A 55,226-nucleotide genomic window follows, 5' to 3' on the forward strand; every position below is an offset into this window, starting at 1 on the left:
AATCTCGCTCCACCACGAGTTGGCCAATCTTGGAATGCAGCTTATCGACTTCAGCCGCGTTAACCTGTTCTGGTGCAGCACCTCGGCGCGTGAATGCCGTCGCCATATTTTCTATCGCCGCCCGCTTCCATGTGCCGATCTGAGTCGGATGAACGCCGTATTTCTTGGACAGCTCTGCCAGCGTCATCTCCTCACGGATCGCTTCAAGCGCAACACGGGCTTTGAATTCTGGCGAATGGTTCTTTCGTTTTGTCATTTTGGATCGTCACTTTCATCATGCGATCCATCTTAACAGCCGGTCCGAATTTCCGCGACCACCTCTATCTACACCACCAACGCAATTGAAAGCTTGAACCGTGTAATCCGCAAATCGATTAAGACGCGGGGATCGTTCCCGACCGAAGACGCAGCCACGAAGCTGATCTACTTGGCGATCCGCAAGTTTGAGAAAGGCGGCCGAAATGTTCGAGAATGGTTTGCGGCCCGCAATCATTTCGCCATAATGTTTGAGGATCGCTTCAATGCGTGACTGTATCTAAAACCCGCATGGGCCAGACCAGATACACAAAGTTCATGACACTCCCCGGGTGCATCTTTTCCCATAGGCAAAGTCTTGCCTCGAAGAGCCCAATATTCTCTGAGTTTGCGACGTTCAGGCCCGACGAATTCAAGCAGGTCAGTATATACCCAATTTGGTATTGAAGTAGTTCGCCACTTCCGCCCTTTGCCAAAGACTGGGATGCCTACGCGCCAGGTACCGATAGGCTTCGCATCAAGCAACTTCGGGATGTCGCCACACTGCATTTGAAGCATATCTTGCACTCTTAGGCCGCCGAAAGCCATAAGACCTGCTGCTACGCGATTCCTCACGCTATTTTGGTTTCGAACCCAGTTCGCCAAGTCTTCGACTTCAGGTATTTCCCAGTGCTTATGCCGAAGTTCATGCCTATCGAGGTAAGATTTGTTGACGGTCGCTAAATAGGGTGAGAAGGCCTTTTTCCGATAGCCGGTTGCAGTGCAAAACAATAAGAAAGAGTTCGCTATGCCTATACGTGTCAGAACTTGACTCGGGCTGGCAGACCTTAGGTCGGGGCGCCGTTTATCAGTTTGGTCGCGCTCATATTCTTCCAAAGACCCAGCCGAATTTAATCCCACCTTTCTATAGGCTGTAAGGTGTTTCCAAGAAAATCGTTCGAAATTACCGTCTTCCTTACCGCGGTATTCGCACCAAGCAAGGAAATGCAAAAGATGTTGATGATATTTAAGCAAGGATTGGGGGGCATACTTCATTCTACCAAATTTCAACTGACTTTGCTCACGGCCCGCTTGTGTGAAACTGCGTGTGGCTGGATTGCTCATAAGTGCATCCATCAGGTTTCCCTGCTCCAGCGCGACCAAAAATGAAGTCGCTGCGCGAACCGGCAAGTTGGTTCTTTGACAAATAATAGCGGTCGAAATTGCCCGTTCGTGCGGTGTTGGTTTGGCGCTTATAAAAGATGATGGCTTAAATCTTTTGGAGTTCATGCTTTGTTCTTAGTGCGCTTCGGGGGGTAAATCAAGACCTAAAGGAACGACTGAAATAGGGAAGAATAACAACATATCAGAAAAACCATAGCACATGATCGGCACACCCAGATCATCCACCGCACGCGCCAGTTGCCAGACCTGATCGGGGCTTAGAAACTGTGCCTCGTCGATAAAGATACAGGCGCAAGGGCCGGAGGCGAGACGCTGTTCAATCTTGGCCAGCAAATCTTCGCCCGTCTCGAAGGTGTCGGCCTCATGCCCGATGCCGATGCGAGACGCGATGCGCCCGTCGCCTGCGCGATTATCGAATTTCGCGGTCATCAGATAGGGCACCATGCCGCGTTCGACATAGTTATGCGCTGCCTGCAACAGCACGGTCGATTTGCCCGCGTTCATAGTTGAATAATGAAAGTAAAGCTTTGCCATGGCCCTCTTTAGCGTCAGGCAGCCGCCGCGTTCAAGATCGAGATGTACCCGTTGGCGCAACCATCAAGAAACCGTCCAGACCGCTGCAGAAATGACCCACCGTCGCGGCGACGAACGGTGGGCCGCATCTGATCTAGCCCCGACGCTGGACCAGAACAGAGCCTACCGAATAGCCAGCCCCGAACGAACAGATCAGGCCGGTATCACCATCGACCAGATCGTCAGAGTATTTTGAAAACGCGATGATGGATCCGGCAGAGGATGTGTTGGCGTAGTCTTGCAGGATATTCGGCTGCTCGCCTGCTTCGGGCTCACGCCCAAGCACTTTGCGACCGATAAAGTCGTTCATCGATTTGTTCGCCTGATGCAGCCAGAGACGCTTCAGGTCCGTGGCCTCGACCCCTTCGTGGGCCATGTGGCCCGCGATGTGTTCGGCGACCATGGGCAGCACTTCCTTGAACACCTTACGTCCGTTTTGCATGAACTGCATGTCACGCCGGTCTGCCACGCCATCGGGGCGCGAGCGACGCAAGAAACCGTTGTTGTTGCGGATGTTGTTGGAAAATTCGGTCGCGCAACGGGTTGATTTGATTTCAAAATAAGGGCCAGACGCATCCTCTGCGCGTTCGATCAACACGGCCGTTGCCACATCGCCAAAGATAAAGTGGCAGTCCCGGTCACGCCATTCCAGGTGGGCCGAGCATATCTCGGGGCAGACCACCAGCGCCGAGCGGATCGAGCCGGAGCGGATCATATCAGCCGCCGCTTGGATGCCGAAGGTCGCGGAGGAACAGGCAACGTTCATGTCAAAGGCAAAGCCATTGATGTCCAGCAACTGCTGAATTTCGATCGCGACCGCCGGATAGGCGCGTTCGAGGTTCGATGCCGCGCAGATCACGGCATCCACATCAGCGGCAGTCTTGCCTGCCTGTTTTAGTGCCTTTTGCGCCGCATCCAGAGCCATCTCGGCCATCAGGCCGGGTTCGTCATCTGATCGCTGACGCAGCAGCGGATGCATCACTTTGGGGTCAAGAATACCCGTCTTATCCATGACATAGCGCTGCTCGATGCCCGATGCCTTGACGATGAACTCCTCCGAAGAGTGTTCCTTGGCGGGCAGCTCTCCTGCCTCGATCTCGGCGGCATGTTCGAGGTTGTACAGATCGGCATAGGCGTTGAACGCCTTGACCAGCTCGGCGTTAGTGATGACCTGTTCCGGCGTAAAAATGCCGCTACCAGTAATGGCGGGTGTGTACATGGGTAAACCTTTTTCAGCGTTGTCCGAGTAGGCCAAAGAACGGCTGCCGGGTCAAGACCAGCGGGCGCTGGCAGACAAGGGCAGGGGACAATGAGGGGGAGGAAAGGGGGGACCTGCGCCAAGCAATCCGGCGCGGCGCAGGTCCACGAGGGCGTTTAGCCCTGAAGCGATTTAACGCCGATTTCATCTTCGGCTTGCGCCTTGATGGCCAACGCAGCGGCATAGGCACCGGCAGCCGTGGTGAAATACGGGATCTTGTCATACAGCGCGATAGAGCGGATGGATTTGCTATCCTCAACCGCTTGCGTGCCTTCGGTGGTGTTCAGCACCAGATGGATCGCGTCGTCCTTCATCATATCGGTGATGTTCGGACGGCCCTCATAGACCTTGTTCACGATCTCGCAGGCGATGTCATGCTCTGTCAGCCAAGCCGCAGTGCCGCGGGTGGCGCGCAGGGTGAACCCTTGGTCCAGCAAGATGCGGGCGGCGGTCAGCATCTCTTCTGACTTGTCCATATCCTTGACCGAGAAGAACACACAGCCCGACCGCGGCAGCGGGTTGCCGGCCCCCATCTGGGCCTTCAGGAAGGCACGCGGGAAGTCGCGGTCCCAGCCCATGACCTCGCCGGTGGACCGCATTTCTGGCCCTAGCAGCGTGTCGACACCGGGGAAACGCGCAAAGGGAAGCACCGCTTCTTTGACCGAGAACCAAGGCATGTTCGGATCGGCCAGCGTCATCGGATCGCCCAAGGGTAGCACGTCGTCATAGGCGGCATCATCGCGGTAGGGCGCACGCAATGGGAAGGCCGAAAGCTTTTCACCGGCCATGATCCGTGCCGCGATTGACGCAATCGCGCTGTCTGTCGCCTTGGCAACAAACGGGACGGTGCGCGAGGCACGCGGGTTGACTTCGATCAGGTAGATTTCGCCATCCTTAACCGCAAACTGGATGTTCATCAGGCCCACAACGTTCAGCGCCAGCGCCAACGCCTTGGTCTGTTTTTCGACCTCTGCGATAATCTCGCTGCTCAGTGAGTAGGGCGGCAGCGAACAGGCGCTATCGCCCGAGTGCACGCCGGCCTCTTCGATGTGCTGCATGATGCCGGCGACATGAACGTCGGTGCCGTCTGACAGCGCATCTACGTCAAGTTCAACCGCACCGGACAGGTAGTGGTCCAGCAACACGGGGCTTTTGCCTGATACGACAACGGCTTCGCGGATATACCGTTCAAGGCTGGCCTGATCGCGCACAATCTCCATCGCGCGGCCGCCCAGAACGTAAGACGGGCGGATCACCAGCGGAAAGCCGATGTCTGCTGCGATCTCAAGCGCTTCGGCGTCGGAGTGGGCGATACCGTTATGCGGCTGTTTCAGGCCCAGCGATTGCACCAGCTGCTGGAACCGTTCGCGGTCTTCGGCAAGGTCGATCATGTCGGGCGTGGTGCCAAGGATCGGGATGCCCGCCTCTTGCAGCGCTTGCGCGATCTTCAGCGGTGTCTGGCCGCCGAACTGAACGATGACGCCGTGCAGCGTGCCGTTTTCCTGTTCGACCCGCAGAATTTCCATCACATGTTCAAAGGTGACGGGTTCGAAATACAGCCGGTCCGACGTGTCATAGTCGGTCGACACGGTTTCAGGGTTACAGTTGACCATGATCGTTTCATAGCCCGCGTCGGTCAGCGCATAACAGGCATGACAGCAGCAATAGTCAAACTCGATCCCTTGGCCGATCCGGTTCGGACCACCGCCTAGAATGACGACTTTTTTACGATCGCTGGGGCGGGCTTCGCATTCGACCTCGCCAAAAGCCGGAGCCTCGTAGGTCGAATACATATAGGGTGTTTGCGCTTCGAATTCGGCGGCGCAGGTGTCGATCCGTTTGAACACGGCCTTGACGCCAAGGTTCAGACGGGCACGGCGCACGTTGTCTTCTTCGCGACCTGTCAGCGTGCCAAGACGCGCGTCGGTAAAGCCCATCATCTTGAGCTTGCGCATGCCATCCTCGGTCAGCGGCAGACCATCCTTGCGGACCTCTGCTTCGGCATCGACGATCTCGCGGATGCGGGCAAGGAACCACGGATCGAACATGGTGACGCCGTGGATATCCACGTCAGACATGCCGTGACGCATCGCCTGCGCAATGGTGCGCATCCGGTCCGGCGTTTGCTTGCTGATCGCGGCAATCAGGGCGGCTTCGTTCTGCGCCGCATCGGCGGGCAGATCGCTGTCGAGCCCGGGAATGTCGACCTCGTCAAAGCCGGTCAGCCCGGATTCCATCGACGCCAGCGCCTTTTGCAGCGACTCGTGGATCGTGCGGCCAATGGCCATCGCTTCGCCCACAGATTTCATCGCCGTCGTCAGATAGGGCTCGGAACCAGGGAATTTTTCGAATGCGAACTTCGGGATCTTGGTGACGACATAGTCGATTGTCGGCTCAAACGAGGCAGGCGTCACACCGGTGATGTCGTTGTCGAGTTCATCGAGTGTAAAGCCGACAGCCAGCTTGGCTGCGATCTTGGCAATCGGGAAACCCGTCGCCTTGGAGGCCAACGCCGAGGACCGCGACACGCGGGGGTTCATTTCGATCACAACCATGCGCCCGTCAGCGGGGTTCACGGCCCATTGTACGTTCGAGCCACCGGTCTCTACGCCGATCTCGCGCAGCACGGCGATCGAGTGGTTGCGCATGATCTGGTATTCTTTGTCGGTCAGCGTCAGGGCAGGGGCCACGGTGATCGAATCGCCTGTGTGTACACCCATCGGATCGATGTTCTCGATCGAGCAAACGATGATCGCATTGTCAGCGGTGTCACGCACCACCTCCATTTCGAACTCTTTCCAGCCAAGCAAGCTTTCGTCGATCAGGATTTGCCCCATTGGCGACGCGTCCATGCCCGAGCGGCAGTAGAATTCGTAATCGTCGCGGTTATAGGCCACGCCACCGCCGGTGCCGCCCATGGTAAAGGCAGGGCGGATAATTGCGGGCAGGCCGACATAGTCCAGCGCGTCGAGCGCAAGCTGAACCCCCGCCGCAAGGTCTTTCTTGCCGCTGGCCGCAACCGGCGCTGTGACGATGGTTGCCTTGGGGTTTTCGATGCCCAACCGGTCCATCGCTTCGCGGAAAAGTTTGCGATCCTCTGCCATTTCAATGGCTTCGCGTTTCGCGCCAATCATCTCGACGTTGAATTTCTCCAGCACGCCCATCTCTTCGAGCGCGAGCGATGTGTTCAGCCCGGTCTGGCCGCCCATTGTCGGCAGCAGCGCGTCGGGGCGTTCTTTTTCGATGATCTTGGCGACAATTTCAGGGGTGATGGGTTCGATGTAGGTGGCATCTGCCAGCCCGGGATCGGTCATGATCGTCGCAGGGTTGGAGTTCACGAGGATGACCCGGTAGCCTTCTTCTTTCAGGGCCTTGCAGGCCTGCGCGCCGGAGTAGTCGAACTCGCACGCCTGACCGATGACAATGGGCCCCGCTCCAATGATCATGATCGACTGGATATCGGTTCTTTTTGGCATGGCTCAGGCCCCCGGATGTTTGCAAATTCTCCGCGTTATAGGCCTTGGGGACAGAGGTGCAAGGGGGCATATCGGGATAGGGGGCGTGTTTTCAGGCAACACCCGCGTAGCAGGCACGCAGCGTTATGCCGCGCGGTGCCGGTTTCCCTTAACCAAGGGTCAGAAATGCCCGCAAAGAGGCCTCGAAGTCGCGCGGCTTTTCCGCATGTAGCCAGTGGCCTGCGCCCGGCAGTTTGGCAAAGCGGGCCTGCGGGAACAGCCCCTTGATGACGGGGCGATCTTCGGATTTGACATAGGCCGAGGCACCGCCGGACAAAAATAGCGTCGCCCCCTCATATTGCCCGTCCACCCCGTCGGGCCAGCCGACGATTTTGGACATATCGGCTTCAAGCACATCAAGATTGAGCTTCCACGTCTTGTTGGGCACATCCAGTGACTGGGTGAAAAAGCTTTGTAGCGCGGGCTCAACGCCAGCAGCGGCCAGTTGCTCTGCCGCGTCAGAGCGGCGGGCGAGCGTGGCCAGATCAACGCTGCGCATCGCGTCGATAAATTCCTGCTGGCTGTGGCCATAGGTGACGGGGGCGATATCGGCCACCACCAGTCGGTGCACCAGTTCGGGATGGTTCAGCGCCAGCATCATCGCGGCCTTCCCGCCCATCGAATGCCCGCAGACATCCATCGGCGCGCCAAGGTGTCGGATGACCTCGGCCAGATCAGTCGCCATCTCGGGGTAGCTTTGGCTTTGCGCACGCGGGCTGTCCCCGTGGTTGCGCATGTCGACCGTGATCACGTGGCGCTGGTCGGACAGACGTTTGGCAATCACACCCCAGTTGCGCCCAGACCCGAAAAGACCATGCACGATTAACAGGGCGGGGGCGTCGGTAGCGGTGCCATATTCGGTATAATTCAACATGCCCAAAGATGTAGGGCCATTGCAGCCAATGTGCCAGAGCGTTTAAGGTCGCCCCATGTTGGATCAAAAAGACCTAGATAACAAAGCAGAGGAATTGCAACGTGGGTTGCAGGACAAATTGGGCGTGCAGGGGCGCGATGTCTCTCATGCACTGGCCCGTGCCGGACGCCGCTTGCCAGCGCGGGTGCAGCGCCAAGGCAAAGTCTTTGCGCAGGCGGTCTTTATGTCGCGCAATCCCAAGGTGGCACGACAGCTTGACGGTGCGACGACGCAGGCCGCCTATGCCGAGGTGATGACCCACATCGAAGGCATCGACGTGGTCGAGCGGCGCAAGGACCGGTTGCTGCACCTTGCCGCCAGCGTGGCGTTCAACCTGTTGTTCGTCACGGTCGCCTTTATCACCTTTCTATGGTGGCGCGGGTACATTTAACGCGACAGGTAGAGAAGCTGCACAATAACAAAAGCCCCGCCGCAGAAATGCAGGCGGGGCTTTTGCGTAAGGCGTTGGTGGGGCGCTGCCCCGCCCTTGCGGGCCCCCCGGGATTTTATCCCATTTGGATGGGCCCGGAGCGCGGCGCTTTAGAGGTCGGGGTAGATCGGGAAGCGGGCGCAAAGCGCTTCGACTTCGGCTTTGACTTTTGCTTCGACGTCGGCGTTGCCGTCGGCCCCATTGGCGGCCAACCCGTCGACGACTTCGATGATCCAGTCAGCGATCTGGCGGAATTCATCCTCTCCAAACCCGCGGGTGGTTGCAGCGGGCGAGCCCAGACGGATGCCGGAGGTGACCATGGGCTTTTCAGGGTCAAACGGTACGCCGTTTTTGTTGCAGGTGATATGCGCACGACCCAGTGCTTTTTCGGTGTCGTTGCCTTTGACGCCTTTGGGGCGCAGGTCGACCAGTAGCAGGTGTGTATCAGTGCCGTGGGTGATCGTGTCGAGCCCGCCTTTGATCAGCTGGTCGCTGAGGGCCTGGGCGTTTTTAACGACCTGCTGGATGTAGGTCTTGAACTCGGGCTTAAGCGCTTCGCCGAAGGCCACGGCTTTGGCCGCGATGACATGCATCAGCGGGCCACCCTGAATGCCGGGGAAGATGGCCGAGTTGAACTTTTTGGCCAGCGCTTCGTCGTTGGTCAGGATCATGCCGCCGCGCGGTCCGCGCAGGGTTTTGTGGGTTGTGGTTGTGGCCACATGCGCGTGGGGGAAAGGCGAGGGATGTTCGCCCGCTGCAACCAGACCGGCAAAATGCGCCATGTCTACGTGCAGGTAAGCACCGACCATATCGGCAATTTCGCGCATGCGTTTGAAATCGATCTGGCGCGGGATGGCAGAGCCCCCTGCGATGATCATTTTTGGCTGGTGCTCTTTGGCCAGCGCTTCGACCTGATCATAGTCGAGCAGATTGTCTTCCTTGCGCACGCCGTACTGGATGGCGTTGAACCACTTGCCGGACTGGTTCGGCTTGGCCCCGTGTGTCAGGTGGCCGCCCGCGTCCAGGCTCATCCCCAGAATGGTGTCGCCGGGTTGCAGCAGCGCGGTGAACACACCCTGGTTTGCCTGCGAGCCAGAGTTCGGCTGGACGTTGGCGAAGTCGCAGTTGAACAGTTTGCAGGCGCGTTCAATGGCCAGGTTTTCTGCCACGTCGACAAATTCACACCCGCCATAATAGCGACGGCCCGGGTACCCTTCGGCGTATTTGTTGGTCATCACTGACCCTTGCGCCGCCATAACAGCCGCAGAGACGATGTTCTCGGAGGCGATTAGTTCGATCTCGTTACGCTGGCGGCCCAGCTCGTCTGTGATGGACCCAAAGATTTCGGGATCGGCTTCGGACAGGGGGGTGGTGAAAAAACCGGTCATGGGCATGGTTCCTTTGACTGCAGATACGGGTTGCAGGTGGTCTAGCTTAATCCGGTACGGGGGTGAAGGTCGTATTACGCCGGTCGCACCGTCATATGCGGCAAAGCTGGTAGGCCCGCGCGATATGTGGTTCTTTTGACTGTGAATATCCCTCATTGGAAACATCCGCCCATGAAGATCGCTTTTATCGCAAGCCGCTCTGATGTTGCACAAGATGCGCTGACCGCGCTCAGCGCCCGATATGGCAATGCCACGCGCGAAGAGGCCGAAGTGATTGTGGCCCTAGGGGGCGACGGGTTCATGCTGCAGGCACTGCACGACTCGCAAGAATTGTCGACGCCGGTCTATGGGATGAACCGCGGCACGATCGGGTTCTTGATGAACACCTATGCCGAGGAAGATTTGGTGGCGCGGCTACGTGCCGCCGAGGAAGCGGTGATTAACCCGTTGGTGATGGTCGCGACCCATGCGAATGGCGAAACGTCCAAAGCGCTGGCCCTGAACGAGGTCGCCCTGCTGCGCGAGGGCCCGCAGGCGGCCAAGCTGCGCATTAGCGTCGATGGGCGCGTTAGGATGGAAGAATTGGTCTGCGATGGCGCACTGGTGGCGACGCCTGCCGGGTCCACCGCCTATAACTATTCCGCACACGGCCCGATCCTGCCGATTGGCGCGGACGTGCTGGCCCTGACGGCGATGGCGGCGTTTCGGCCACGCCGCTGGCGCGGGGCCTTGCTGCCGAAAACGGTGACCGTGCGCTTTGATGTGCTGGAGCCCGCCAAGCGTCCGGTGATGGCTGATGCGGACGGTAATTCGTACCGGGATGTCGTGGTCGTCGAAATTGCGTCAGACCCGCTGATTGAACACCGTATTCTGTTCGATCCGGGTCATGGGTTGGAAGAACGGCTGATCAGTGAACAGTTCAACTAATCCGCGCGACAGGCGGAACCGCATCGGCTTTTGCGCGTTGAAATTCCGAGACGCATGAGGGGCCAATATGGTGCTTTCATCGTTTGGAATTATAGCAAAAGGAGACCTGACATGAATTGGGATACAATCAAAGGTAACTGGAGCCAGATGACCGGTAAGGTTAAAGAAGAATGGGGCGATCTGACCGACGATGACCTGACAGAGGCCGCCGGTGAGCGCGACCAGTTGGTCGGCAAGATCCAGGCTCGCTACGGCGTGGCCAAGGACGAGGCTGAGCGTCAAGTCGACGGTTTCGTCGCCAAGCATTAACCTGCCCAGTGATTGAATAAAGAAGGCGGCTCAATGAGCCGCCTTCTTTACGTTTGGGGACACGACGGCGCTTAGGTGACCTTGGCATATCCGATGGTTTGCAGCGCTGCCTTGATCTCGTCCAGAATGGCGGGATCATCGATCGTGGCAGGCAGCTTGAAGGGCTCCGAATCCGCGAGTTTGACCATCGTGGCCCGCAGGATCTTGCCCGAACGGGTTTTAGGGAGGCGGTCCACCACCAACGTCATTTTGTAGGCCGCAACAGGCCCGATCTGGTCTCGTACCAGCTTTACGCATTCGGCTTCGATCTCTGAACGCGGACGGTTGACGCCTTTGGACAGGCAGACAAACCCCATCGGGGCCTGTCCCTTCAGCTGATCGCTGACGCCGATCACGGCACATTCGGCAACATCAGGGTGGCTTGCCAGAACTTCCTCCATCGCGCCGGTCGATAGGCGGTGGCCCGCGACGTTAATCACGTCATCGGTGCGCGCCATGATATAAAGATATCCGTCCTCATCAATCTTTCCCGCATCGCCGGTTTCGTAATATCCCGGATAGGTCGTGAGGTAACTTTTGCGAAACCGCTCTTCGGCATTCCACAAGGTTGGCAGCGTGCCGGGGGGCAGGGGCAGCTTGATCGCGATAGAGCCGAGCGTGCCTGCAGGCTGTGGTTCGCCTGCCTCGTTCAGAATCTGCACATCATAGCCGGGCATCGGCACCGTGGGGGAGCCGACCTTGACCGGCAGCGCCTCGAGCCCCGCGGGGTTGCCGACGATGGTGTAGCCGGTTTCGGTCTGCCACCAATGGTCATAGACAGGTTTGCCCAGCTTTTCTTGCGCCCAGATCACGGTATCGGGGTCGGCCCGTTCCCCCGCCAGATAAAGCGCACGCAAGCACGAAATGTCGTATTTCCCGATCTCTTCGCCCTTGGGGTCTTCGCGTTTGACGGCGCGGATCGCGGTGGGGGCGGTAAAGAAGCTGCGCACATTGTGTTCAGAGATAACGCGCCAGAAGGTGCCCGCATCAGGTGTACCCACGGGCTTGCCTTCGAACACGACTGTCGTGTTGCCATGCACCAGCGGGCCATAGCAGATATAGCTGTGGCCCACGACCCAGCCCACATCGGACGCGGCCCAGAACACGTCGCCGGGATCGACGTTATAGATGTTCTTCATCGTCCAGTTCAGTGCAACCAGATGGCCAGCGGTCTGGCGCACGACGCCCTTGGGCGCGCCGGTCGTGCCCGAGGTGTAAAGAATGTAGGCGGGGTGGTTGCCCTCGACCGCAATGCAGGGGGAAGGGGGCGTGCCTTCTTGCGCGTCGTGCCAATCCAGGTCGCGCCCCGGTATCAAATCGCAGGGGGCCTGTTTGCGCTGCAGGATCAGGCAGAAATCGGGTTTATGGTCGGCCTGTTCGATGGCCCCGTCCAGCAGCGGCTTGTAGGCCACCACGCGCGAAGGTTCCAACCCGCAGGACGCGGCGATGATGGCTTTGGGGGTGCAGTCGTTGATCCGCACGGCTAGCTCGTTTGACGCAAAGCCGCCGAATACAACCGAATGCACCGCCCCGATCCTCGCACAAGCCAGCATCGCCTCAAGTGCTTCGGGGACCATCGGCATATAGATGATCACGCGGTCGCCTTTGCCCACGCCATTCGCCTGCAGCACACCTGCGACGGCGGCGACGCGGGTTTGCAGCTCGGCAAAAGTAATCTTGGTCTGGGTGCCGGTGATCGGGCTGTCGTGGATAATCGCCACCTGATCGGCGCGGCCGTTTTCGACGTGCCGGTCCACGGCGTTGTAACACGCATTTACCTTGGCATCCGCGAGCCATTCGTACAGATCATTACCTTTTTCGAACAGCGCCTGACGCGGAGCTTCCTCCCAGTCGATGGCTTTGGATTGCTCTAACCAGTAGGCTTCAGGATCGTCCTGACAGCTTTTGTAAATGTCGTGATACCCCATAAGCGGCTCCCTCCCGTGAACGCGTATCACTTTTGGTAGGCCAGAGCCGCGGGCAAGAGCAAGAGCTTGCGCCTAAAACACGTGCCATCCAGCAATAAATTTTACAGGAGCCGCTGTGCTGCCTGTGTGGAAATTGACAAGCGCGTTCTGGCCGATGCACGGCATCCTGCCAACGACCGGATGCAAAATGTCGGATTCAGACCATTGCGTCGAATTTGGATCAGACCGGGGGCGGTAAGGGGCGCAGCGTCGGGTTCAGGGGCCGCATATCGCTGCCCCTTGCGTCTTTGAACAAAGGTCCAAGACAATGGGTGACAAGCTCGCCAACAAGAAGAAAAAGTCCAAAGCCGACGCGCGGCCTGCCAAGCCGACGCCAAGCAACGTGTCCGATATCAAGGCACCGTTTGCCGCAAAAGGCATCAAGCCGGCCAAGTAATCCCGCGCCGGTTCCGGTCGAACGCCGCCCCCCGCGTGAGGGCGGCGTTTTCACATGGGGCTTAGCCGTATTCGGCGACGGGCGTGCCCGCGATAGCCCCGACGTTCAGCAGCCCGCGTGCGGTAATGGAGGATGACACGATGTGGGCGCGGTTGCCCATCCCCATCAAGATCGGTCCGACCTCAAGCCCGCCCCCCTTCATTTTTAGGATGTTGCGCACGCCCGATGCGGCGTCTGCATGGGCAAAGACCAACACGTTGGCGGCTCCTTCCATCCGGTTCGAGGGCAGCAGTCGTTTGCGCAGCTCGGGATCAAGCGCGGCGTCGATGTTCATCTCGCCTTCATAGCAGAAGTCGTGGTTGCCGGCGTCCAGCAATCGCAGCGCGGCACGCAAGCGTTTGCCCGATCCTTCCCCCTGATTGCCGAACTGGCTTTGCGAACACAGCGCGATTTTGGGTTCGATGCCAAAGCGCTGCACATGGCGCGCAGCCCCGATGGCGATCTCGGCGATCTGTTCGGGGGTGGGGTGCAGATGGACCTGCGTGTCCGCGATGAACAATGGCCCGTCTTCAAGGATCATCAGCGACAGGGCCCCGTGCGGGCGACGCCCGTCGCGGCCCAGAACCTGTTCGATATAGTTCATGTGCCAGCGGAATTCCCCGAAGGTACCGCAAATCAGGCTGTCGGCCTCTTCGCGGTGGACCATGACAGCACCGATGGCAGTGGTGTTGGTGCGCATGATCGCGCGGGCGATGTCGGGCGACACGCCACGGCGGGCCATCAGGTTGTGATAGGTCTCCCAATAGTCGCGGTAGCGCGGGTCATTTTCGGGGTTCACCAGATCCACAGTCTCGCCCAGTTTGATGGTGAGACCCGCCTTTTCGATGCGGCGTTCGATGACATCCGGGCGGCCGATCAGGATGGGCCGCTCGTTGGTTTCCTCGACCATCGCCTGCGCGGCGCGCAATACGCGTTCGTCTTCGCCCTCGGCAAAGACGATCCGGCGAGGCGCAATGCGGGCGGCTTCGAAAACGGGGCGCATCAACATGGAGGATTTGAAGACCGAGCTGTCCAGCTTGTGGCGGTAAGCGGCTAGATCCTCGATCGGGCGGGTGGCGACGCCTGTCTCCATCGCGGCCTTCGCCACGGCGGTCGAGACGACACCGATCAAGCGTGGATCAAAGGGTTTGGGGATCAGGTAATCGGGGCCGAATGTCAGCTGCTCGCCCTGATAGGCCGCTGCCGCCTCGGCCGACGTGGTGGCGCGGGCGAGGGCTGCAATGCCGTCGATACAAGCGATCTTCATCTCGTCGTTGATGGTCGTTGCGCCGACGTCCAGTGCCCCCCGAAAGATAAAGGGGAAGCACAGCACGTTATTGACCTGATTGGGAAAATCCGACCGGCCCGTCGCGATAATCGCGTCAGGGGCAACGGCGCGGGCAAGGTCGGGCATGATCTCGGGCGTGGGATTGGCCAAAGCAAAGATGATCGGCTGCGGCGTCATTTTCTGCACCATTTCAGGGCTCAGCACACCGGGGCCGGACAGGCCGAGGAACAGATCGGCGTCATGGATCACATCGGCCAGATCACGCAGGTCGGATTTCTGCGCGTATTCCGATTTGATCGGGTTCATGTCGATCTCGCGGCCCTCGTAGACCAGACCGTGAATATCGCACAGCCAGACGTTCTCGCGTTTGACACCGAGTTTCAGCAGCATGTTCAGACAAGCAATGCCCGCCGCGCCGCCGCCGGTCGACACGATCTTGATGTCCTCGAATTTCTTGCCCGCTACAAAAAGGGCGTTCTTCACGGCGGCACCAACAACAATCGCCGTGCCGTGCTGGTCATCGTGGAAAACCGGTATGTTCATCCGCTCGCGGCAGATGCGTTCCACGGTAAAGCAGTCGGGGGCCTTGATGTCTTCGAGGTTGATCGCGCCAAAGGTCGGTTCCAGCGCGCAAACCAGATCGGCGAGCTTTTCAGGGTCGGTTTGGTCAAGTTCGATATCGAAACAGTCGATATTGGCGAACTTTTTGAACAGGACGGCTTTGCCCTCCATCACCGGCTTGGACGCAAGCGCGCCGATGTTGCCAAGCCCCAAGACTGCGGTGCCGTTGGTGACAACGCCCACCAGATTCGCGCGGGTGGTATAGAGGGCAGCCGTTGTGGGATCAGCCTTGATTTCAAGGCAGGCTTCGGCGACGCCGGGGGAATAGGCCCGCGCCAGATCACGGCCATTTGCCAGCGGTTTCGTCGCACGCACTTCGAGTTTTCCGGGCTTGGGAAAGGCGTGATAGTCAAGCGCGGCTTGGCGCAGATTTGGCGCATCGGTCATGTTTTGGCGGTCCTTTAAGAGAGTAGTTTAGCGTTAAACTAAATTTCAAGCCGCGCCAATACGACTTTTGGAAAGGGGCGCTGCACCGCGCAGGGCAGGGGTGATCATGCAGGTGGGAGGGGGCCAGCCCCCATCGCGGCAGGCCGCGATCCCCCGGAGTTTGCCTGGCAAAATGAAGCTGCGCATTTTTCCGCTTTTGGCATCGCAACTTTGGCGAAAGGTTTTTATAGTTTTATGAAACCTTGGGGGATTTATGACCAACGATTTGCGCCAGCACGCCAGCGCCGTGCAAGAAAATGCCTATGCGCCCTATTCCAACTTCAAGGTGGGGGCGGCGCTGCGCACGGCGTCGGGGTCGATTTTCGTCGGCTGCAATGTAGAGAACGTGGCCTACCCCGAGGGCACCTGCGCCGAAGCGGGGGCGATTGCGGCGATGATTGCGGCGGGCGAAACAGCCTTTGTCGAGGCTTATGTGATCGCGGGAAGCCCTATGCCCGTCACGCCCTGCGGCGGCTGTCGTCAGAAACTGGCAGAGTTCGGACAGGGCGAGGCGCGCGTGACCATGGCGACCGTTTCTGGCGTTGAAGAGGTGATGACGATGGCCGAGCTGCTGCCCGGCGCCTTTGGCCGCGCCCATATGGAGCGCTAGGCCATGGATGCCCGCGCGATCCTGTCCAAACTGCGACACCGGCGGTCATTGAACCGCGAAGAGCTGGTCTGGTTCGCGATGGCTTTGGCAGATGGTCGGGTCAGTGATGCACAGGCCGGGGCGTTTGCGATGGGTGTCTGTCAGGTCGGCCTGAGCGATGTGGGGCGCGTCGCCCTGACGCTGGCCATGCGCGACAGCGGACGGGTGTTTGACTGGGACCTGAACGGGCCGGTGTTGGATAAGCATTCCACTGGCGGCGTGGGCGATTGTGTAAGCCTTGTGCTGGCGCCGGCTTTGGCAGCTTGCGGGGCCTTTGTGCCGATGATCTCGGGACGCGGGCTGGGGCATACCGGCGGGACGCTCGACAAGCTCGAAGCGATCCCGGGGGTGAATACCACGTTGGACGAGGCGCAGTTTCGCGCGGTGGTGGCGAGAGCTGGCTGCGCGATTGTCAGTGCGACCGACGGTATCGCGCCTGCGGACAAACGGCTTTATGCGGTGCGCGATGTCTCTTCGACCGTGGACAGTCTGGATTTGATCACCGCGTCGATCCTGTCGAAAAAGCTCGCGGCGGGGCTGGACGGCTTGGTATTGGACGTCAAGGTCGGCAGCGGTGCCTTTATGAAGGATCTGGCGCAGGCGCAGGCGCTTGCCACAGCGTTGACCAAGACTGCGAATGCCAGTGGATGCCGTACAACGGCGGTGATTAGCGACATGAGCCAACCTTTGGTGCCAAGCCTTGGCAATGCGCTTGAGGTGGCAGAGGTGATGCGTGTCCTGACGGGGCACAGCAAGGTGCCGATCGTATCGGTCTGTGCGGCCCTTGGGGGTGTTTTGCTGGCCAATGCCGGGCTGGCCGGCGACGTGCAGGTCGGCGCGGATATGATCGCCCAAGCGATCCGGTCGGGGCGCGCGGCGGAACGGTTTGGCGTGATGATCGCCGCCATGGGTGGCCCTGCGAAGTTCGTTGAAAACTGGACGCGGTTCCTGCCCGAGGCACCAATCATCCGCGAAGTGCCCGCAGCCAAAGCCGGTTATGTGACAGCGATTGACGGCGAAGCGTTGGGCCTTGCCGTGGTCGCCTTGGGCGGCGGTCGCGCGGTCGAGACGGACCAGATCAACCCCGCCGTCGGGATTTCCGACGTTGTGCGGCTTGGGGCCAAGGTGTCGTCCAAAGGCCCGCTGGCAGTCGTTCATGCCGCCCGCGCCGATGATGCCGAACGTGCAGCGCAGGCGGTGCGGGGCGCGATTACGATTGGCCCGAAGCCGGTCCCTATCCCTGATTTGATTGTAGAGAGGGTCGGCTGATGGCGCGTGCTTTTCTGATTGTAATGGATTCAGTCGGCATCGGCGGTGCACCGGACGCGGACACTTTCTTTAACGGTGCAGTGCCAGACACCGGCGCGAATACTCTGGGTCATATCGCGCAGGCCTGTGCGGAGGGTGGTGCAGAAAACGGGCGTAGCGGCCCTTTGACAGTACCGCATCTGGCGTCGCTGGGTCTGGGCCCCGCGATTGAACTGGCCAGCGGGCTTCGTATCGACAGTCTGGATTGCGTCCCCAGCGGCACATGGGGGGCAGCGACGGAGGTGTCGCGGGGCAAGGATACGCCGTCGGGGCATTGGGAATTGGCGGGTTTGCCCGTGCCGTGGGACTGGCATTACTTTCCCGAGGTGTCGCGGTCGTTTCCGCCCGAACTGGTGGCGCAGCTTGCGGCCTTTGCGGGGACGGACGAGATTTTGGGCAACTGCCACGCCCCGGGCACCGCCATTATCGAGGAGTTTGGCGCGCAACACATCAAGACCGGTTTTCCGATCTGCTATACCTCGGCTGACAGCGTGCTGCAGATTGCCGCCCACGAGGAAAGCTTTGGCCTGCAACGGCTGTTGGACCTATGCGAAAAGATGGCTCCTATTGCGCATGAAATGAAAGTCGGTCGTGTGATCGCACGCCCCTTTGTCGGGGATGCACAAAGCGGGTTTACCCGCACGACCAACCGTCGCGATTTTGCAATCAAGCCGCCTGCGCCGGTGCTGAGCAACTGGGTGCAGGAAAGTGGTGCGCGTGTGTATGCGGTGGGCAAGATCGGTGACATCTTTTCGATGGCCGGTTTTGACGAGGTGCGTAAAGGGCCGGACGCGGCGCTGATGGGACATCTTGGTGATTTGATCGACACCGCCGAAGACGGCAGCCTGACCTTTGCGAATTTCGTCGAATTTGACAGTCTTTACGGGCACCGGCGCGATGTGTCGGGCTATGCTCGTGCGCTTGAATGGTTCGATGCCGAGATCGGCAAGCTGCTGGGGCGACTAAGGGTCGGCGATATGCTGGTTCTAACCGCAGATCATGGCAATGATCCGACATGGGTCGGCACCGACCACACGCGCGAGCGGGTGCCAGTTCTGGTGGCAGGACGGGGTGCTGGCACGCTGGGCCAGATCGGTTTTCGCGATGTTGCAACGCTGGTGGCGCGGCATCTAGGGGTTGCGGTGCCCGATTAATCTCTGCTCGGCGGCGTATCGGTCGGGTGGGGGCCAGCCCCCATCGCGGCAGGGCCGCGATCCCCCCGGAGTTTGACTGGCAAAATGAAGCCTGCCCGGACGCGGTGGTTGCGGGGCACGGCTTTTCGGGGCATGAGTTCAGCCAAGTAATATGGAGAGCGCCCCGATGTCCGATATCATTGACCACCTGACCGTCGTTAATCATCCACTGGTGCAGCACAAGCTGACAATCATGCGGGATAAATCGACGTCCACCGCGGCGTTCCGCCAGTTGCTGCGCGAGATCAGCCAGCTTTTGGCATACGAGGTGACGCGCGGCCTGCCGATGACGACCAAGCGGATCGACACGCCAATGCAGCCGATGGACGCGCCGACGCTGGATGGCAAGAAACTGGCGCTGATTTCGATTCTGCGCGCGGGCAACGGGTTGATGGACGGCGTGCTTGAGCTGATCCCGTCGGCACGGGTGGGCTTTGTTGGCCTGTATCGTGACGAGGAAACCCTGCAGCCCGTTGAATACTACTTTAAGGTGCCAGAGGGATTGGATGACCGTTTGGTTATTGCCGTGGACCCGATGCTGGCGACGGGTAATTCATCTGTGGCGGCGATCGACATGCTGAAGAAGGCGGGCGCGACCAATATCCGGTTCCTGTGTCTGCTGGCTGCCCCCGAAGGTGTGGCGCGGATGAAAGAGGCTCATCCCGATGTGCCGATTGTGACCGCGGCTGTCGATGAGAAGCTGAACGAGCTGGGATATATCATTCCCGGGCTTGGTGACGCCGGTGACCGGATGTTCGGGACCAAATAAGGCGCAAATGGGCGATCCGGTGATCAGGGTGCTTTACTCTGAAACCGGGATCGCGCATGGTTTGTTTACTACATTGTGTGGGGGCGCAGATGAAATTTACTAGTATTGTGGCTGTAGCGGCGTTGATGAGCGCACTTGGCGCAGGAATTGCACAAGCGCAAAGCTTTCGCGACCAGCCAGCGGAATTCCCGTCGGCCTCGTATAAAGGCAAGCAATATGTCGACAGCAAAGGCTGTGTGTACATTCGGGCCGGTATTGATGGCAATGTGACCTGGGTGCCGCGCGTCTCGCGCAAGCGTCAGGGGGTGTGCGGGTTCAAACCGACCAATGTGCAGACAGCTGCCAGTGCACCTGCCGGTGCTGCTGACGCGCCGGTACAGATCACCGTGAACAGCGCGCCCGTCGCGGCCAAGCAGCCCACGGTTGCGGCACGGCCCTTGCCACAGCGCAAGGCCAAGCCGGTTGTTGTACGCCAGAAAGCACCCAAAGTCGTGCGCCAGCCGGTGCCGCGCTCTGTCGATGTGCCAGCAGCCCCTATAACGCAGGCTCCGGTTGCTGTTGCGCAGGTCCCCAGCACGTGTGCAGGGCGGTCGGCGATCAGCCAGCAATATTCCGGTTCGCGGACCAAAGGGGTTGTTGTGCGTTGCGGTCCGCAAACCGCGCCAATCCTGCCCTCGACAGCGCAGGTTGCTGTGACGGGAACAGCGCCGTCCCATGTGAGTACGACGCGCCGTGTGACGGCCCCTGCAAAACCCGCGCCTGCACATGCCTATACCCGCATTGTGCCAAAGCACGTCGCGATCAACCGCCAGAACACCTATGCCAATGTGGCCGTGCCAAAAGGCTATCGTCCCGTGTGGGAAGACGATCGTCTGAACCCGAAACGGGCAGAGCAGAACCTCGCCGGACGGTCCCAGATGCTGCTGATCTGGACCAACACCGTGCCGCGCCGTTTGATCAACCAGAAGACTGGTCAGGACGTTACGGCGCGCCTGCCGCTGGTTTATCCTTATACATCGGTTGAACAGCAGCGCCGTGACTTGGGCGACGTGACCTTTGCCAAACGCAACGGCCAACTGGTCAAGCGCATTGTACGCAACAAAAATGCTGCCCCAGCTAAGCGCAAGCCGGTCTATTCCAGCCGCTCTGCGCCCAAGCCGGTGGCAACTGCACCCGCGACCCCGCGTGCTGCGGGCAAGACCTATGTGCAAATCGGCGTCTATGGTGACAGCGCAAACGCACAACGCGCCGCGCAACGTATCGCGCGGATGGGCATGGGCGCGCGGATCGGCAAATCCACCCGCGGCGGCAAGACCTATCTGTCGGTGCAGGCCGGACCTTTTGGCGCGTCCTCGGCCCCTGCGGCATTGGGCAAGCTGCGCGGTGCTGGCTATGGCGATGCTTATATCCGCTGACAGTCAAGTGCGATCACACAGACAAAAGGCCAGCCGGAGCGATCCTGCTGGCCTTTTGCGTTTTATATCAGTGTGTTGATGTCTGCGTTACCCGCCGCAGATGTTTTGTAACCGCAGCCAGTCCGCGTCGCTGAGCAGCGGGTCGGTTTCTTTGCCGTTCATCGGATCGCCCTCGATCAGGGGGAGGACCGTTTCGCCGGTGATGTCGCGCGCCTGCGCATAGGGAGTGCTGTGCAGCCGCTGCTTTTCGAACCGTGCGAGCAAGGCATCTACCGGTGGTTCGGGGGACGGTTCGGCCATCAGGTGCTCCGCATACCGCGTCAGGGCCGCGTCGGATACATCGCCGGTCGTTAGTAACCGGAAGTTTTCGCGGATACTGATCGTCGCCAGCATATGTTGCAGCGGATCTGTGACGGTGCGTTTGGTTTGCTCTGCCAGAATATAGCCGCCAGCAATATCGGGGGACTCGTAATCTTCGAACAGGGTTTTGTTCAGCACAATCAGACCGCCTGGCAGGTGCAGGCTGGGACGGGTCATGGCCGGCAGCACAACCATCGGTTCCGACGACAGGCGCGCTCCGAGTTTTGCCAGCGCAGTCCGACCCCGCGCATTGGTGCAAGCGCCACCCGACACCCGTTCGATCTTTTTCAATAACGACGTCCCGATAGAGGTGCGTTTGACCTTGGGGACAACCTTGAGGGTGTGATCTTGTAAGGCACCGGGCAGCCAGAACAGCGCCACGGCCGCCACCACCAGCGCAGAGGTCAGCACCCCGGCAAAGCGCAACCGGCCGGGACGGGGGCGGTGGCGTTCGACGACACGACGCAATGTTTCGATGGCGTCGATCATCTCTCCCTCGTTGTCGGGGATTTCCAGCGTTTCACTTGGGTCGCCATCGGGGTGGTAAATAGCAGGACGGATGCCGGGGTTCGACCGTGCCAAAGCCGCCAAGGACCAATGGGCCAACGCCTGATCCCTAAGGTCAGAGATTACCAGCGTCGCATCGCCGATCGACACGATGACCTCGCGACGTTGCGCATCCGGGGCCGAACGCCAGAGTCCGGTTGCTTCCAACCGAGCGTATTTGGAAAGGGCTGTCATATCCTGAAGTATAGTGCCTAACTGTTTTGGATAGTTTACCACCTGACACGGGTTGAGCAATGGGTGGACTTGCGACAGCATAGGAGAATTCTAAAGGAGCGCCCCGATGCAAATCAAACCCGCACATCCAGATGATGCCGCCAGACTGGCCGAGATGTGGTATCAAGGATGGCATCAGGCGCATGCCAGCGTTGTCCCTACAGCATTGACGACCCTGCGCACCCCCGAGGAATTCACGATGCGGATGCGCGTGCATCTCAAACATACGAAAGTGGCTTGGGTTGACGGACAGATTGCGGGCTTTTTTATGGTGGATCACGACGAGATCTATCAGTTCTACATCAGCGCCACCTTTCAAGGCTCTGGTCTGGCGCAGCAGATGATGGAGGCGACAGAGGCAGAGCTGGGCCACGGGTTGAAATGGCTGGCCTGTACGGTCGGCAATACGCGGGCTGCGCGGTTTTACGAGGCCTGCGGTTGGGTGCAGGCGGGCACGATCCCCTACGAGGTCGAAACCGGCGAAGGGCCGCTACAGATTGACGTCTGGCGGTATGAAAAACGGCTCGGGCCGGTCAATCAGGCAGAGACGATGATCGTTGCCGATCCGATCATCTCTCAAAACGTGATGTAGCATTAGCTATGACTTCGCGGCCTCGGCGCGCAGTTCGAATTTTTGTACCTTGCCGGTCGAGGTTTTTGGCAGCTCCTGAAAGATAACCCGTTTAGGCGTTTTGAACCCTGCAAGGGTTTGGCGGGCAAAGGCGATCATGCTGGCTTCGTCGCTTGTTGCACCGGGTTTAAGCTCGATAAACGCGCAGGGCACTTCACCCCATTTATCATCCGGCTGCGCGACCACGGCAGCAAGGTTTACATCGGGATGGCCCATCAACACGCCCTCTACCTCGATAGATGAAATGTTTTCCCCGCCCGAAATAATGATGTCCTTGGCGCGGTCCGCAATCTGCATGTGGCCATTGGGGTGTTGCACCGCCAGATCGCCGGAATGGAAATATCCGCCTGCAAATACTTCACGTGTTGCGGCGGGGTTCTTGAAATAGCCTTTCATCACCGAATTGCCGCGGATCATGATCTCGCCTTGGGTGGCACCATCCAGCGGGACTTGGGACATTTGGCTGTCCATCACGGTGATATCCTCCATCATGGGCATGGCGACGCCTTGGCGGGCTTTGATCGCAGCGCGTTCGGCCCCTTGAGCGTTGTCCCACGCGGGGTCCCACAGGCATTCTGTCACATGGCCATAGGTTTCGGTCAGCCCGTAGACCTGCGTGACGTTGAACCCCAAGGCTTCGATTTTGGACAGGGTGGCGGGGGCGGGGGGTGCACCGGCGGTGAACACCTCTACCTGATGGTTGAACGTGCGGCGTTCTGCTTCGGGGGCGTTCACCATCATGTTCAGGACAATAGGCGCACCGCCGAAGTGGGTCACGCCTTCGTCTGCGATGGCGTCATAGATTGCGGCTGCGGTAATGTCGCGGCAGCAGACCAGCGTGCCGCCAAGCAGGGGCATCATCCACGTGTGGTTCCAGCCATTGCAGTGAAACAGCGGCACGATCTGCATGAACACAGGCCGCGTCACCATGCGCCAGCTCACCACTGTCCCCATGGTCATCAGATAGGCGCCGCGATGATGATAGACCACGCCTTTGGGCCGCCCCGTGGTGCCAGAGGTATAGTTCAGCGCAAGGCTTTCCCATTCGTCGCTTGGCATATGCCATACGAAGGCAGGGTCGCCTTGCGCGATAAAATCTTCATAGGTCGGATGACGCCCTGTCGCGGCAAAACCGGCATCGGGCACTTCGATGAGCAAGGGCGCAGGCCCGTCCAGGTCGGCACAGGCGGCTTCGGCCAGATCGATGAACTGCGTATCAACCAGCAGCACCCGCGCTTCGCCGTGGTTCAGGATATAGCGCACCGTCGCCACATCCAGTCGCGTGTTAATAGTGTTGAGCACGGCACCGCAAGCGGGCACGCCGAAATGGGCTTCGGCCTGCGCGGGAATGTTGGGGAGCAAGCTAGCAACCACCTGACCCGCTTCGATCCCAGCCCCCGATAGGGCAGAGGCCAGCTGCGAGCAGCGCGCGTGATACTGCGCATAGGTCACACGGTGTGCGCCGTAGATCACCGCCGTTACATCGGCAAAGACATGCGCTGCACGCTTCAGATGCGACAACGGTGTAAGCGGCACATAGTTCGCCGCGCATTTGTCCAGCCCGTCTTCGTTTGTCATCCAGCCCATGGCGCACCTAGTCGGTCGTTTCTTGGTTCCGGTTACTATTGCGCAGCATCCCCCGTTTTGGGAAGGATGATAAAAGCAGGCGAGGGAAGAATGATGGGTCAAAGCGCAAAACGACCGACCGTGCCCAGAGGCAGGCGGCAATGATTATCAGCCGCGGGCGCAGCTATATCTTTGTGCATATTCCAAAGACGGGGGGCACATCGCTGGCATTGGCGCTTGAGGCGCGGGCGATGAAAGATGATTTGCTGTTGGGGGATACGCCCAAAGCCAGCAAACGGCGCAAGCGGCTGCAGGGGGTCACGGCGGCGGGGCGGCTATGGAAACATTCGACGCTCGCCGATATCGAAGGCGTCGTGACCCGCGAAGAGATCGGCCAGATGTTCGGCTTTGCGCTGGTCAGAAACCCGTGGGACCGGATGGTCAGCTACTACCACTGGCTGCGCGACCAAGGGTTCGATCATCCGGCAGTGGGGCTGGCCAAGTCGCTGGAGTTCGGCGCGTTCGTTCAGTCACCTACCGTGCAGGGTAGTCTTGCTGCGTCCCCTTATGGGTCTTATCTGCGCGACGGTGCAGGTGTAGATCAAAGCAACCTGTTCGTCCGGATCGAGCATTTCTCGCAGGATGCGCAGCCATTGTTCGATCATCTGGGGTTCGATCTGACATTGCCCCGCGAAAACGCCTCTGACCGCGCTGCGGGCTATCAGGGGTATTATACCGCAAAAACACGCAACCTGATTGCCACGGCCTGCGCCGAGGATATCACCCGTTTCAGCTATAGTTTCGACAGCTGAGAGCAGGCCCCCCATCGATCGCCGCAACGCAAAACGGCCAGCATGAACTGCTGGCTGTTTCTATTTTGTGTGGTGTCGCCTGAAACTCAGGCGGCTTTGGCGTCGGGGCCGAAGCGACCATAGAAGCTCTGGTTCTTCTCTGCCATTTCACGCAGCAAGTCGGGGCATTTAAACCGCTCGCCAAACTTCGCTTCCAGCTGGTCACAGCGTTCCGCCGCATAGGGCGTGCCGATGATGTCGAGCCAGCTGAACGGGCCACCGGACCAAGGCGCAAAACCCCAGCCAAGGATCGCGCCCACGTCGCCTTCGCGGATGTCTTCCAGCACGCCTTCTTCCAACGCGCGAACGGCTTCCAGCACTTGAACGAACATCAGGCGGTCCTGCACATCGCGCAGGTCTGGCTGTTCGTCGGCCAGCGGGAACTTGTCGTGCATCCCCTTCCAATAGCCCTGACGCTTGCCCTTTTCGTCATAGTCAAAAAAGCCCGCGTTCGCCTTGCGGCCCAGACGACCCAGATCTTCCATCCAGAAGATCAGATCATCCGCTTGGCTGGCAGGATAGGCATTGCCCATGGCCGCCTTGGTCGCGCGTGCAATCTTGGCCCCCAGATCGATCGAGGTCTCATCGGTCAGCTGCACCGGCCCCACAGGGAAGCCCAACAGCTGTGCCGCGTGATCTACCAGCTGCGGTGCTGCCCCTTCGGTGATCATCCGGGCGCCTTCGTTGGCATAGGGGATGATGCAGCGGTTGGCATAGAAGAACCGCGCATCGTTGACCACGATGGGCGTTTTGCGGATCTGGCGCACATAATCGAGCGATTTGGCAACCGCACGGTCGCCTGTTTCGGCGCCCTTGATGATCTCGACCAGCGCCATTTTTTCGACCGGCGAGAAGAAGTGGATGCCGATGAACTGATCCGCACGGCTGGACGCTTTGGCCAGCTCGGTGATCGGCAGGGTCGAGGTGTTGGAGGCAAAGATGCAATCTTCGGGGATCACGGCTTCGACGCGCTTGGTCATCTCGGCCTTGACGGTAGGGTCTTCGAATACGGCTTCGATGATCAGGTCGCAGCCTTTCAGCGCATCCAGATCGGTGGTCGCAGTGATCAGGTCCAGCGCGGCGGTTTTCTTTTCTTCGGTGGATTTCTTGCGCGCGATGCCCTTGTCAAAGAAGCTCGCGGAATAGGCTTTGCCCTTGTCGGCGGCTTCTTGGGTCTGGTCGATCAACACGACCTCGATCCCGGCCTGTACGGACACAAGCGTGATACCCGCACCCATCATGCCGGCACCCAACACGCCTAGCTTCTTGACGCGCTGATCGGCAACACCTTCGGGCCGCACTGCACCTTTTTCCAGCGCTTCCTTGTTCAGGAACAGCGACCGGATCATAGCAGAGGACGACGGGTTCAGCAGGATGTTGGTGAACCAGCGTGCCTCGATCTTGAGCGCGGTATCAAACGGCACAAGTGAGCCTTCGTAAACGGCGCTCAGCAAGGCCTTGGCCGCAGGGAATGCGCCTTTGGTCTTGCCGTTGACCATCGCATTGGCACCGACAAAGGTCATGAAACCCGCAGGGTGATAGGGTGCGCCGCCGGGCATCTTATAGCCTTTGGCATCCCAGGGCTTCAGGATGTCCGCATCCTTGGCGTTCAGGACCCATTCTTTTGCAGCAGCCACCGGATCAGCGACAACTTCGTCAATCAAGCCGGCAGATTTCGCGGCGGCAGGAGCAACCATCTTGCCTTCCAGCAAGAAGGGGGACGCCGCCATCGCGCCTAGTTTGCGTGTCAGACGGGTTGTGCCGCCCGCGCCGGGAAAGATGCCGACCATGATCTCGGGCAGACCGATACGGGCCTTGGGGTTGTCGGCAACAAAGATGCGGTGTGTCGCAAGCGGCAGTTCAAGCCCGATGCCCGCGGCAGTGCCGGGCAGGGCAGAGGCAATCGGCTTGCCGCCCTTATTGGTCTTGGCGTCCATGCCTGCGCGTTCGATCTTGCGCAGCAGGGCGTGCATTTTCATTGTGCCGTCGAACAGCCCCTGTGCGGGGTCATCGCCCGCGTCTTCGCGCATTTTGGCCAGCAGGTTCAGATCCATGCCACCGGCAAAGGACCCGTCCTTGCCCGACGTGATCACGGCCCCCTTGATGGCGTCGTCGGACAGAACCGTGTCGATGATGCTGTCCAGTTCCGACAGCCCCTCGATCGACATGACGTTCATGGATTTTCCGGGTACGTCCCAGGTGATGATGGCGACGCCGTCGGCGTCTGTCTTAATGGTGAAATCGGTCATTTATATCTCTCCCTGATTTGGAGTGTGTTACGAGCGCTGAGGCGTGTAATCAGCGAATTTTTCAAGCAGCGATCTGATCAACTCGATTGTCGCTTTGGGGCCTGCGTCGCAATCTTCTTCGCTCAGCAAGACCCGCTTGAAGTCATTGAAACTCTCGCGGTCGAAACTGTCGCTTGGATCATTGCGGTGTTTAAAGAACAGCGGCGGGTCATTCTGGTACAGACGCACATAGGTACCGCCCCGCTCGACTTTGACCTTAAGATCTTTCAGGCCCTTTTTGGGGGCCATTTCAGCAACGGCAAGAAACGGGTGGGATTCATGTACCATTAGACGCGCTCGATGATGGTTGCGGCACCCATGCCGGAGGCAATGCACAGAGTGGCCATGCCAACTTCTTTATCCGACCGCTCCAGCTCGTCCAGCAGTGTGCCGATGATCATCGCGCCGGTCGCGCCCAAGGGGTGACCCATAGCGATCGATCCGCCGTTAACGTTGACCTTGCTCTCATCAACATCGAACGCCTGCATAAAGCGCATGACCACGGCCGCGAAGGCCTCGTTGACCTCGAACAGATCGATGTCGTTGATGTTCATTCCATTGTCGGCAAGAATTTTTTCGGTCACGGGAACGGGGCCGGTGAGCATGATGGTCGGGTCGGTGCCGATCTTGGCCGTCGCCCGAATGCGCGCGCGCGGCTTGAGGCCGTATTTCTCGCCAAATTCCTTGTTGCCGATCAGCACAGCCGCGGCACCATCCACGATACCCGAGGAGTTCCCGGCGTGGTGAATGTGGTTGATTTTTTCGAGGTGCGGATATTTCATCAGCGCGACCTTATCGAAGCCCGGCATGACCTCGCCCATCTGCTGGAACGCCGGGTTCAGCGCGCCGAGCGATTGCATATCGGTCTGCGGGCGCATGTATTCGTCATGGCTGAGGATCGACAAACCGTTCTGGTCTTTGATGTCGATCACGGATTTTGCAAAACGGCCTTCGTCCCATGCTTTCTTTGCACGTTGTTGGGATTGCACGGCCAGTTTGTCGGCCTCGTCCCGGGTAAAGCCGTATTCCGTCGCGATAATATCAGCCGAGATGCCCTGCGGCACAAAATAACGGTCCATTGCGAGCGACGGATCAACGGCAATCGCAGCACCATCGCTGCCCATGGCCACGCGGCCCATCATCTCTACGCCGCCGGCGATATAGGCCATGCCCGCGCCGCCCTTGATCTGGTTGGCGGCCAGGTTCACGGCTTCCATGCCAGAGGCGCAGAACCGGTTGATCGCGAGGCCGGGGATGCGTTCGTCCAGATCGGATGCCAGCACCGCAGAGCGCGCCAGACAACCGCCTTGTTCCATCACCTGGGTCACGTTGCCCCAGATCACGTCCTCGACGGCGTGGCCTTCAAGGTTGTTACGCTCTTTGACGGCGTTGAGAGTCAGCGCGGATAGCCGCAACGAGGTGAGCTCGTGCAGGGCACCGTCTTTGCGGCCCTTGCCACGCGGGGTGCGCAGGGCGTCGTAGATATATGCTTCGGTCATGTGGTGTCTCCCTTTGGGTCAGGCGCGGTCAGCGGGGCTGCCGGGCATCAGGTCGTAGGGGGCTTTCCAGCCCGGTGTTTCGCTCAGACGCGTAAGCCACGCGTCGATATGGGGCCAATCCTCGCGGACAAATCCGAAAGGCTCGGGGTAATAGAGATAGCCGCAGCAGCTGAGATCGGCGTTGGTGATACCGTCGCCGACGATCCAGTCGCGGCCCTCAAGGTGGTCGTTCAACACGGCATAGGCGGCAGACAGACGCCCCTGCATAAAGCCGATGACTTCTTTGGGCTGCTTGTCCTCGGGGAGAAAGTTTATCAAGAACCGCGTCATACCGGCGTTCGAGCTGAGCTTGTGGTTGTCCCACAATACCCACCGCAGGATCTCGCGGCGCTCTTCGTTGGTGCGGCCGCCGAATTTGCCCGATTGTTCCGATACATAGTCTTGGATCACACCGGATTGCGTCAGCCGGATGTCACCGTCGATCAGCACAGGGGCTTCGCCCATGTTGTTGATGGTGGTGCGGTAATCCGGTGTGCGGGTTTGGCCGCCAAAGAAATCGACCTTCACCGGCTCCCAATCCAGCCCCGACAATTGCAACGCAAGCGCCGCCTTATAAGCGTTCCCGCTTTCGCCAAAGCAATGCAGTTTGATGGTCATCTGAACCCTCCCTCAAGTCCTGTATGTTGATCCGTCAGCACGTGGGGGTTTCACACCCCCACACCCCCGTGGAGTTTATCCGGCAAAATGAAGATGCGCGGGTCTGTGTTATTCAGTTACTAATCATCTTGTCGTATTCAACCCCCGCGCGGCAGGCTGGAGAGCCGGGTCGCGTGCAAAGTGAAGCCCTGCTTTGGTCGTGCTGATCGCGTGATCAGGGCAGGGTGTTTCGCTTCATTTTGCCCCTTAAACTCTCCCCGAAGGGTCGGGTTCGGCAGGGCACTTGGGTGGTGGTGGTGTGCTACCTCTTTCGTCCGTCCAGTTCCGCATTAAAAAGCCGCAGTCTTGCGGTTAGGTTTTCCTCGTCAATCACGCTGTTGAAGTTCTCGAAGAGAAATGACAGCGCTTCGCCTTCGTCCAAACCGGCCTCTGCCGCAAATTTCTTGAGACGGCGATAGCCGTCTTCGGTCATGGCAACGGGAAAGCGGCGGGTCAGGCGGAAACGTTTGGGCAAGGGGCATCCTTTCAGTCAGCGGAGGGGTGGGGCATGTCCCCACCCCGATGCAGCCTAGAAGTTTGCCGCGTCGAGCGCCATCACAGTATCCGCGCCGGTCTCGATCCGCTTGAGGTGCAGCGCCGTCGCGGGCAGTTGGCGGGCCATGTAGAAACGGCCCGTTGCCAGCTTGGTCTCGTAGAAGGTCGCGTCACCGGTTCCGTCCTTCAGCGCTTTGTTTGCGGCCAGCCCCATTTTTGCCCACATCAGGCCAAGGCAGACATGCCCGAACATATGCATGAAGTCGTTCGACCCCGAGAGCGCGTTGTTCGGGTTCTTCATGCCGTTTTGCATGAAATACATGCCGGCCGATTGCAGGTCTTTGCTTGCAGCCTTAAGCGGCTCCATAAAGCTGGCGTCGAATTCGGCGTCCTGGCCGGTGTTTTCCTTGATGAAGTTTTTGACCAAATCAAAGAACGCCATAACGTGTTTGCCGCCATCTTGCGCCAGCTTGCGGCCCACGAGGTCCAGCGCCTGTACGCCATTGGCCCCTTCATAGATCATGGCAATACGGGCATCGCGGGTGAACTGGGACATGCCCCATTCCTCGATATAGCCGTGGCCGCCATAAACCTGTTGCGCCTTGACGGTCATGTCATAGCCGACATCGGTCAAGAAGCCTTTGATAACGGGGGTCATCAGCGACACGAGGCCGTCTGCGTCTTTGTCATCCGCACGGTGTGCCGCGTCGATCAGGCTGGCCCCCCAAAGGATAAATGCCCGCGCACCTTCGACAAAGGATTTCTGCTCCATCAGGCTGCGGCGGATATCGGGGTGTACGATCAGCGGATCGGCGGGTTTGTCGGGGTGTTCGGTGCCGGTTACCGCACGGCCTTGCAGGCGGTCGTTGGCGTAGATCAACGCGTTCTGGTAGGCGACATCGGCCTGCGCCAGACCTTGCATGCCGACGCCGACGCGGGCTTCGTTCATCATGGTGAACATGGCGCGCATGCCTTTGTGTTCGTCGCCCAGCAGGTATCCGACAGCACCGTCATAGTTCATCACACAGGTTGAGTTGCCGTGGATACCCATCTTTTCCTCGATGGAACCGACGGTAACGGCGTTGCGGTCCCCAAGGGAGCCGTCTTCGTTGACCATGAATTTAGGCACGATGAACAGCGACACGCCCTTGATGCCTTCGGGGCCGCCGTCGATTTTGGCCAGCACCAAGTGGATGATGTTGTCGGCCATGTCGTGTTCGCCGGACGAGATAAAGATTTTTTGGCCGGTGATTTTATAGCTGCCGTCGTCTTGTGGGGCTGCCTTGGTACGCATCAGACCCAGATCGGTGCCGCAGTGGGGCTCTGTGAGGTTCATGGTACCTGTCCATTCGCAGGACACCATGTTTGGCAGATACGTATCTTTTTGCGCGTCGGACCCGTGCGCCAGAATTGCGGATGCTGCACCATGGGTCAGACCCTGATACATGGTGAACGCTTGGTTAGAGGCCGAGAACATCTCGCCGACAGCGGTGCCCAGAACGTAGGGCATATTCTGGCCGCCGTACTGCTCTGGCATATCCAGACCGGTCCAGCCGCCTTCTTTGACCTTTTCAAATGCTTCTTTAAAACCTTTTGGGGTGTAAACGACGCCGTTCTCCAGACGGCAGCCCTCCCGATCACCGACTGCGTTCAGCGGTGCCAGCACTTCGGAGGTCAGCTTGCCGGCTTCTTCGAGAATGGCAGAGGTGAAATCCGCTTCAAGCTCGTCGTAGCCGGGGGTCGACGACGCGGTGACGTTCAGCACGTCGTGCAGTACGAATTGCAGATCTTTGATCGGGGCGGTGTAGCTCGGCATGTGGTGTTCTCCCTTGGCCATCTGGCCGTCATTTGGTCAGTATAAATTGGTCGGTGTATAAGGTGATCGGCTGCGCCGGACCGTGGCTTATTCTGCCGCGTTTCGGGCGCTGTTGATGGAGGCGATCATTTTTTCCCCCCATTTTAACTGGTTTTGCAGGTCGTCTATGGCGTTGTTGAGGTCGTCGCGTTGCGCCTCGAGGTCGGCCAGACGTTCGCGCGCGATGTCATAGGTACGCGCCAATTGGGTCTGTTGCTGGTCACCCATATGATACAGGTCCAGCAACTGACGGATTTCTTCGAGGCTGAAGCCAAAGCGCTTGCCGCGCAGGATCAGTTTCAGCCGCGCACGGTCGCGTTTGGTAAACAATCGCTTTTGGCCCTGACGTTCAGGGAAAAGCAGTTCTTTTGCCTCGTAGAACCGCAGGGTGCGCGGGGTGACGTCAAAGGCTGTACACATCTCGCGGATGGTCATCGTAGTGGTCGACATATGGGGTACTCGCTATTCTATCACATTAGTAGAACGGTCAACTGCGCCTATATGAGGAGCGATATAACCTAGAAGCAAGCTTACGTAATCCAGACGTCACGTCAAACGTTTGCTTTGCGTTGGGTAATTGCACGTAACCTGACCTAATAGGCTTTTTCTGATACTTTTGTTGATCATGGGGTGTTGCCGCCTAAGTTGTTTGGGGGGAACGCCAATGGCGACGGGGGAGCGGACATGCCCAAGAAGTTGGGTTCAGATAGATTTGTGGACCGCCTTAGCGAGGTGCGGAGTGTTTCGGCGCTGTGGTTGCTGGTGAATCGTTTTGCCAAGGCGCAGGACTTTCGCACGGTGACCTACCATAGTATTGATGTGCAATCCTTGGGGGACTCTAATTTCGGGGCTGTCGCGATCGGGATTCCGCACGTGTTCCAGCGCATGTACACTGCCGAGCGCCTGTATCTTGACGATCCGTTTCCCGCCTTCGCGGCGTCGCGGATCAGCCCGTTTTTCTGGCAGGATCTATCGCAGATGACCACGCTGACCGACAAGCAGCAGGCCTACCTGCGCATCGCCAGAGAGCACGGTTTCGCTGATGGGCTTGTCTGTCAGGTCTTTGGCCCTCAGGCGCGCAACGCATTGGTGAGCATCGGTTTTCACGAGGGCAGACCGCGCCCGTCTCAGGCCGAGGTGACGGCGCTGCAAATGGCGAGCCAGCTTGCCCATTTGCGCTTTTGTGCATTGGTCGAGGGGCCGGGGGCGTCTTACCGCCGACTGTCCCCGCGCGAGCTAGAGCTGCTGCGCTGGATCGCACGGGGGAAAAGCAACACGTCAATCGCGCAGATCATGGGCGTATCGAGGCATACGGTTGATACGATCATGCGGCGTTTGTTCGGCAAACTGGACGTGACCGACCGGACGCGCGCTGCAGTGAGGGGGTTGGCTTTCGGCTTGATTGATCAATCCCTCGACAACCTGGCCTGAGACCACCTGCGCATGTCGCGTAGCTACGGGACATGCGCCCGGTCTGGTCGCAGCATAGGTATGGCAGCTTCTTAAATGAGAGTGGACAGCCCCGTGGCCCAGAATAAGACCTCGATCCCTTCGGTGATCCCGACTGCAATTGATCTGACGCAAAGCATGGGGATTTCAGCCTCTTCGGCGTCGAAGGGGCTTTTGGACGCTGCAAAGCTGGCCGAGGACGTGGCCTATGAATTTGCCGCTAATCTGGACGCGGATTCGCTGACAGAGTTAATTGTTGCGGCGGCTGACCTGACACGTCTGTCCGATGTGATGCGCCGTATGGCAGCGCGTCAGGTCTGAGCTTTGCGGGGCGGCGCTAGTGGTCCGACTCGCCTTTTGACGCGCATTTGGCCAATGCGGCTTCGGTATCATCGCGCGACTTTTGCAGCTCTTCTATGGCTTCTTCCAATTGCTTGCGCTGTTCTGCCAACTCTCCCAATTGGCGGTCCGCGCTGACCACCCAAGCCCGCATTTGAGCTTCGGTGCCTTCATTTTCATAGATCAGCAACCACTGCCGGATACCTTCTAGGGAATACCCGAACTTACGCCCCCGCATGATCAACTTCATGCGCGCGATTTCCCGGGCACCATAGCTGCGTGACCGTCCCTCACGCTCGGGGTGGAGCAGTTCTATATACTCGTAGTAGCGCAGCGTGCGCGGCGTGACGTCAAACTCCGCACACATTTCTTTAAAGTTCAGGCGTTTGTCGGTCATCATGGTCTCCTCAGTTTCGGAAACTATGCGGTTCACTTTCCAAGCGCAACACTGGGGTTGCTCTTGCTTGGTCGCTCGGTTGATATGGGGGGAATAACGCCAAGGAAGCAAAAAATGTCAGACAAACTTCGCATTGCCAAGCAGTTCATCTCCGCGCTGCCCTACAGTGGGGCTTTGGGGATGGAGCTGCAAGAGCTGGATGGCGGGGTCTCTGTGATCGACATGCCGTATGATGAAAGACTGGTCGGCGATCCGCGCACGGGTGTCTTGCATGGCGGGGCCGTGTCGGCGTTGATGGATACCTGCTGCGGGGCCGCGGTGATGAGCCACCCCAGCAATCCCGGCGGCACGGCAACCATCGACCTGCGCATAGAATACCTGCGGGCGGCTGTGCCGGGGCAGCGCATTACCGCGCGGGCGGAATGTTATCACGTAACGCGGTCGGTCGCCTTTGTGCGTGCCACAGCGCGAGATGAAGAAGACGGCAGCCCGGTCGCCACCGCCACCGGCAGTTTCACCGTGGAGGGCAAACGATGAGCACACGTCGCAAACCCGAAACCGTACAGGTCGTCAAAAAGCGCCGTGATGCGGCCTTGCGTGCGCTGGTGGACGGCGTGCCCTATATCACCTTTCTAGGCATCCAGTTCGATCGTCGCGGGGACGAGCTGACTGGCATCTTGCCCTATTCAGACAAGCTGATCGGCAACCCGATGCTGCAGGCGTTGCACGGCGGGGCGACGGCGTCATTTCTCGAGGTCACGTCGATCATCACGCTCAGCTGGGAACACCTGTGGGCCGATCTGGAATCCGGCGCGCTTGCCGTGGACGAAATGGACGCGACGCATCTGCCACGTTTGCCTAAAACGATTGATTTTACCGTTGATTATCTGCGGTCCGGCTTGCCGCGTGACGCCTATGCGCGGGCGCGGATCAACCGATCGGGGCGGCGCTATGCGTCGGTGCATGTCGAAGCATGGCAAGACAACCGCTCGAAGCTTTTCGCGCAGGCCACGGGGCATTTTCTGATGCCGCAAAGCCGTGACTGACGCGATCCCCAAGGGCGAGGTCAGCGCCGTCGCCCTTGGCAAACTTTCTGCCAAAGAAGTCGTCACGCACCGCCGTGTGCTGAACATCGCCATCCCCATTGTCATCTCGAACGCCACAGTCCCCATTTTAGGGGCGGTCGATACAGGCGTGGTGGGGCAGATCGGATTAGCGGCCCCCATCGGTGCTGTGGGCATTGGCGCGATCATCCTGTCTTCGCTCTACTGGGTATTCGGCTTTCTGCGCATGGGCACCGTGGGGCTAACTGCGCAGGCGGCAGGGAATAATGACGATGCAGAGGTCGCAGCCCTGCTGACGCGCGGGCTGCTGATCGGCGGGCTGGCGGGCTTGGCACTGGTTTTGCTGCAACTGCCGCTGTTCTGGGCGGCGTTCCAGGCGTCTCCGGCCAGCGCAGAGGTTGAAACGCTCGCACGGTCCTACATGGGCATCCGCATCTGGTCCGCGCCGGCGGCGATTGCGATCTATGCGATAACCGGCTGGTTGATCGCCCAAGAGCGTACCCGTGCCGTCCTGGTGGTACAGCTGTGGATGAACGGCATGAACATCTTGCTGGACCTGTGGTTTGTGCTGGGGCTGGATTGGGGCATCGAAGGGGTCGCCATCGCGACGTTTCTGGCCGAATGGACGGGGGCGGCGCTTGGGCTGTGGTTCTGCCGCGCCGCTTTTGCCGTGCCCGCGTGGCGAGACTGGGTGCAGGTTTTCGACAGACCGCGCTGGATCAAAATGATGAAGGTCAACGGCGACATCCTTGTGCGGTCCCTATTGCTACAGTCGATATTCGTCTCGTTCCTGTTTCTGGGGTCGGGCTTGGGCGACGTCAAGCTCGCGGCCAATCAGGTGCTTTTGCAATTTTTGATGATAACGGCCTTTGCGCTGGACGGGTTCGCCTTTGCTGCCGAGGCGTTGGTCGGGCGTGCCATGGGCGGCAAGCAACGCGATATCTTGCGTCGCGGTGCGCTGCTGACCAGCGGCTGGGGCCTGTTGGCCTGCGCACTGATGACGATTGCCTTCGCATGGGGCGGCGGCATGATCATTGATCTGATGACCACCGCGCCGCTGGTGCGGGCAGAGGCGCGGGTGTTCCTGCCCTATATGGTCGCGGCCCCGTTGCTGGGGTGGGCATCATGGATGCTGGACGGGATTTTCATCGGGGCCACACGGTCGCGGGACATGCGCAACATGATGGCGGTGTCGTTTGTGATTTACTGTGCGTGTGCGGCAGTGCTGGTCCCGTGGCTGGGCAATCACGGGCTGTGGATTTCGCTTCTGGTGTCCTTTGTCGCCCGTGGCGTGACACTGGGGCTGCGCTACCCTGCGCTGGAACGTGCCGCGGGCTAGGAGACGTTGTGCCGAGGGTCGGGGCAGCGTCGCTTGAACGGCGCCCCGAATTCCATCAAAGCCAAGCGCTGCGGTTACAACCGACGGCATCGGCGACGGTGTCAAATCCGTCTTGCTTCAATAGCTTATCGATCCCTTTGGCGATGTCCGATGCCAGCGACAGACCGCCATAGACCAGCGCGGTATAAAGCTGCACCGCCGATGCACCTGCGCAAATCTTGGCATAGGCATCTTCGGCCGAGCTGATGCCCCCGACGCCCACCAGTGGAATATCCGTGAGGGTAGATAGTCGCGCCAACACACGGGTGGACTTTTCGAACAGGGGCGCGCCCGACAGCCCGCCCATCTGGTCGCGCTGCGCGTTCTTCAGGCCGGCGCGGTCCAGTGTTGTGTTGGTGGCAATGATCGCTGCGACATCTGCGTCATTTGCAACCTCGGCCACATCGGCGATCTCTGCCTCGGTCAGGTCGGGGGCGATTTTCAGGAACACGGGCGTATCGCCGCGGACCTCCATAACGCCGGCCAAAAGCGCGGCAAGGGCGGCCTTGCCCTGAAGGTCGCGCAGCTTTTCGGTGTTGGGCGATGATACATTGACTGTGGCGAAATCGACGTGGTCGCGGGCCAGCTCCATCACGCGGGCGAAATCGGCGGCGCGGTCGGTGCTGGTCTTGTTGGCCCCAAGGTTCAGCCCCACGGGCACACCCGCGCCGCGGCGTGCCAGACGGGTGCAGATCGCCTGCATGCCTTCGTTGTTAAAGCCAAAGCGGTTGATCGCCGCGCGGTCCTCGGTCAGGCGGAACAGACGGGGTTTGTCATTGCCGGGTTGGGGCAGGGGCGTGGCGGCCCCCACTTCGATAAAGCCGAAACCCGCGTTGGACAGCGGCGCGACGGCGGTGGCGTTTTTGTCAAACCCCGCAGCAAGCCCGACGGGGTTCGGCAGGCTCATCCCCGCCAGCGAGGTCTTTAGCCGCTTTGACGTGACCGGACCGGGCGCGGGCGCAAGGCCAAGCCGCAGTGCGGTGATCGCCAGACCATGCGCAGTTTCAGGATCTACCTGATGCAGGGCGCGCAGCCCCAGCTGCTCGACCATACGCTTCATGCAAATTCATCCGTTAGGGGCAGCGGGGCGCTGCGGATCAGGCGCGATGTGACAACCGCAGCCTGACGGTGCACCACTGCCTGTTTGTACCGCGGGTCCGAGATCATCTGCAAAAACGCGTGTGCGTTGGGGTATTGCGCGATGAACATCACATCCCACGCCTCGTCCGAGGGGCCGATCAAGGTCGTCTCGAACTGGCCACGCCACAGGATCGACCCGCCGACATCTGCCAGCACCGGCCCACTTTCCGCGCCGTAATTCTTGTAGGCTTGCGCCCCTGTCAGCGCTTTGGCCGCCAATGCGTGATCGTCGGGGTAGGCGGCCGTGTCGCGCAGTTTGACAAGGTTCACCATGTTCAGCGGCGTGTCGCGGTCCAGCCCCTTAAAGGCATCAAACTGGGCGCGATCCGGGTCAATATAGCCTGTCATTATTCGGCCTCCTTAAAGCCAGCGGGAAAGTCATGCGCCCCGTCCACCAACGGCAGCGGCTGCGCCCAAACAACGTCTTCTAGCGCCAGTGCGCGGTACAGATGCGGGAATTTGGCACCGCCCCGCGATACCTCCCATTTCAGCGCATCGCCAAGGCGGTCAGTCTCTACGGCCAGCAGAAACAGATCTGCCTCGCCCGCAAAGTGTTTCGCCGCAGTTTCAGCGGCCTGTTCAGAGGTCGAGAAATGCACATAGCCGTCGGCCACATCAATCGGCGCGCCGGCGGTAGAGCCGTCGCGGCGCAGGGCCTGCCATTCATCGGAGCGGAAAATTTTGTAAATCAACATAGCCGCTGTGATGCCTTGGTCGGTGCAAACGGTCAAGGGCTGTGCGCTTTGCCGCAGCGCAGGGCGGTGACCTTGGGGAAGGGCGGGTTTGCGCTCAGATGGTCTTTGACAAGGGGGCAAACTGGGGGTCACCATAGGTGCATAATTCAACCCAAAGGGGGGACCCATCATGAAACGATTCCTGACAGCCACGGCAGCGCTCGCGCTGACCTCGGGCATGGCAGCGGCGGACTACAGCCTGACCATCCTGCACACTAATGACTTTCACGCGCGGTTTGAACCGATCAGCAAATACGACGGACCGTGCTCCGCCGAGGATAATACCGCCGGTGAATGTTTCGGTGGCACCGCGCGGCTCGTCAACGCGATCAAGGACGCCAAGTCGCGCACCAACAATCATGTACTGGTCGACGGCGGGGATCAGTTTCAGGGCTCACTGTTCTACACCCACTACAAGGGCAAGGTGGCGGCCGAGATGATGAACATGCTGGGCTATGACGGCATGACCGTGGGCAACCATGAATTTGACGACGGCCCCGAAGTGCTTGCCGGCTTTATGGAGGCGATCAACTTTCCCATACTGATGTCGAATGCAGATGTATCCGCCGAACCGCTGCTGGCCGACAAGCTGGCGAAATCGACCGTCATCGAACGCGGCGGCGAGAAAATCGGCCTGATCGGGCTGACCACCGAAGACACGCCTGATTTGGCAAGCCCCGGCGAGAACGTCGTGTTCTCTGATTCAGTGGCCGCCGTGCAGGGCGAGGTCGACCTGTTGACCGCGCAGGGGGTAAACAAGATCATCGTGCTGAGCCACTCGGGCTACAAGGTGGACCAGATGGTCGCGGAAAACACCACGGGTGTCGATGTGATCGTTGGCGGGCACAGCAACACACTGCTGAGCAATACCCAAGAACGCGCCGAAGGGGCGTATCCGACTATGGTTAATGAAACGGCGATCGTGCAAGCCTATGCCTACGGCAAATTTCTGGGCGAGCTGAATGTCTCCTTTGACGACGAAGGCAACATCAAGGAAGCCTCGGGCGAGCCGATCCTGATCGATGCCGGCGTCGCCGAAGATGAAACCACCGTCGCGCGTCTCAGCGAGTTGGCCCAACCCCTGGAAGAGCTGCGCAGCAAAGTCGTCGCCGAAACCACCGACGCGATCGAGGGCGACCGGTCGGTCTGCCGCGTACAGGAGTGTCAGATGGGGAATCTGGTCGCCGACGCGATGCTGGCCCGTGTGGCAGATCAGGGTATCGAGGTCGCGATCCAGAACAGTGGCGGTCTGCGGTCCTCTATCGATGCGGGCGAGGTCACGATGGGCGAAGTGCTGGCCGTACTGCCGTTTCAGAACACGCTGTCTACATTTCAGGTCACCGGCGCTGCGCTGGTCGAGGCGTTGGAAAACGGTGTGAGCCAGATCGACGAAGTCGCCGGTCGTTTCCCCCAGGTCGCGGGCATGACCTTTACCGTTGACCCAAGCGCTGACGCGGGCAGCCGGATCAGCGATGTCACCGTTTCGGGTATGCGGCTAGATCCGGAAAAGACCTATGGCGTCGTGTCCAATAACTACGTGCGCAACGGCGGCGACGGCTATGAACCGTTCAAGACCGCGCAAAACGCCTATGACTACGGTCCGGATCTGGCAGATGTGACGGCTGAATTTATCGCCGCCAACGGGGCCTACACGCCCTATACAGATGGCCGCATCACGGTGAAGTAATCAGCCTGCTGTAAAAAGAAACGGCGCGCCTCTAACAACAGGGGCGCGCCATTCTCATGTCTCGGCGCGGCGCAAGCCGCAGACTGTCCGATATATCAGTTGCTTAGCGGTGCCGGATCAAAGCTGACTTCACCACTGTAGCTTACGGGGTTGTCCCCCTCGGACGCGCCGATAAAAGTGACTTGAGCGCCTGCTTCTACCGTATGGCGATAGCTTTCGCCGTTTTGCAGCGTTCCCGACGTCCATGACCCGTTGCCGCCGCTAACGGTTCGAGCGGCATTCGCGTTATTGACGAAACTCAGCTCATCTCCGGCTTTGACGTAGATCACTGCAGGAAAAAAAGCCTCGTCGAAGATGATGATGTCATGCGTCTGCGCCGTGGCCGCGTTGGCCGTCGCAAGCGTCATAACGGTGGCACCGACCGCGGCGAATTTGGTAAATGAAATTGGCATTCCAATGCTCCCTTTCAAAGGGGCCCCCCCTAAATTGATACGTGGGAGGTATCGTGCCATTACGGCGGAAATAGGGCATCTGTGCCGCTATACCTTGCCGATATGTTAAAGAACTTGGCCCGTCTGCCCGTCCAGCCATGTCATGAACGACTGCAGGGCTGCGGTTTCAGCGCGATCTTCTGGCCAGACAAGGTAGTAGTTCCCGATGCTTTGCGTTGTCTGGGTCGACGCCAACACCAGCTGGGCATCACGCAAATAGGGCTCGGCTGAAAACGTAGGGAGCAGCGCCACCCCCAACCCGTGCACCGCCGCCTGCGCCATTGTCGAAAACTGATCGAACATCATACCGGCGGGGGGCTCTTGCGTGACACCAAGGGCGCTCAGCCAGCGCGACCAGCCGCGCGGGCGCGTATCCAGGTGCAGTAAGGGAAACCGCAGGATCTGGCTGGGGTCGTCCAGCGGTTCAGTCAGCAGCTCGGGCGCACAGACAGGCACAACGGTTTCCGGCATCAGCGATAGATAGCGCACGCCGGGCCAGTCTTCCTTGCCAAAATGTATTGCAGCGTCAAAGGGGCTGTTCTGAAACGAAAACGGGTGCAGTCGCGTGCTGAGGTTCACCGTCACCTCTGGATGCGCCTGAGCAAAGTCGCGCAGCCGTGGGGCCAACCAGTGCATTCCGAAGCCGGGCAGGATCGCGAGGTTCAACGCGCCTGCAATCGGGTTTGTACGCGCAGTTATCGACGCCTGTGCCAGCCGGTTCAACACATCACGTACCTGAATTACATAGCTTTTACCGGCCTCCGTCAGAACCAGTTGCCGCCCCATCCGGTCCAGCAAGGCGACGTTCAACTGCGCCTCTAACGTCTTGAGCTGCCGACTGATCGCGCTTTGCGTGAGTGACAGTTCCTGCGCCGCGAGCGTGGCGCTGCCCAACCGCGCCACAGCTTCGAAGGCGAGCAGGGCGTTGACCGAGGGAAGGAACCGACGCGGGGCGATCATATGACTTAAACTCATAGGTTCAGGAGTAACCAGCGATAGTCTTTCGCCGCATGCTTTGCAATACTATGGCCAAATCTGAACCCCGAGGAGGATATAAGATGAGCACCGAATTGCCCGTATTGAAAGCCAAAGACGCCCCAGACATGGGCAGCTTTGATTGGGCGGATGCCTTCCGCCTGAGCGAACAGTTGACCGAAGACGAGCGCATGATCCAAGAAAGTGCGCGCGCCTACGCTCAGGAAAAACTGCAGCCCCGCATCATTGACGCCTTCGCGAACGAAACCACAGATGAAGGTATCTTCAAGGAAATGGGCGACATGGGCCTGTTGGGCGTCACGGTGCCCGAGCAATACGGCGGTCTGGGCGGCAACTATGTTTCCTACGGTCTGGTCGCCCGCGAAGTTGAACGTGTGGACAGCGGCTACCGGTCGATGATGTCGGTGCAATCCAGCCTCGTGATGTACCCGATCTATGCGTATGGCTCGGAAGAGCAGCGCATGAAGTACCTGCCCAAACTGTCCAGCGGTGAATTCATCGGTTGCTTTGGTCTGACCGAACCCGATGCAGGCTCTGACCCTGCGGGCATGAAAACCCGTGCCGTGAAAACGGCCAACGGCTACAAGCTGACCGGTTCCAAAATGTGGATCTCGAACGCGCCGATCGCCGATGTTTTCGTGGTATGGGCCAAGTCGGAAGAGCACGGCGGCAAGATCCGCGGCTTTATCCTTGAAAAGGGCATGAAGGGTCTGTCCGCACCAAAAATCGGCAACAAGCTGTCGCTGCGCGCATCGATCACAGGCGAGATCGTAATGGACAACGTCGAAGTCGGCGAAGATGCGTTGCTGCCCCATGTCGAAGGCCTGAAAGGCCCGTTCGGCTGTCTCAACCGCGCTCGCTATGGCATCAGCTGGGGCGCATTGGGGGCCGCTGAATTCTGCTGGCACGCCTCGCGCCAGTACGGTCTGGACCGCAAGCAGTTCAACAAACCGCTGGCGCAGACACAGCTGTTCCAAAAGAAACTTGCTGACATGCAGACCGAAATCGCGCTTGGCTTGCAAGCCTCGTTGCAAGTGGGTCGCTTGATGGACAACGCCAACGCCGCGCCCGAGATGATCTCCATCGTCAAGCGCAACAACTGCGGCAAGGCGCTGGACATCGCCCGCATGTCGCGCGACATGCACGGCGGCAACGGCATCAGCGGTGAATTCCAGGTCATCCGCCACATGATGAACCTTGAAACCGTGAACACCTACGAAGGCACGCACGACGTGCACGCGCTGATCCTGGGCCGCGCCCAGACCGGCCTGCAGGCGTTCTTCTAAAGCGACGACAGAGGGGGCTTTGGCCCCCTCTCATCCCATCCTGCACGTGGCTGAAACAGCTTGCTGTAGGATCGTGCCCGACCCCTCATGACATTTCCAAATGGCTTTAAATCCCGGGGGACCGGGGGCTGGCCCCCGTCGCCGCTCCGCGCCAATCGCTGGGACTACAGTGCACGCGCACGCGCCACGAAAGCCACTGCATCTGCGGGGGCCTGTCCCATCTGGATCGACGGGTCGAACAGGTCTTCGGCCACGTCGGGATAATCTGCCCGCACCAGATCGGCCAGCGGCACCTGCTTTGCCATTGCGTCCTGACACAGCTGTTTTGTGATCTTCTGAGCTTGGGGGCGAGGCATGGTTTCGGCCAGCGCAAAGCTGAGCGCTTCGGCGTGGATCAACCCCAAACCATGGGTCAGCGCGCTGTGCATTTTGACAGGATGCGGCGTCAGCCCCGCAACGAGCGTTTTGGCATGGGTCAGGGCTGCGGCAAGGCTCAACGTCAATTGCGGTACGGCCATCCATTCGGCAAACCACGCACCGCCGTCGCGCTGGTGCTGGTGCGCGGCAGCGGCCTGAAGCGTGGCACGCTGGCCGGTGAACTGATGCCCCAAGGCGACAATTGCGGAGGGCGCTACTGGGTTCTGCTTTTGCGGCATGGTGGACGAGGCACCAGCCGCGCCAAGGGCAAGCTCGGCGGTTTCGGTCATGGTCAGCGCCAGCGTGCTTTGCGCGATATGCGCCAGCGCTGCCATCACGCGGCCCTGCCAATCGGCGATGCGCAGCACGGGGCCACGGTCCACATGCCAGCTGCGCCCGGGATCCCTCAGGCCAAGCGCTTGGGCCAGTTGCGCACGCGTCTCGGCGGCTGTCGGGCCAAGCGCCGATCCCGTGCCAGCCGCCCCCGATAGGGACACGAACAGCGACCCTTCGCGGAGCGCCTCAAGCTGGTCCAGCGCATCACACAGCGGCATGCCCCATTCGGCCAGAACCGCGCCCCAGCTGGTGGGAGTGGCGTGTTGACCGTAGGTGCGGGCGGGCATCGGCAGGGACTGGTGCTGTTCGGCACCTGCCGCAAAGGTCGCGATGATGTCGCGCAGGTCCGTTTCGGCCAGCTTAAGCGCCTGGCGCAGTCGCAGCATCAGCGCGGTATCGATGATATCCTGACTTGTGGCCCCCCAATGCACATGCTGAGCAAATTCCGGTGCCTGCATTTCGGCGCGGAACTGGGCCAACAGTCCCGGTACAGACACGCCGTTTTCCCCCGTAGAGGCCGCAATCGCGCCGGGATCGACCTGAATTTCCAGCGAGGCACGGTGGATCGCGGCGGCGCTCAGTTCGGGGATGACGCCAAGGCTGCCTTGTACTTTGGCCAACGCGCCTTCGACCAGCAGCATCGCGCGGATCGCAGCGGTGTCGGAAAACAGCCGCCCCGCGTCACCGGTGTTGAAAAGTTGTGCGAACAGGGGGCTGTCAAAGACGCTGGCGGCCATGGGTTACCTCGGAATGATATCGTCGATGATCCGCGCCAGACCGGCGGGATCGGTAAAGAAGGGTGAATGCCCGCAGGCCATTTCATGAACATCCGCGCTTGGCCAGTCCTTCGTCATCGTGACCTGATAGGCGGGCGGGATGGTGCGGTCGTCCATACAGCGGATATAGCTGCGCGGCATGGCATCGGCGCGCGCGGTATCGGGCAGGGGTTTGATCGTCGGGGCAACGGCCTGTGCGCAGAGCCGAGCAGCCGCAAAGCCCGCGACGTCCGGTGGGCAATCGTGATAGAAAAGCGTCTCGGTCATGGCGGTATCAAGGGTAAAGCTTTTGCCATCCGGTGCCAGACGCACGGCGGGCATCAAGGGTTGGCTCGGGGCCTGTTTGCGCATTTCTGCCAGCGATAGCCCCGCAGCGGGGACATAGGCGCATAGATAGATCAGCCGCGCCATTGCGCTTGGATCTTTTTGCGCCGCAGCGCCGATGGCGAAGCCACCCATCGAATGCCCGACCACCACCGTTTCGGGGGTAGAGGCTGCAAGCACCGCGTTGGCATAGCCGTCCAACGTTACCGCGTTGACGGGGGTGGTGTCGTCGCCGTGGCTTGGCAAGTCGATGGCGCGCGGGCTGTGCCCAAGCGCACGCAGCGCCGGGATCAGATCGCGCCAGCACCATGCGCCGTGGCATGATCCGTGAACCAATAGAATATCAGACATGTCCTACGCTTTCTAAAAACTCGGTCAGCAGATCCGCGTATTCCTGCGGGTGCTCGACACAGGGCAGATGGCCGGCCTTGCGGATGATCTTGAACTTCGCCCCGGGGATGAGATCGATTGTTTCGCGTACCAGATCAGGCGGAGTGGACCCGTCATCGGAACCTGCGATCCCCAGCACCGGCAGGCGCAGCGCCGCCGTGGGCGTATAGAAATCCGTGCCCGATATCGCGGCAGAGCATCCCGCGTAGCCTTCGGCCGGCTGACGCACGACCATGTTGCGCCAAAGTTCAATTTCAGGCGTGGCGCGGAAGGGGGCGGCGAACCAGCGTTCCATGATCGTGTCGGCCATCGGTTCAATCCCGCTGTCCTGCACGGCGCGCACGCGGTCGGCCCACATATCCTTGGTGCCGATCTTGGCGGCGGTATTGGACAGCACCATGGCGCGGATCAGGTCTAGCCGCTTGGTCGCGAGCCCTTGGGCGATCATCCCGCCGATCGACAGGCCGACAAAGACGCAGTCCTTTACGCCCAGATGATCCAGCAGCTTTTCCGTATCGCCGATCAGCGCACCCATCGCATAGGGCGCAGGCGGACAAGACGACAGTCCATGACCGCGTTTGTCAAATCGGATGATACGCAGTCCCTTGGGTAGCAGCGGCAGGATCGGGTCCCAAAGGCGCAGATCGGTGCCCAGTGAATTGGCAAACACGACAGGCGCGCCATCGTCAGGGCCATCCACGCGGTAATGCAGGCGCACATCGCCGGTATCGAAAATATTCATGTCAGAACCTCCTCAGGGGGTATCAATCAAGGGTGGCGAGCGCGCGGGTAAAAACATCCGTATCCACATTCCCGCCTGATATCGTGACGATCACATCATCGCCTTCGATCTCGTCCCTGCGAAACAGAGCGGCGGCAAGGGCGACGGCACCGCCGGGTTCTGCCACAAGTTTCAGCCGGTTGAACGCATGGCCAATCGCCTGCAGCGCCTCGTCATCAGTGACGACAAGGCCGGGGCCACACAACCGTTTGAGGATTGGAAAAGTCAGGTCGCCCGGTTGCGGCGTAACGATGGCATCGCAAATCGACCCGCCAAGCGCGGCATTGCGCTTGATCTGCCCTGCGGCCAGCGACCGCGCGGCGTCATCAAAGCCATCTGGTTCGGCGGTGCGGACGCGCAGCCCCGGTGCGTCAGCTTCCAGCGCCAGCGCAATGCCAGAGGTCAGCCCTCCGCCACCACAGCAGACAATCACATCGGCACAGGCGATCCCCGCCTCGGCGGCCTGCTGCGCGATCTCGAGCCCGGTGGTCCCCTGACCTGCAATGACCAGCGGATCGTCGAACGGTTTGATCAGCGTCAGTTCCCTTTCCTGCGCCATAGCCGCGCCAATCGCATCGCGGTCCTCGGTCATGCGGTCATATAGCACCACTTCGGCCCCAAGCGCTCTGGTGTTGGCGATCTTCAGACGGGGCGCATCGGCGGGCATGATGATCACGGCAGGCACCCCATGCAGCTTGGCCGCATAGGCAACCCCTTGAGCGTGATTGCCGCTGGAAAAGGCGATAACCCCCTTGGCGCGTACGGATGTCTCCAGTGCTGACACCGCCGACCAGCCGCCGCGAAACTTGAAGCTGCCGGTGTGTTGCAAACACTCGGGCTTGACCCAAACGCGCCGCCCCGCGATGTCATCCAGAAACGGAGAGTTCAGCAAAGGCGTGCGCCGCACGTGCCCCTCCAACCGCCGCGCTGCCGCGCGGATCATGTCGATGTTCATTGCATCATCCCGATCCATTCGTTCAAGGCCTCAACCGCCTCGGGTTCGTCCAGAAACGGAATATGCCCGCGCCCCGGCACCCTTGCGACCACCATATCAGGGCGGCGGCGTTCCATCTCTTGCAGAGTTTCCTCGCTCAGCAGATTGGACGCCATGCCACGGATGCAGGCAATCGGCAGCCCGTCAAACGCGTCAAAGAAAGGCCAAAGATCGGGCGAGGGCGCTGAAAACGCCTTGGCCACCGCATCGCGCAAATGCTTGTCATAGGTGATCTGCAAGCCGCTTTCGGTCTGGGTGTAGTGCTTTTGCGCTTCCTCCAGCCAGCGGCTGTCGGGCACATTTTCAAATTCTGGGAACACACGCGGCATGGCGGCGGCGGCTTCGGCATGGGTCTTGGCGGCGGGGTTGCGGCCAATGAATTCCATGATGAAATCCAGCCCCTGCGGGTCGATATGTGGCCCCACATCGTTAAAGGCGACGCCCAGCAACCGGTTCTTGGCTGCCTTGGCCAACCCCAACCCATTCAGTCCCCCGCGTGACGTCCCAAGCACGGCGACCTTGTCGATCCCCAGATGGTCCAGCAGCTCCAACGCGTCGCGGCATTCAACGGGGGGGGAATAATGCGACCAGTCGGGATCAAAGTCGGAATGCCCCCGCCCGCGATAATCCATCTTGATCAGACGCACGTTTTTCAGATGCGGGGTTACATAGTCGAAATCCGCCGTGGTTCGCGTCAAACCGGCAAGGCAGAGAATCGGTAGCCCCTGACCTTCATCGGCAAAATAGAGCGATAGCCCGTCGGATGTGGTGAAATGAGCCATTATACGCCTGCCAGTTCTGGGATGCCGTTCAGGTCCTGCAGCACATGAACGGGCTTCCATGGTAAACGGTCCATCGGTTCGCCCGCACGGTTGACCCAGGCGGTCGTGAAGCCAAAGCCGGTTGCCGCCGCTGCATCCCAGCCATTGGACGATACAAACAGCACTTGTGATGGCGTGCAGCCGAACTTTTGGCCGACCAGTTCATAGACACGCGCATCAGGCTTGAAGATTCCTACGCTTTCGACCGACAAAACGGCATCCAGCGTTTCGGCCAGACCGGCGGATGACACCGCCCCTTCGAGCATCGCCGGCGACCCGTTCGATAGGATTGCCGTGTTCAATCCCTTATCCTTCAATTTTTTCAGCATCTTAGGCACTTCGGGAAATGCCTGAAGCTCCCAGTACAACGCCAGCAAACGAGCGCGCAGGGCAGGGTTGTCGTCGTGCCCGGTCTTTTCTAGTGCCCAGTCCAGACCCTCTTGGGTGACCTGCCAGAAATCATCATGGGTACCGGTGACAGCGCGCAGCCAAGAGTAGCTTAACTGCTTTTGTCGCCAATGTTCCGCGACCTGTGGCCAGCTGTCTTTTATCGCTGCAAAGTCCGGCTCTGATGCGGCTTGCCGTGCGGCGGCGGCCACATCGAACAAGGTACCATATGCATCGAACACGCATGTTGTTATCGCCATGATTTTCCCCCCTGAAATATCCTGCCGCGAGACTGTCACGCGCCGTCCGAACAGAAAAGGCCGAAAAACTGGCCGCAGGGGGGTTTACGACAGGGAGCAGGCTTGAAACACTGCGCGCCGAACCCGGAGCACCCGCGCAGATACGCGGCCTCCTGTATTTTCCCTTTATGGATCGGAGCTTTCTATGACGCAGGTTAAATCCGGCGATACCGTTGCTATTCACTATACTGGTACGTTGCTTGACGGCAGCACCTTCGACAGCTCGGAAGGGCGCGAGCCTTTGGAATTCACGGTTGGGTCCGGCCAGATCATCCCCGGCCTCGACACCGCGATGCCCGGGATGGAAGTCGGCGAGAAGAAAGTCGTCAAAATTGACAGCGCTGATGCCTACGGCGATGTGAACCCCGAGATGCGTCAGGCCGTGCCGCGCGAAGGCATCCCTGCGGATATCCCGCTGGAAATCGGCACGCAGCTGCAGATGCAAACCCCCGACGGGCAGGCGATGCCGGTGATGGTTGTCGAAGTCGACGACTCCACTGTCACACTTGATGCGAACCACCCGCTGGCAGGCAAAGACCTGCAGTTCGACATCGAACTGGTAAAAATCGCCTAAACAGGCCCATACAGTCCGGCGCTTTTGATCGCGCCGGACTGTATGGGCCCAAGAAACCGCTCGAAACCTCGCGCGCCGCGCAGTATGCAGCGGTTATGGACAGTCAAAACACCTTCGACATTTTTATCGTGGCCACCCCCGGTCTGGAAGACATGCTTCTGGCCGAGGTGACAGAGAAAGGCTTTGCCAATCCCGTCACCACGCCCGGCGGGATCACGGTGCAGGGCGACTGGCCCGAGGTATGGCGCGCGAACCTGCAACTGCGCGGTGCCTCGCGCGTGCTGGCGCGGATCGGGTCCTTCATGGCGTTCCATCTGGCGCAACTGGACAAACGTGCACGCAAGTTCCCCTGGGGCGATGTGCTGCGCGCAGATGTGCCGTTACGGGTACAGGTGACCACGAAAGCCTCTAAAATCTACCACGCCGGTGCCGCGACACAGCGGATTGAAACCGCCCTGCGCGAAAGCCTCGGGGTGACGATCTCGCCCGAAGCGGCGCTCGTGCTCAAGGTGCGGATCGACGACAATGTAGTGACCATCAGCCTCGATACCTCGGGCGAGTCGCTGCACAAGCGCGGCCACAAGGAAGCCGTCGGCAAAGCGCCGATGCGCGAGAACCTAGCCTATCTGATGCTGCGTCAAGCGGGGTACACCGGCACCGAGACTGTGGTCGACCCGATGTGCGGCTCAGGTACGTTCGTGATCGAGGCCGCCGAGATCGCCATGGGCCTGAACCCCGGCCGCTCGCGCCATTTCGCTTTCGAGGACCTCGCCAGCTTTGATCCCGATCAATGGGCCGCCATGCGTGACGATACCGCCACGTCGACGCCGCTGCGGTTCTACGGTTCCGACCGTGACGCCGGTGCCGTCCGGATGAGCAGGATGAACGCGGAACGGGCAGGGGTATCAGAGGCGGTGCAGTTCGAAAACCACGCCGCGGGGGAGCTGACCCCGCCAGACGGACCGCCGGGCCTTGTCATGGTGAATCCGCCCTACGGCGGCCGCATCGGTAACAAGAAACTGCTTTATCCGCTTTATGGAACGCTTGGGCAAACGCTGCTCACGCGCTTCAAGGGCTGGCGCGTCGGCCTCGTCACATCGGAACCGCCCTTGGCCAAAGCCACCGGCCTGCCGTGGAAACCCCAAGGCCCCGCCATCGCACACGGCGGCATGAAGGTCTGGCTCTACCAAACCCCGCCCCTACGCTAAACGCGACGCCCTATTTCCAAATGGTCTAAAATCCCGGGGTCCGGGGCAGCGCCCCGGTCCGCCAGTACCGTCAAAGATGTTCGGCCTGTGGCATCCCCAGCACATGGAACCCGCCATCCACGCGGATGATCTCGCCCGTGGTGCAGGCACCGGCATCCGAGGCCAGATAGACCGCTGTCCCGCCAACAGCTTCAAGTGTCGCGTTGGACCGCAAGGGGGCGTTCATGTCGGTGTGTTTATAAGTCTTGCGCGCGCCGCCAATCGCGGCACCGGCAAGCGTTTTCATCGGGCCGGGGCTGATTGCGTTGACGCGGATGCCTTCGGGCCCCAGATCATTCGCCAGATAGCGCGTGGCACTTTCCAGTGCGGCTTTGGCTACGCCCATCACATTGTAGTTCGGCGTTACGCGGTTTGATCCCATATAGGTCAGCGTCAGCAGCGTGCCGCCATTCTCGACCATCAGCGGATGCGCCCGCCGTGCGACCTCGATGAAAGAATAGGCCGAAATATCCATCGAGTTTTTAAAGTTCTCGCGGCTGGTGTTCAGGAAGCGGCCTGTCAGCTCGGACTTGTCGGAAAACGCGATGGCGTGGACAACGAAGTCGATCGTGGACCACCGCGCGCCCAGTTGGTCAAACGCGGCATCAAGCGAAGCATCATCGGTCACGTCGACATCGACCATGAAATCCGACCCGACACTCTGCGCCAGAGGCTCAAGACGCTTCCCAAAGGCTTCGCCCTGATAGGTGAAGGCCAGTTCCGCACCGGCTTCGGCCATTGCCTTGGCAATACCCCAAGCGATGGAGCGTTCGTTCGCGACGCCCATAATCAGGCCGCGTTTTCCTTTAAGCATTTCTGACATTTGCTGTCCTTACTCTTGGAACTTGGAAAGGATCATCGATCCATTGGTGCCGCCGAACCCGAAGGAGTTGGTCATCACCGAATCCAGACCGGCATTGTCCACACGCTCTAGCGCGATTTCGGACGGGTCCAGTTTCGGGTCCAGATCAACGACGTTGATGGATTTCGTGATAAAGTCATGTTTCAGCATCAACAGGCAGAACACAGCCTCTAGTGCGCCGGCGGCCCCTTGGGCGTGGCCGGTCATCGACTTGGTGGAGCTGACGGGTGGCGTGCTGCCTTTGCCAAAGACGCGGCGGACTGCTTCGATCTCGCCCACATCGCCGACTGGTGTGGATGTGCCGTGAGCGTTGATATAGCCGACCTTACGGCCCTCGGGCAGGGTTTCCAGCGCCAGACGCATGGCGCGTTCGCCGCCCTCGCCAGAGGGGGCTACCATGTCGTGACCGTCAGATGTCGCCGCATAGCCGGTGACTTCGGCATAGATCGTGGCACCGCGCGCCTTGGCGTGTTCAAGTTCTTCGAGCACCAACATGCCGCCGCCTCCCGAAATCACGAACCCGTCGCGGTTGGCGTCAAAGGCGCGGCTCGCTGTTTCAGGGGCGTCGTTATACTTGCTGCTCATCGCGCCCATGGCGTCGAACAGGCAGGACAGCGTCCAGTCCAGCTCTTCGCCGCCGCCTGCGAACATCACGTCTTGCTTGCCTAGCATGATCTGTTCCGCTGCGTTGCCGATGCAATGCAGCGAGGTAGAGCAGGCCGAGGTGATGGAATAGTTGATGCCTTTGATCTTGAAGGCGGTCGACAGGTTCGCGCTGACGGTGGACGACATGCATTTCGGAACGGCAAACGGCCCGATACGCTTGGTCGCGCCGGTGTCCCGCACAACGTTATGCGCGGTGAACAACGCCGAGGTCGACGGCCCGCCGGAGCCCGCCACAAGGCCGGTGCGCGGGTTGCTGATCTGGTCATCGCTCAGGCCCGCATCCGCGATGGCTTGCTGCATTGCGATATAGGCATAAGCGGCACCGCCGCCCATGAAGCGCAGCGCACGTTTGTCGATGTGATCTGCGACGTTGATCTTGAGTGTCCCGGCAACCCGGCTGCGAAAGCCGTGCTCTGTCATTTCGGGGCTGGCGACGATGCCGCTGGTCCCGTCTTTAAGCGATGCCAGAACTTCTTCTGCATTGTTTCCGATGGACGAGACAATTCCCAATCCTGTGACAACGACGCGGCGCATGGGCTGCACTCCCTTGATCTGTGTGGGGCGGGTGCCCTCTTGATGCTGCGCGGCCCGCACGCTTGTCGCGGGGCCGCACGTTCGTTTCCCGTTTGCCGCCTATGGGGCGACAAATCAAGTCATCAGTCTGTCTGGATGATCAGCAAGATGATCGGATGTCCGCTCAGCTCTCGCTTAGCGCGACCTTCATGTCTTTGACCTGATAGATCACTTCGCCGTCAGCTTCGACGATGCCATCGGCAACGCCCATGGTTAGGCGACGGGTCTGGATCGCTTTGGTAAAGTCGATCTTGTAGGTCAGCAACTTGCGGTCAGGGCGTACCATACCGGTCAGTTTCACTTCGCCGACACCAAGCGCATAGCCGCGCCCCTGCCAGCCGCGCCAGCCAAGGTTAAAGCCGGTCAGCTGCCACAGGCCATCAAGGCCCAAGCAGCCGGGCATGATCGGGTTGCCGGGGAAGTGGCAGTCAAAGAACCACAGGTCAGGCGTGATGTCGAATTCCGCCGTGATGTGCCCTTTGCCGTGGGCACCGCCATCGGCGGATACGTCTGTAATACGGTCCATCATCAGCATCGGCGGGGCGGGCAGCTGCGCGTTGCCTTCGCCGAAAAGCTCGCCACGGGCGCATTTGAGCAGAGCTTCTTTGTCAAAGCTGGTGGGGTAGTCGGCCATAATATCGCGGCTCCTGAGGGCTGAATTTCAAATCCCGGCAGGTTTAGCATTGCGCACCGCAGGCCCGCAAGGGCGCAGGCAGATCGCATTTACGCCACGGCGCAGGGCGGTGCTGGCAGGTGTTTCGGGATTTCCGTTTGAAAACCATCGCCATTGCCCCTTATATATAGCGCATGAGAGGTACTTATAGCCAATGACCCAAACAACACAGCAGATCAGTTCTGAGTGGCTTGCCAAGGCGGGCCTGCGTCCCACGCGGCAGCGCATGACGCTGGCGCATCTGTTGGTGGGCGACGGTCAGCACCGCCATGTCACCGCCGAAAGCCTGTTTGACGCGGCCAAGGGGCAGGGCGATGCCGTGTCGCTGGCAACCGTCTACAACACCCTGCGCGCTTTTTGCGATGCGGGGCTGATGCAAGAAGTCACGGTTGACGGGTCCAAAAGCTATTTCGATACCAACACCCATGATCACCCCCATTTCTTCTGGGAGGACGAGGCACGCCTATCCGATGCGCCCTCTGATCAGCTTGTGATCGCGCAGTTGCCCGACGCCCCCGAAGGGGCCGAGATCGCATCGGTTGATGTGGTGATCCGCCTGCGCCGGAAGGTTTAGGGCCTTTCGGTCAGGGACGCGGCTTTTACCGGTTCCGTCCGTTCAGAACCACTGCCCCGGTTCCATCAACCCCAGATCCAGCAGTTGGCGAGAATGCCATTCAAACGGCGCAGAGTTATGCCATTTGAAGCTGGCGATACTGTCCCTGCTGCCCGGATTGGACTTGAGCGCCTTGGCCGTGCGGAAAGAGCAGACGGAGGCTGTGATATTGTGATGCCACGGGCAGGCGTAGGTGTTGTATTCCTGATCCGAGAACGTGTGATCGCCAAGCATCCGCAAGCCGGGTTTGGCGCGGAACAGGGAAATGCGGTCGATCTTGCGCCGCGCCGCTGGCACGTGTTCCTCAAAGCGCCACCGTAATCCGCCAAAGAAATCCAACTGCCGCTCTTTGGGGGCGGCGTCCGGCGTCTCTTGACGGGCCAGCGCATAATAGCCGGACCGATCCATAAAGGCATTGTCCAAGGACACGGCGTTGGGTGCCGTTTCAAGATCATCTGCGTAGAGGTCGACGACATAGGTCAACATCGCATCGCGGCGCTCTTCGGTATGAAACGCCAACATCTCGCCCACTGTGCGCGTCTCGCAGAAGGGGTAGAACAGGTATTCCGCGTTATAGCAGACATACAGCCATTGCCCCGGCGCGGCCTCGATCACGGCGTTCACCGCATCTAGCAACGCGCCATCGCGGTCCATGTTATAATCCACGCGCAGCACGCCTTTGCTTTCGGCCACATCGCGGGCCAGTGCAAAGCTGGGGGGCATAAAGGCAACCAAAGTGCCGAACCCAAGCTGCTGGTGATGGCGCAACGTGGTCTCAATCTCTACCGCGTCCTCAACCATGATGAGCGCAATGGGCCCCTTGCTCAGCACCGTTTTGCTGTCACTGATAAAATGGTCAAGACTGCGGTATTGCATGACACCCCGGTGGAAACTGCGCTTTGTCCTAAATCTGTCAAATCGGGACGCATTGCAAGAGAACGCTGGCGCTGTTAGACCGCGCTTTTGCACCTTTGATCAACGGACCCTGCCATGACCGCGCCAAAAAAGCTGTTCATCAAGACCTACGGCTGCCAGATGAACGTCTACGATAGTGAACGTATGGCCGAGTCTCTGGGCGATACTTACGTCGAGACAAAGACCGCAGCCGATGCGGATATGATCCTGCTGAACACCTGTCACATTCGTGAAAAAGCGGCCGAAAAAGTCTATTCCGAGCTGGGCCGTCTGAAGCCACTGAAAGAGCTGAACCCCGATCTAAAGATCGGGGTGGCCGGTTGCGTGGCGCAGGCCGAAGGGGCAGAGATCATGCGCCGTCAACCGGCTGTTGATCTGGTCGTGGGGCCGCAATCCTATCACCGGCTCCCCGCGATGGAGGCCCGCGTGCGGTCCGGCAAGACCGCGCTAGATACGGATTTCCCCGAAGAAGACAAATTCGAAAAGCTCAAGGGCCGCGGCAAAGCGAAACGTGCACCGTCTGCATTTCTGACCGTGCAAGAAGGGTGCGACAAGTTTTGCGCCTTCTGCGTGGTGCCCTATACCCGTGGTGCCGAAGTCTCGCGCCCTGCAACCCGTGTGCTGACCGAAGCGCGCGAACTGGTAGAACGCGGCGTGCGCGAAGTCACTTTGCTGGGTCAGAACGTCAACGCCTATCACGGCGTGGGCGCAGAGGGCGCGGATTACACGCTCGCCCGTCTGATCAAGGAGCTG

The 55,226-nt window shown here is 59.9% G+C and carries 55 protein-coding genes and 2 pseudogenes (1 of these 57 running past the window's edge); 23 read left to right on the forward strand and 34 right to left on the reverse strand.

The features are described 5' to 3' along the window. Positions 1-256 (reverse strand): transposase (locus BLQ98_RS18485; RefSeq protein WP_141135322.1); only part of this gene is annotated, 256 nt, incomplete at its 3' end. A gap of 66 nt (positions 257-322) precedes the next feature. On the opposite strand from BLQ98_RS18485, the pseudogene BLQ98_RS11740 reads away from it, so the two are divergent. Then, positions 323-529, forward strand: a pseudogene (locus BLQ98_RS11740) (transposase); the annotation flags it as partial. Here BLQ98_RS11740 and BLQ98_RS18095 read toward each other — a convergent pair. From BLQ98_RS18095 to BLQ98_RS11760, 5 genes and pseudogenes are all read right to left on the reverse strand, one after another. Next, positions 490-1,524: a site-specific integrase gene (locus BLQ98_RS18095; RefSeq protein WP_141135323.1), complete on the reverse strand. Its 1,035-nt coding sequence runs from the start codon at positions 1,522-1,524 to the stop codon at positions 490-492. The pseudogene BLQ98_RS11740 and the gene BLQ98_RS18095 sit on opposite strands and share 40 nt — an antisense overlap. Positions 1,525-1,557: 33 nt before the next feature. Continuing rightward, positions 1,558-1,953 (reverse strand): annotated as a pseudogene (locus tag BLQ98_RS11745) (AAA family ATPase); the annotation flags it as partial. 133 nt (positions 1,954-2,086) lie between these two features. Next, complete coding sequence (locus BLQ98_RS11750; RefSeq protein WP_093733508.1) at positions 2,087-3,211, reverse strand: beta-ketoacyl-ACP synthase III; 1,125 nt, start codon at positions 3,209-3,211, stop codon at positions 2,087-2,089. 155 nt (positions 3,212-3,366) lie between these two features. Further along, on the reverse strand, positions 3,367-6,726 hold the full coding sequence (carB, locus tag BLQ98_RS11755) for a carbamoyl-phosphate synthase large subunit (RefSeq protein ID WP_093733509.1): 3,360 nt from the start codon (positions 6,724-6,726) through the stop codon (positions 3,367-3,369). 148 nt (positions 6,727-6,874) lie between these two features. Continuing rightward, on the reverse strand, positions 6,875-7,639 hold the full coding sequence (locus tag BLQ98_RS11760; RefSeq protein WP_093733510.1) for an alpha/beta fold hydrolase: 765 nt from the start codon (positions 7,637-7,639) through the stop codon (positions 6,875-6,877). 55 nt (positions 7,640-7,694) lie between these two features. Here BLQ98_RS11760 and BLQ98_RS11765 point away from each other — a divergent pair, with 55 nt between their 5' ends. Continuing rightward, entirely contained in the window at positions 7,695-8,069 is a 375-nt protein-coding gene (locus BLQ98_RS11765; protein WP_093733511.1) for a hypothetical protein, read from the forward strand. A gap of 149 nt (positions 8,070-8,218) precedes the next feature. Here the strand turns inward: BLQ98_RS11765 and glyA are convergent, their stop codons facing one another. Further along, complete coding sequence (gene glyA / locus BLQ98_RS11770) at positions 8,219-9,496, reverse strand: serine hydroxymethyltransferase (RefSeq protein ID WP_093733512.1); 1,278 nt, start codon at positions 9,494-9,496, stop codon at positions 8,219-8,221. 171 nt (positions 9,497-9,667) lie between these two features. Between glyA and BLQ98_RS11775 the strand changes: the two genes are divergently transcribed. Both BLQ98_RS11775 and BLQ98_RS11780 read left to right on the forward strand, forming a co-directional pair. Continuing rightward, the gene (locus BLQ98_RS11775) at positions 9,668-10,423 is read left to right on the forward strand and encodes an NAD kinase (protein ID WP_093733513.1); all 756 of its coding nucleotides are present in this window, start codon (positions 9,668-9,670) and stop codon (positions 10,421-10,423) included. Between the two features lie 111 nt (positions 10,424-10,534). Continuing rightward, complete coding sequence (locus BLQ98_RS11780) at positions 10,535-10,732, forward strand: CsbD family protein (protein ID WP_093733514.1); 198 nt, start codon at positions 10,535-10,537, stop codon at positions 10,730-10,732. Positions 10,733-10,803: 71 nt separating this feature from the next. Here BLQ98_RS11780 and BLQ98_RS11785 read toward each other — a convergent pair whose 3' ends face one another. Further along, positions 10,804-12,699: a propionyl-CoA synthetase gene (locus tag BLQ98_RS11785; RefSeq protein WP_093733515.1), complete on the reverse strand. Its 1,896-nt coding sequence runs from the start codon at positions 12,697-12,699 to the stop codon at positions 10,804-10,806. A 307-nt stretch (positions 12,700-13,006) separates the two neighbouring features. Between BLQ98_RS11785 and BLQ98_RS11790 the strand changes: the two genes are divergently transcribed. Further along, on the forward strand, positions 13,007-13,135 hold the full coding sequence (locus tag BLQ98_RS11790) for a malic enzyme (RefSeq protein ID WP_093733516.1): 129 nt from the start codon (positions 13,007-13,009) through the stop codon (positions 13,133-13,135). A gap of 61 nt (positions 13,136-13,196) precedes the next feature. On the opposite strand, the gene BLQ98_RS11795 is transcribed toward BLQ98_RS11790, so the two are convergent. Further along, the gene (locus BLQ98_RS11795) at positions 13,197-15,470 is read right to left on the reverse strand and encodes an NADP-dependent malic enzyme (protein ID WP_093733517.1); all 2,274 of its coding nucleotides are present in this window, start codon (positions 15,468-15,470) and stop codon (positions 13,197-13,199) included. Between the two features lie 253 nt (positions 15,471-15,723). Between BLQ98_RS11795 and BLQ98_RS11800 the strand changes: the two genes are divergently transcribed. The 5 genes from BLQ98_RS11800 to BLQ98_RS11820 all read left to right on the forward strand — a co-directional run bounded on the left by BLQ98_RS11800 (position 15,724) and on the right by BLQ98_RS11820 (position 20,843). Then, entirely contained in the window at positions 15,724-16,119 is a 396-nt protein-coding gene (locus BLQ98_RS11800) for a cytidine deaminase (RefSeq protein WP_093733518.1), read from the forward strand. Between the two features lie 3 nt (positions 16,120-16,122). After that, positions 16,123-17,427: a thymidine phosphorylase gene (locus BLQ98_RS11805; RefSeq protein WP_093733519.1), complete on the forward strand. Its 1,305-nt coding sequence runs from the start codon at positions 16,123-16,125 to the stop codon at positions 17,425-17,427. Beyond that, a complete protein-coding gene (locus BLQ98_RS11810; protein ID WP_093733520.1) occupies positions 17,427-18,620 on the forward strand; it encodes a phosphopentomutase in 1,194 nt (397 codons plus the stop codon). Before BLQ98_RS11805 ends, BLQ98_RS11810 begins: the two co-directional genes overlap by 1 nt. A 175-nt stretch (positions 18,621-18,795) precedes the next feature. Continuing rightward, a complete protein-coding gene (gene upp, locus BLQ98_RS11815; protein WP_093733593.1) occupies positions 18,796-19,428 on the forward strand; it encodes a uracil phosphoribosyltransferase in 633 nt (210 codons plus the stop codon). Positions 19,429-19,517: 89 nt separating this feature from the next. Then, positions 19,518-20,843, forward strand: coding sequence for an SPOR domain-containing protein (locus BLQ98_RS11820; protein ID WP_237271321.1), 1,326 nt, complete (start codon positions 19,518-19,520; stop codon positions 20,841-20,843). Between the two features lie 87 nt (positions 20,844-20,930). On the opposite strand, the gene BLQ98_RS11825 is transcribed toward BLQ98_RS11820, so the two are convergent. Further along, on the reverse strand, positions 20,931-21,944 hold the full coding sequence (locus BLQ98_RS11825) for a hypothetical protein (protein ID WP_093733522.1): 1,014 nt from the start codon (positions 21,942-21,944) through the stop codon (positions 20,931-20,933). Positions 21,945-22,050: 106 nt separating this feature from the next. On the opposite strand from BLQ98_RS11825, the gene BLQ98_RS11830 reads away from it, so the two are divergent. Then, the gene (locus tag BLQ98_RS11830; RefSeq protein ID WP_093733523.1) at positions 22,051-22,575 is read left to right on the forward strand and encodes a GNAT family N-acetyltransferase; all 525 of its coding nucleotides are present in this window, start codon (positions 22,051-22,053) and stop codon (positions 22,573-22,575) included. Positions 22,576-22,581: 6 nt separating this feature from the next. On the opposite strand, the gene BLQ98_RS11835 is transcribed toward BLQ98_RS11830, so the two are convergent. Continuing rightward, the gene (locus BLQ98_RS11835) at positions 22,582-24,201 is read right to left on the reverse strand and encodes an AMP-binding protein (protein ID WP_093733524.1); all 1,620 of its coding nucleotides are present in this window, start codon (positions 24,199-24,201) and stop codon (positions 22,582-22,584) included. 140 nt (positions 24,202-24,341) lie between these two features. On the opposite strand from BLQ98_RS11835, the gene BLQ98_RS11840 reads away from it, so the two are divergent. Continuing rightward, on the forward strand, positions 24,342-24,992 hold the full coding sequence (locus tag BLQ98_RS11840) for a sulfotransferase family 2 domain-containing protein (protein WP_093733525.1): 651 nt from the start codon (positions 24,342-24,344) through the stop codon (positions 24,990-24,992). An 86-nt stretch (positions 24,993-25,078) separates the two neighbouring features. Here BLQ98_RS11840 and BLQ98_RS11845 read toward each other — a convergent pair whose 3' ends face one another. The 7 genes from BLQ98_RS11845 to BLQ98_RS11875 all read right to left on the reverse strand — a co-directional run bounded on the left by BLQ98_RS11845 (position 25,079) and on the right by BLQ98_RS11875 (position 32,314). After that, the gene (locus BLQ98_RS11845; RefSeq protein ID WP_093733526.1) at positions 25,079-27,280 is read right to left on the reverse strand and encodes a 3-hydroxyacyl-CoA dehydrogenase NAD-binding domain-containing protein; all 2,202 of its coding nucleotides are present in this window, start codon (positions 27,278-27,280) and stop codon (positions 25,079-25,081) included. 27 nt (positions 27,281-27,307) lie between these two features. Beyond that, complete coding sequence (locus BLQ98_RS11850; RefSeq protein ID WP_093733527.1) at positions 27,308-27,607, reverse strand: acetyl-CoA acetyltransferase; 300 nt, start codon at positions 27,605-27,607, stop codon at positions 27,308-27,310. Next, positions 27,607-28,818 (reverse strand): acetyl-CoA C-acetyltransferase, encoded by a 1,212-nt coding sequence (locus BLQ98_RS11855; protein WP_093733528.1) that lies wholly within the window; start codon positions 28,816-28,818, stop codon positions 27,607-27,609. Before BLQ98_RS11855 ends, BLQ98_RS11850 begins: the two co-directional genes overlap by 1 nt. A gap of 18 nt (positions 28,819-28,836) precedes the next feature. Then, entirely contained in the window at positions 28,837-29,475 is a 639-nt protein-coding gene (locus BLQ98_RS11860) for a glutathione S-transferase family protein (RefSeq protein ID WP_093733529.1), read from the reverse strand. A 301-nt stretch (positions 29,476-29,776) separates the two neighbouring features. Beyond that, positions 29,777-29,989: a hypothetical protein gene (locus tag BLQ98_RS11865; RefSeq protein ID WP_005849464.1), complete on the reverse strand. Its 213-nt coding sequence runs from the start codon at positions 29,987-29,989 to the stop codon at positions 29,777-29,779. Between the two features lie 54 nt (positions 29,990-30,043). Continuing rightward, the gene (locus BLQ98_RS11870) at positions 30,044-31,825 is read right to left on the reverse strand and encodes an acyl-CoA dehydrogenase C-terminal domain-containing protein (RefSeq protein WP_093733594.1); all 1,782 of its coding nucleotides are present in this window, start codon (positions 31,823-31,825) and stop codon (positions 30,044-30,046) included. An 87-nt stretch (positions 31,826-31,912) separates the two neighbouring features. Further along, a complete protein-coding gene (locus BLQ98_RS11875) occupies positions 31,913-32,314 on the reverse strand; it encodes a MerR family transcriptional regulator (protein ID WP_093733530.1) in 402 nt (133 codons plus the stop codon). A 234-nt stretch (positions 32,315-32,548) separates the two neighbouring features. Between BLQ98_RS11875 and BLQ98_RS11880 the strand changes: the two genes are divergently transcribed. Together BLQ98_RS11880 and BLQ98_RS11885 are read left to right on the forward strand one after the other, a co-directional pair. Then, positions 32,549-33,295 (forward strand): helix-turn-helix transcriptional regulator, encoded by a 747-nt coding sequence (locus BLQ98_RS11880; RefSeq protein ID WP_093733531.1) that lies wholly within the window; start codon positions 32,549-32,551, stop codon positions 33,293-33,295. A gap of 93 nt (positions 33,296-33,388) precedes the next feature. Next, complete coding sequence (locus BLQ98_RS11885) at positions 33,389-33,634, forward strand: hypothetical protein (protein WP_141135324.1); 246 nt, start codon at positions 33,389-33,391, stop codon at positions 33,632-33,634. Between the two features lie 16 nt (positions 33,635-33,650). Here the strand turns inward: BLQ98_RS11885 and BLQ98_RS11890 are convergent, their stop codons facing one another. After that, positions 33,651-34,049, reverse strand: coding sequence for a MerR family transcriptional regulator (locus tag BLQ98_RS11890; RefSeq protein ID WP_093733533.1), 399 nt, complete (start codon positions 34,047-34,049; stop codon positions 33,651-33,653). Positions 34,050-34,163: 114 nt separating this feature from the next. Here BLQ98_RS11890 and BLQ98_RS11895 point away from each other — a divergent pair, with 114 nt between their 5' ends. From BLQ98_RS11895 to BLQ98_RS11905, 3 genes are read left to right on the forward strand one after another with little or no spacing between them, the layout of a single operon-like run. Further along, positions 34,164-34,586: a PaaI family thioesterase gene (locus tag BLQ98_RS11895; RefSeq protein ID WP_093733534.1), complete on the forward strand. Its 423-nt coding sequence runs from the start codon at positions 34,164-34,166 to the stop codon at positions 34,584-34,586. Continuing rightward, on the forward strand, positions 34,583-35,095 hold the full coding sequence (locus BLQ98_RS11900; RefSeq protein ID WP_093733535.1) for a PaaI family thioesterase: 513 nt from the start codon (positions 34,583-34,585) through the stop codon (positions 35,093-35,095). The genes BLQ98_RS11895 and BLQ98_RS11900 overlap by 4 nt, the downstream gene beginning before the upstream one ends. After that, the gene (locus tag BLQ98_RS11905; RefSeq protein ID WP_093733536.1) at positions 35,088-36,452 is read left to right on the forward strand and encodes an MATE family efflux transporter; all 1,365 of its coding nucleotides are present in this window, start codon (positions 35,088-35,090) and stop codon (positions 36,450-36,452) included. Before BLQ98_RS11900 ends, BLQ98_RS11905 begins: the two co-directional genes overlap by 8 nt. 55 nt (positions 36,453-36,507) lie before the next feature. On the opposite strand, the gene BLQ98_RS11910 is transcribed toward BLQ98_RS11905, so the two are convergent. The 3 genes from BLQ98_RS11910 to BLQ98_RS11920 are packed head-to-tail and all read right to left on the reverse strand — an operon-like array spanning position 36,508 to position 38,326. Further along, positions 36,508-37,551: a quinone-dependent dihydroorotate dehydrogenase gene (locus BLQ98_RS11910; protein ID WP_093733537.1), complete on the reverse strand. Its 1,044-nt coding sequence runs from the start codon at positions 37,549-37,551 to the stop codon at positions 36,508-36,510. Continuing rightward, positions 37,548-37,979 (reverse strand): DUF1330 domain-containing protein, encoded by a 432-nt coding sequence (locus BLQ98_RS11915; protein WP_093733538.1) that lies wholly within the window; start codon positions 37,977-37,979, stop codon positions 37,548-37,550. The genes BLQ98_RS11910 and BLQ98_RS11915 overlap by 4 nt, the downstream gene beginning before the upstream one ends. Beyond that, entirely contained in the window at positions 37,979-38,326 is a 348-nt protein-coding gene (locus BLQ98_RS11920; protein WP_093733595.1) for a DUF952 domain-containing protein, read from the reverse strand. Before BLQ98_RS11920 ends, BLQ98_RS11915 begins: the two co-directional genes overlap by 1 nt. A 169-nt stretch (positions 38,327-38,495) precedes the next feature. On the opposite strand from BLQ98_RS11920, the gene BLQ98_RS11925 reads away from it, so the two are divergent. Further along, positions 38,496-40,052 carry a bifunctional metallophosphatase/5'-nucleotidase gene (locus BLQ98_RS11925; RefSeq protein WP_093733539.1) on the forward strand — a complete coding sequence of 519 codons (1,557 nt, stop codon included), beginning with the start codon at positions 38,496-38,498 and terminating at the stop codon, positions 40,050-40,052. Positions 40,053-40,147: 95 nt separating this feature from the next. Here the strand turns inward: BLQ98_RS11925 and BLQ98_RS11930 are convergent, their stop codons facing one another. Together BLQ98_RS11930 and BLQ98_RS11935 are read right to left on the reverse strand one after the other, a co-directional pair. Beyond that, positions 40,148-40,504 (reverse strand): cupredoxin domain-containing protein, encoded by a 357-nt coding sequence (locus tag BLQ98_RS11930; protein WP_093733540.1) that lies wholly within the window; start codon positions 40,502-40,504, stop codon positions 40,148-40,150. A gap of 105 nt (positions 40,505-40,609) precedes the next feature. Continuing rightward, positions 40,610-41,503 (reverse strand): LysR substrate-binding domain-containing protein, encoded by an 894-nt coding sequence (locus BLQ98_RS11935; protein ID WP_093733541.1) that lies wholly within the window; start codon positions 41,501-41,503, stop codon positions 40,610-40,612. A gap of 98 nt (positions 41,504-41,601) precedes the next feature. Between BLQ98_RS11935 and BLQ98_RS11940 the strand changes: the two genes are divergently transcribed. Continuing rightward, positions 41,602-42,825, forward strand: coding sequence for an acyl-CoA dehydrogenase (locus BLQ98_RS11940; protein WP_093733542.1), 1,224 nt, complete (start codon positions 41,602-41,604; stop codon positions 42,823-42,825). A 164-nt stretch (positions 42,826-42,989) separates the two neighbouring features. On the opposite strand, the gene BLQ98_RS11945 is transcribed toward BLQ98_RS11940, so the two are convergent. Genes BLQ98_RS11945 through BLQ98_RS11970 form a run of 6 tightly spaced genes read right to left on the reverse strand, consistent with a single transcriptional unit; the run spans position 42,990 to position 48,311 of the window. Further along, entirely contained in the window at positions 42,990-44,315 is a 1,326-nt protein-coding gene (locus BLQ98_RS11945; protein WP_093733543.1) for a lyase family protein, read from the reverse strand. 3 nt (positions 44,316-44,318) lie between these two features. Next, positions 44,319-45,029 (reverse strand): alpha/beta fold hydrolase, encoded by a 711-nt coding sequence (locus BLQ98_RS11950; RefSeq protein ID WP_093733544.1) that lies wholly within the window; start codon positions 45,027-45,029, stop codon positions 44,319-44,321. Next, entirely contained in the window at positions 45,022-45,810 is a 789-nt protein-coding gene (gene pcaD, locus BLQ98_RS11955; protein ID WP_093733545.1) for a 3-oxoadipate enol-lactonase, read from the reverse strand. Before pcaD ends, BLQ98_RS11950 begins: the two co-directional genes overlap by 8 nt. Before the next feature lie 22 nt (positions 45,811-45,832). Then, positions 45,833-46,804 (reverse strand): threonine ammonia-lyase, encoded by a 972-nt coding sequence (locus tag BLQ98_RS11960; protein ID WP_093733546.1) that lies wholly within the window; start codon positions 46,802-46,804, stop codon positions 45,833-45,835. Then, complete coding sequence (locus BLQ98_RS11965) at positions 46,801-47,625, reverse strand: alpha/beta fold hydrolase (protein ID WP_093733547.1); 825 nt, start codon at positions 47,623-47,625, stop codon at positions 46,801-46,803. Before BLQ98_RS11965 ends, BLQ98_RS11960 begins: the two co-directional genes overlap by 4 nt. Beyond that, complete coding sequence (locus BLQ98_RS11970) at positions 47,625-48,311, reverse strand: haloacid dehalogenase type II (protein WP_093733548.1); 687 nt, start codon at positions 48,309-48,311, stop codon at positions 47,625-47,627. The genes BLQ98_RS11965 and BLQ98_RS11970 overlap by 1 nt, the downstream gene beginning before the upstream one ends. Positions 48,312-48,495: 184 nt before the next feature. Between BLQ98_RS11970 and BLQ98_RS11975 the strand changes: the two genes are divergently transcribed. Next, positions 48,496-48,924, forward strand: a complete 429-nt coding sequence (locus BLQ98_RS11975) for an FKBP-type peptidyl-prolyl cis-trans isomerase (protein WP_093733549.1) — start codon at positions 48,496-48,498, stop codon at positions 48,922-48,924. 95 nt (positions 48,925-49,019) lie between these two features. After that, a complete protein-coding gene (locus BLQ98_RS11980; RefSeq protein ID WP_093733550.1) occupies positions 49,020-50,132 on the forward strand; it encodes a THUMP domain-containing class I SAM-dependent RNA methyltransferase in 1,113 nt (370 codons plus the stop codon). Positions 50,133-50,202: 70 nt separating this feature from the next. On the opposite strand, the gene BLQ98_RS11985 is transcribed toward BLQ98_RS11980, so the two are convergent. The 3 genes from BLQ98_RS11985 to fabA form a co-directional block, all read right to left on the reverse strand. After that, a complete protein-coding gene (locus tag BLQ98_RS11985) occupies positions 50,203-50,994 on the reverse strand; it encodes an enoyl-ACP reductase FabI (RefSeq protein WP_093733551.1) in 792 nt (263 codons plus the stop codon). A gap of 9 nt (positions 50,995-51,003) precedes the next feature. Continuing rightward, positions 51,004-52,233 carry a beta-ketoacyl-ACP synthase I gene (gene fabB, locus BLQ98_RS11990; protein ID WP_093733552.1) on the reverse strand — a complete coding sequence of 410 codons (1,230 nt, stop codon included), beginning with the start codon at positions 52,231-52,233 and terminating at the stop codon, positions 51,004-51,006. A 163-nt stretch (positions 52,234-52,396) separates the two neighbouring features. Further along, positions 52,397-52,906, reverse strand: a complete 510-nt coding sequence (fabA, locus tag BLQ98_RS11995) for a bifunctional 3-hydroxydecanoyl-ACP dehydratase/trans-2-decenoyl-ACP isomerase (protein WP_093733553.1) — start codon at positions 52,904-52,906, stop codon at positions 52,397-52,399. A gap of 193 nt (positions 52,907-53,099) precedes the next feature. Here fabA and irrA point away from each other — a divergent pair, with 193 nt between their 5' ends. Then, on the forward strand, positions 53,100-53,519 hold the full coding sequence (gene irrA, locus BLQ98_RS12000) for an iron response transcriptional regulator IrrA (RefSeq protein WP_093733554.1): 420 nt from the start codon (positions 53,100-53,102) through the stop codon (positions 53,517-53,519). Between the two features lie 42 nt (positions 53,520-53,561). Here irrA and BLQ98_RS12005 read toward each other — a convergent pair whose 3' ends face one another. Then, entirely contained in the window at positions 53,562-54,434 is an 873-nt protein-coding gene (locus BLQ98_RS12005; protein WP_093733555.1) for a glycosyltransferase family protein, read from the reverse strand. Between the two features lie 114 nt (positions 54,435-54,548). On the opposite strand from BLQ98_RS12005, the gene miaB reads away from it, so the two are divergent. After that, on the forward strand, positions 54,549-55,226 hold the 5' portion of the coding sequence (miaB, locus tag BLQ98_RS12010) for a tRNA (N6-isopentenyl adenosine(37)-C2)-methylthiotransferase MiaB (RefSeq protein WP_093733556.1). The gene runs 642 nt beyond the window's last position; only the first 678 of its 1,320 coding nucleotides appear in the window; its start codon is at positions 54,549-54,551; the stop codon falls past the right edge of the window.

The sequence above is a fragment of the Sulfitobacter litoralis genome (assembly GCF_900103185.1).
Taxonomy (GTDB): Bacteria; Pseudomonadota; Alphaproteobacteria; order Rhodobacterales; family Rhodobacteraceae; genus Sulfitobacter; species Sulfitobacter litoralis.

Excerpts from the sequence above, each read along its gene's own strand:
- BLQ98_RS11820 (WP_237271321.1), top strand. The coding sequence starts at position 19,518 with ATGAAATTTACTAGTATTGTGGCTGTAGCGGCGTTGATGAGCGCACTT.
- BLQ98_RS11940 (WP_093733542.1), top strand. The coding sequence starts at position 41,602 with ATGAGCACCGAATTGCCCGTATTGAAAGCCAAAGACGCCCCAGACATG.
- BLQ98_RS11930 (WP_093733540.1), bottom strand. The coding sequence starts at position 40,504 with ATGCCAATTTCATTTACCAAATTCGCCGCGGTCGGTGCCACCGTTATG.
- BLQ98_RS11780 (WP_093733514.1), top strand. The coding sequence starts at position 10,535 with ATGAATTGGGATACAATCAAAGGTAACTGGAGCCAGATGACCGGTAAG.
- BLQ98_RS11840 (WP_093733525.1), top strand. The coding sequence starts at position 24,342 with ATGATTATCAGCCGCGGGCGCAGCTATATCTTTGTGCATATTCCAAAG.
- BLQ98_RS11830 (WP_093733523.1), top strand. The coding sequence starts at position 22,051 with ATGCAAATCAAACCCGCACATCCAGATGATGCCGCCAGACTGGCCGAG.
- glyA (WP_093733512.1), bottom strand. The coding sequence starts at position 9,496 with ATGACCGGTTTTTTCACCACCCCCCTGTCCGAAGCCGATCCCGAAATC.
- BLQ98_RS11985 (WP_093733551.1), bottom strand. The coding sequence starts at position 50,994 with ATGTCAGAAATGCTTAAAGGAAAACGCGGCCTGATTATGGGCGTCGCG.
- BLQ98_RS11765 (WP_093733511.1), top strand. The coding sequence starts at position 7,695 with ATGTTGGATCAAAAAGACCTAGATAACAAAGCAGAGGAATTGCAACGT.
- BLQ98_RS11860 (WP_093733529.1), bottom strand. The coding sequence starts at position 29,475 with ATGACCATCAAACTGCATTGCTTTGGCGAAAGCGGGAACGCTTATAAG.
- BLQ98_RS11980 (WP_093733550.1), top strand. The coding sequence starts at position 49,020 with ATGGACAGTCAAAACACCTTCGACATTTTTATCGTGGCCACCCCCGGT.
- BLQ98_RS11910 (WP_093733537.1), bottom strand. The coding sequence starts at position 37,551 with ATGAAGCGTATGGTCGAGCAGCTGGGGCTGCGCGCCCTGCATCAGGTA.
- BLQ98_RS11760 (WP_093733510.1), bottom strand. The coding sequence starts at position 7,639 with ATGTTGAATTATACCGAATATGGCACCGCTACCGACGCCCCCGCCCTG.
- BLQ98_RS11925 (WP_093733539.1), top strand. The coding sequence starts at position 38,496 with ATGAAACGATTCCTGACAGCCACGGCAGCGCTCGCGCTGACCTCGGGC.
- BLQ98_RS11850 (WP_093733527.1), bottom strand. The coding sequence starts at position 27,607 with ATGGTACATGAATCCCACCCGTTTCTTGCCGTTGCTGAAATGGCCCCC.
- BLQ98_RS11870 (WP_093733594.1), bottom strand. The coding sequence starts at position 31,825 with ATGCCGAGCTACACCGCCCCGATCAAAGATCTGCAATTCGTACTGCAC.
- BLQ98_RS11790 (WP_093733516.1), top strand. The coding sequence starts at position 13,007 with ATGGGTGACAAGCTCGCCAACAAGAAGAAAAAGTCCAAAGCCGACGCG.
- carB (WP_093733509.1), bottom strand. The coding sequence starts at position 6,726 with ATGCCAAAAAGAACCGATATCCAGTCGATCATGATCATTGGAGCGGGG.
- BLQ98_RS11950 (WP_093733544.1), bottom strand. The coding sequence starts at position 45,029 with ATGTCTGATATTCTATTGGTTCACGGATCATGCCACGGCGCATGGTGC.
- BLQ98_RS11895 (WP_093733534.1), top strand. The coding sequence starts at position 34,164 with ATGTCAGACAAACTTCGCATTGCCAAGCAGTTCATCTCCGCGCTGCCC.
- BLQ98_RS11945 (WP_093733543.1), bottom strand. The coding sequence starts at position 44,315 with ATGGCCGCCAGCGTCTTTGACAGCCCCCTGTTCGCACAACTTTTCAAC.
- BLQ98_RS11795 (WP_093733517.1), bottom strand. The coding sequence starts at position 15,470 with ATGACCGATGCGCCAAATCTGCGCCAAGCCGCGCTTGACTATCACGCC.
- BLQ98_RS11855 (WP_093733528.1), bottom strand. The coding sequence starts at position 28,818 with ATGACCGAAGCATATATCTACGACGCCCTGCGCACCCCGCGTGGCAAG.
- BLQ98_RS11915 (WP_093733538.1), bottom strand. The coding sequence starts at position 37,979 with ATGACAGGCTATATTGACCCGGATCGCGCCCAGTTTGATGCCTTTAAG.
- BLQ98_RS11835 (WP_093733524.1), bottom strand. The coding sequence starts at position 24,201 with ATGGGCTGGATGACAAACGAAGACGGGCTGGACAAATGCGCGGCGAAC.
- BLQ98_RS11880 (WP_093733531.1), top strand. The coding sequence starts at position 32,549 with ATGCCCAAGAAGTTGGGTTCAGATAGATTTGTGGACCGCCTTAGCGAG.
- BLQ98_RS11975 (WP_093733549.1), top strand. The coding sequence starts at position 48,496 with ATGACGCAGGTTAAATCCGGCGATACCGTTGCTATTCACTATACTGGT.
- BLQ98_RS11965 (WP_093733547.1), bottom strand. The coding sequence starts at position 47,625 with ATGGCTCATTTCACCACATCCGACGGGCTATCGCTCTATTTTGCCGAT.
- BLQ98_RS11845 (WP_093733526.1), bottom strand. The coding sequence starts at position 27,280 with ATGACCGATTTCACCATTAAGACAGACGCCGACGGCGTCGCCATCATC.
- BLQ98_RS12005 (WP_093733555.1), bottom strand. The coding sequence starts at position 54,434 with ATGCAATACCGCAGTCTTGACCATTTTATCAGTGACAGCAAAACGGTG.
- fabB (WP_093733552.1), bottom strand. The coding sequence starts at position 52,233 with ATGCGCCGCGTCGTTGTCACAGGATTGGGAATTGTCTCGTCCATCGGA.
- BLQ98_RS11920 (WP_093733595.1), bottom strand. The coding sequence starts at position 38,326 with ATGTTGATTTACAAAATTTTCCGCTCCGATGAATGGCAGGCCCTGCGC.
- BLQ98_RS11810 (WP_093733520.1), top strand. The coding sequence starts at position 17,427 with ATGGCGCGTGCTTTTCTGATTGTAATGGATTCAGTCGGCATCGGCGGT.
- BLQ98_RS11900 (WP_093733535.1), top strand. The coding sequence starts at position 34,583 with ATGAGCACACGTCGCAAACCCGAAACCGTACAGGTCGTCAAAAAGCGC.
- BLQ98_RS11935 (WP_093733541.1), bottom strand. The coding sequence starts at position 41,503 with ATGATCGCCCCGCGTCGGTTCCTTCCCTCGGTCAACGCCCTGCTCGCC.
- BLQ98_RS11960 (WP_093733546.1), bottom strand. The coding sequence starts at position 46,804 with ATGAACATCGACATGATCCGCGCGGCAGCGCGGCGGTTGGAGGGGCAC.
- BLQ98_RS11825 (WP_093733522.1), bottom strand. The coding sequence starts at position 21,944 with ATGACAGCCCTTTCCAAATACGCTCGGTTGGAAGCAACCGGACTCTGG.
- BLQ98_RS11875 (WP_093733530.1), bottom strand. The coding sequence starts at position 32,314 with ATGTCGACCACTACGATGACCATCCGCGAGATGTGTACAGCCTTTGAC.
- BLQ98_RS11800 (WP_093733518.1), top strand. The coding sequence starts at position 15,724 with ATGACCAACGATTTGCGCCAGCACGCCAGCGCCGTGCAAGAAAATGCC.
- BLQ98_RS11970 (WP_093733548.1), bottom strand. The coding sequence starts at position 48,311 with ATGGCGATAACAACATGCGTGTTCGATGCATATGGTACCTTGTTCGAT.
- BLQ98_RS11805 (WP_093733519.1), top strand. The coding sequence starts at position 16,123 with ATGGATGCCCGCGCGATCCTGTCCAAACTGCGACACCGGCGGTCATTG.
- fabA (WP_093733553.1), bottom strand. The coding sequence starts at position 52,906 with ATGGCCGACTACCCCACCAGCTTTGACAAAGAAGCTCTGCTCAAATGC.
- BLQ98_RS11750 (WP_093733508.1), bottom strand. The coding sequence starts at position 3,211 with ATGTACACACCCGCCATTACTGGTAGCGGCATTTTTACGCCGGAACAG.
- pcaD (WP_093733545.1), bottom strand. The coding sequence starts at position 45,810 with ATGAATATTTTCGATACCGGCGATGTGCGCCTGCATTACCGCGTGGAT.
- BLQ98_RS11785 (WP_093733515.1), bottom strand. The coding sequence starts at position 12,699 with ATGGGGTATCACGACATTTACAAAAGCTGTCAGGACGATCCTGAAGCC.
- BLQ98_RS11775 (WP_093733513.1), top strand. The coding sequence starts at position 9,668 with ATGAAGATCGCTTTTATCGCAAGCCGCTCTGATGTTGCACAAGATGCG.
- BLQ98_RS18095 (WP_141135323.1), bottom strand. The coding sequence starts at position 1,524 with ATGAACTCCAAAAGATTTAAGCCATCATCTTTTATAAGCGCCAAACCA.
- irrA (WP_093733554.1), top strand. The coding sequence starts at position 53,100 with ATGACCCAAACAACACAGCAGATCAGTTCTGAGTGGCTTGCCAAGGCG.
- BLQ98_RS11890 (WP_093733533.1), bottom strand. The coding sequence starts at position 34,049 with ATGACCGACAAACGCCTGAACTTTAAAGAAATGTGTGCGGAGTTTGAC.